We start from the raw sequence: 53,335 nt of genomic DNA, 5'->3' as shown, positions 1-53,335 counted from the left end.
CCGGCAATCTGCTCGGGCGACCAGCCTTCTTTCAACTGAGTGATAACAGCCTTCCGAAGCTTAGGGAGACGGATCAACTTCCGCCGCCGCGCACGTCGAGCTTCTGCCTTCCGCTGTGCAATCACACAATAGTAGCCACTGAGATTTGGCATTTCGCCATCAATGTAAAAATTCCGCTTTATGTCGCGATAGACTGTTGAGCGGTGTCTCCCAAGCTCAGCGGCTATTTTGTTGATCGAGAATTTTGCTCTTAGCATGTCCTCGATGATGCGTCTTTCACGCAAATCCAGCTCTGTATGTGCCATGTCTGTTCTCCTTGCTTTTTCAGCAAGATACCGGAAGTGTCGCAACCCAGTTTAGAATGTGCCCCCGGCTACAAACATGATTCCTATAATCATGGTTATGTAACTAAAGTACGCTTCCCGAGTTCCACCAGCCACACCCGCTTGCCGCTCATCCACGCCGCCCTACGTCCCGAGGCAGCCGATAGCCGGAGGGGTCCGCTCCTTCGCCCCCATTTAGCCAAAGGAAATTGCCGTGGAAACGAATCTGACCATCAATGGCACGAAGCAGCGGCTGGATCTCGATCCCCGCACGACGCTGCTGGATGCGCTGCGCCACCATCTTGGACTGACCGGCAGCAAGAAAGGCTGCGATCACGGGCAATGCGGCGCCTGCACGGTCATGGTAAATGGCCGCCGAATCAACGCCTGCCTGACATTGGCCTGTATGCATGACGGCGATGAGGTGACCACTATCGAAGGCATCGGAGCGCCCGGCAATCTCAGCCCGCTGCAAGAAGCCTTTGTCAGCGAAGACGGGTTCCAATGCGGCTATTGCACGCCAGGGCAAATCTGCTCGGCCACCGCGATGCTGGAGGAGATCGCAGAGGGCTGGCCTAGCCATGTGACCGATGATCTGAGCGGCAAGCCTGCGCTGACGACGGAAGAAATCTCGGAACGGATGAGCGGCAACCTCTGCCGGTGTTCGGCCTATCCCAACATCGTCGAGGCGATCCGAAAAGCGGCGGGAGAAAGCGCATGAGACCATTCGACTATACCCGCGCCGAAAACACAGAGGCCGCCGCGCGGCAAGCAGCCAGCGGTGGCACCTTCATCGCCGGGGGCACCAACCTTCTCGATCTGATGAAGCTGGAGGTCATGACCCCCGAGGCGCTGATCGACATCAACCGGCTCGACCTTGGCGAGATCGAAGAGACCGAAGACGGCGGGCTGCGCATCGGGGCCTTGGTGACCAACAGCGATCTGGCCAATGACGCCCGTCTGCGCAAGGGCTGGCCCGTGCTGAGCCGTGCGCTGCTGGCCGGGGCCAGCGGACAGTTGCGCAACAAGGCGACAACGGGCGGCAATTTGCTGCAACGCACGCGCTGCCTGTATTTTTATGACCGCGCCATGCCCTGCAACAAACGCGCGCCGGGCACGGGCTGTTCGGCGAAGGAGGGGTTCAACCGCATCCTTGCCGTCTTGGGCACCTCGGAGCATTGCATCGCCACCCATCCCAGCGACATGGCCGTGGCCATGCGGGCGCTCGGGGCCGAGGTGGAGACGCTGAAGGAGGACGGTAGCACGCGCCGGCTGACGCTTGATGAGCTTTACCTGCTGCCCGGAGAGCGGCCAGATCAAGAGACCGTTCTAGAGCCGGGCGAATTGATCACCGCCGTGGTGCTGCCCGCGCCGGTGACGGGCGAACAGACCTACCGCAAGGTGCGGGACCGGGCTTCTTATGCCTTTGCCCTCGTCTCGGTCGCCGGGATCGTCGAGATGGAAGACGGGCGGATCACCCGTGCTGATCTGGCCTTTGGCGGGCTGGCGCCGAAACCGTGGCGCAATGCCGGGGTGGAGGATCTGCTGACCGGCAACGCGCCCTCGGAAGACCTTTTCAACAAAGCCGCCGATCTGCTGCTGGCCGAGGCCAAAGGCTATGGCGCGAATGATTTCAAAATTCCCCTCGCCCGCCGCATGCTGGTGTCGGTGCTGAACGAACTTACCGCGGAGGCCCAGCAATGACCGAGCAATTCAAGATGGACGCGCCTGCCACCGCCCGCAGGCTGGACGATATGGCGCAGGGGCTTGTCGGCGCGCCGCTGGACCGCCCCGAGGGGCCGCTGAAGGTGAGCGGCACGGCGACCTATGCCAATGAATGGCAGGTCGAGGGCATGGTGCATGGCGTCATGGTCCGCGCGCCGGGCAATAGCGGCCGTGTGGTCTTGGCTAACCGCGACGCGGTGGCGCAAATGCCGGGGGTATTGGCCGTGATCCAAGACCCGCGCCTGCTGCGCAATCCGGCCCAAGGCACCGCGAACCAAGCACCCATACAGGGGCCGGATCAGGCCGCCTATCTCGGCCAGTTGATCGCAGTGGTCGTCGCCGAAGAATTCGAACAGGCCCGCCATGCGGCGCAATCGCTGAAGGTGGAGCTGGAGAATGGCGAGGTCATGCCGGTCGATCCCGCCACCGCGGCGGTTGAGCCGCAGGAGGCGAAGACCTTGGATCAGGGCGATCTGGACGGCGCTATGGCTCAGGCTGCTTTCTCGGTCGATGTGACCTATACCACCCCGTCGCATTCCAGCACGCCGATGGAGCCCCATGCCTCCATCGCCTCATGGGATGGGGAAGACCTGACCCTGCGCGGCAGCTATCAGATGCTGAAATACAACCGCAATGAGCTGTCCGATGCCCTGGGCATCCACCCCGACCGGCTGCGCATCCTGTCGCCCTATGTCGGCGGCGGTTTCGGGTCGAAACTCGGCATCGCGCCCGAGGCCGTCGCGGCGGCGATTGCCGCGAAAGAGGTGGGCCGCCCGGTCTCTGTCGCGCTGCACCGCCAGCAGGTCTATGAGGCGACGATGCGCCGGTCCGAGACCACGCAGCGGGTGCGCCTTGCCGCCGATGCCGAAGGACGCCTGACCGGGCTGGGCCATGACGCGCGGGTGTCCAACCTGCCCGGAGAGAGCTTTGCCGAGCCGGTCTTGCAGGCGTCGCATTTTCTCTATGCCGGGGCGAACCGCAAGATGTCGATGGATTTGGCGCGGGTGCACCGCCTTTGTGCAGGCTCCGTCCGCGCCCCGGGCGAGGCGGTGGGCGTCACCGTTTTCGAAGGCGCGATGGATGAACTGGCCGATAAGATCGGCATGGACCCTGTCGAGCTTCGCCGCCGCAACATCCCCGAAAAAGACCCCGAAAGCGGCAAGGAGTTCTCCTCCCGCCGTTTCCGAGAGGCGCTCGACAGCGGGGCCGAGACATTCGGCTGGGCCGACCGCCCCGGCGTCAAGGAACGGCGCGAGGGGGAATGGCTGATCGGCTATGGCATGGCCTCTGCCGCGCGGGTGAACGTGTTGATGGAGAGCCAAGCCCGCGTGACGCTGATGCCCGATGGCCGCCTGCGGGTCGAAACGGATATGACCGATATCGGCACCGGCACCTATGCGATTTTGGGCCAAATCGCGGGCGATATGATGGGCCTGCCGCGCGATGCGGTCGATGTGGTCTTGGGCGATACCACCCTGCCCCCGGCATCTGGCTCGGGCGGGTCATGGGGCGCGTCGTCGAGCGGCACCTCGGTCTATCTGGCCTGCGAGGCGATCCGCAGACAGCTCGCCGCGCGGCTGGAGGTGGAAGAAGGCGATCTCATGCTCAAGGACGGCATGGCGACCTTTGACAACCAGACCCGCAGCCTGAGCGATATCCTGAACGGGGATGAGATTGCCAAAGTGGGTCACGTCCAGCCCGGCGATACTTCCGAGGCGGTGCGGCAGGCCACCTTCGGGGCCTATTTCGCCGAGGTCGCGGTGCATGCCGCCTCGGGCGAGACGCGGGTGCGGCGGATGCATGGCACCTTTGCCGCCGGTCGGATCCTGAACGCCAAGACGGCGCGGTCGCAATGTCTGGGGGGCATGACCTTTGGCATCGGCATCGCACTGACCGAGGAGCTGGCCTTTGACCCGCGCGACGGCCATGTGGCCAACCACAACCTTGCGGAATACCACATTCCGGTGAATGCGGATGTGCCGCAGTTGACCGTCGATCTGCTGGAAGAGCGGGACGATTGGGCCAACCCGCTACAGGCCAAAGGGATCGGCGAATTGGGCATCTGCGGCGCGGCGGCAGCGATCACCAATGCGATCTACAACGCCACCGGCGTCCGGGTGCGCGACTATCCCGCCACTTTGGACAAGGTGATTGCCGGGATGTGATAAGACGGGGGCGGCCTGATGGCCGCCCCTTTTTTGCCGGTCTTGCGCTTGATGCCTACTGCGCCAGCCGCTGTTCCCAAGCCGCCCGGAAGTCGGCATAGCGTTCCGCATAGGCTGCCGTGACCGCGGGGTTGGGCGCGATGCTTTTGCGTATCTTTGGGGGGCGGATCACCTCGGCCTCCGCCGCCCCGCCACAGCCCAGCATCGCCAGCCGCGCCGCACCGAGCGCTGCGCCCTGCGCACCGCTTTCGGGCACATCGAGGGTCAGCCCGGTGATGTCGGCGATCATCTGCAACCATGTCTCTGACTGGCTTCCGCCGCCCGCCACGCAGACCCGTTCGGGCAATGAACCACAGTGGTCGAGGGCGCGACAGCAGTCGGCAAAGGCGAAGCCGACCCCTTCCATCACCGCCTGCACCATATCCGACAACCCATGCCCGCGGCGCAGCCCGTGAAAGGCCCCGGCGGCATCGGGGGCGTTATGCGGCGTCCGCTCGCCCGAGAGGTAAGGCAGGAAGGTGATCGCGGAAGGCTGTTGCAGGTCCTGAACCATGCCCGCCAAGGCCGCGGGGCTTTGCCCCGTGATCTGGCCCAGCCATGCCAAAGCGTCGGTGGCCGATAGGATGACCCCCATCTGATGCCAGGTCTTCGGCACCGCGTGGCAGAAACTATGCACCGCGCTTGCGGTGTTGCTGGCGAAACGGTCGGTCACGGTGAATAGCACGCCAGAGGTGCCGAGCGACAGAAACCCCTGTCTCGGCTGCACCAGCCCTAGCCCCACGGCGGTGGCGGCATTGTCCCCCGCGCCGCCCGCGACAGTGACGTTGCCGACACCCCACTGAGCGGCAAGCTCGGCCCGAAGCCCGCCCGCCCGCGCGCTGCCTTCGACCAATCGTGGCATCTGATCGCGAGTAAGCTCCGTTGCGGCGAGCAGTTCATCCGACCAATCGCGCTTTTCCACATCGAGCCAGAGCGTCCCCGCCGCGTCGGACATTTCCGAGACATGCTCCCCCGTCAGCCAAAGACCGACATAGTCCTTGGGCAGCAGGACCTTGCGGACCTGCGCGAAAATCTCGGGCTCATGCTTTTGCACCCATCGCAGCTTGGGCGCGGTGAAGCCTGCCATGACGATATTGCCACCCAGCCCACGAAAATCGGCACGCTCTTCCAGTTCCGCACATTCGGCATGGGCGCGGCCATCGTTCCACAGGATCGCCGGGCGCAGGGGCTGGTCATTGGCATCCAACAGCGTGGCGCCATGCATCTGGCCCGAGACGGCAATGCCGCGCAGTGCCGCGAATGCCTCCGGGGCCGCAGCGCGGACCTCGGCGATGGCGCTCTCGCAGGCGGTGATCCATGAATGGGGGTCTTGCTCGCTCCACATCGGGTGCGGGCGCTGAACCTCCAATGGGGCATGACCCTCTGCCAAGGGCCGTTGGCCTTCGTCAATCAAAAGCGCTTTGACGCCAGAGGTGCCAAGGTCCAAGCCGAGATAGGTCATGCGGTACTCGTTACTTCACAAATGAAAGGGAGCCACCGGCAGGCTGCCGGTGGCCTTGGCCATTAGAACGGGCTGTCGGGATAGTAGAAATCCATCGCGTTCTCTTGCGTCACCAGCACCGAGCCGATCACGAAAGTGCCCGAGACCGGCGCGTTGGAGGTGAGGCCCACGGCGGTCAGCTCAATCGCGGTGGCGATCATCGACGGCGGGTAGGTCACATTGGCCGGGATCATCGCGTCGCCATCGGCGGTGCGCTTGATCATCTCTTTCATACCGGCCCCGCCGAGCACGAATTTCACATCGTCACGCCCCGCCGCTTCGATCGCGGCCAGCACGCCAATCGCCATATCGTCGTCAGACGCCCAAACCGCGTCGATATTGGGGTATTTCGACAGGAAATCCTGCATCACGGTGAAGCTGTCGTCGCGGTTCCAGTTGCCATGCTCCATGTCGATCACATTGATGCCGGAGCCTTCGATCACCGCGTTGAAGCCCTCGACACGCTCATTGTCGATGGTGGTGGGGATGCCGCGCAGCACGACGATCTCGCCGCCATCGGGCATTTGCTGGGCCATGAACTCACCCGACACCTTGCCAAAGCCGCTGTTGTCGCCCGCAACGTAAAGGTCTTGGATGCCTTCCACGGAAAGGCCACGGTCCACCACAGTGACCCATGCACCGCTGTCGGCCACGGCTTGCACCGGCGGGGTCAGCGGGTCGGATTCAAAGGGCAGCACCACCAGCGCGTCGATGTTGCGCGTGGCGACCATGTCTTCGATGTCGTTCACCTGTTTGCCGGGGTCCGACGCGGTGGCGAGGACGAAGTCGAGATCGGAATAGACCTCTTCCAGACGTTCGACGGTTTCCTTGGCGTGGAAGTTCATGCCCCCCGCCCAACCGTGGGTCGCCGCCGGGATCGACACGCCGATGACTTTGGTGTCTTTGGCAAAGGCGGCGGTGCCAACAGCCGTGGCCAGCGCGGTGGCAATGAATGTTTTGCTAAATGTCATATTTGCTCCTCCCATGAAGCGTTCAACTACGGCTTAAAGCGCCGTCTTCCTTTCGCGCTGTAGGATCACAGCGAGAATGATGATAATCCCTTGGATCGCGCCGTTGAGATAGGGCGATACGAAATCGGTGAGGTTCAGGATATTGCCGATCAGGCTGAGGATCAGCACGCCAATGACGGTGCCCCAGACCCGACCGAAACCACCCTTGAGCACAGTGCCGCCAATGATCACGGCGGCAATCGCCTCCAACTCCCACAGCACCCCGGTAGAGGCCGAGGCCGAGCCGAGGCGCGGCACATACATGATCGTCGCGATGCCCACCAAGATGCCCAAGGCGGCATAGGAGATCAGACGGGTGCGATTGACGTTCACGTTGGAATAATGCGCCACATGTTCGTTCGATCCGGTGGCGGCGCAGTGACGGCCATAGACGCTGCGCGACATGATGATCTCACCAATGATGACCACCAGCGCGAAGACGATGATCGGCCAGCTGATCCCGAGGATGCCGTCGAAATAGACGGGCCGGTAAAAGCTGCGCAGACCGAAATCGAGCGACAGGGTGCCGCCATCCGCCAGCCAAGTCACCAGCGAGCGGTAAATGCCCATGGAGCCGAGCGTGACGATGAAGGCTTCGATGCCGAGGGCGGTGATCAAAAAGCCGTTCAACAGCCCCGCCAGCAGCCCCGCGACGATGGCCGTGAACATGCCCAAGAGGATGATCGGCACGCCGACACCAAGGCTCGGCAAAGCGGCGTTCATCACCAAGATCATCAACCCCGCGATAAAGGCCGCCATCGATCCCACCGACAGGTCAAGCCCGCCCGCGGTGATGACAAAGGTCATGCCCACCGCGATGATCCCGATAAAGGCCGAGCGGGCGAGGACGTTGGTGATATTCGCCGCACTCAGGAAGTTGGAATTCAGCGCCGTGCCGATCAGCAGCAGAACGATCAGCGCGATGATCGGCCCGAGGACAGACATCGACGGCATCCGGAAGCTTTTGGTTTGAGGTGTGGTTACATCTGTCATCTTCGGTTTCCTTAGGCCGTCATCGGCATTTGTTCGGCGCTCAGCCCCATAGAGAGGCGGACAATCGCGTCTTCCGTGATCTCGCCCGCGTTCAGCGTGCCGCTGACCTCGCCCAAACGCATGACCATCACGCGGTCAGCAAGACCGATGAGTTCGGGCATCTCAGAGGTGATCACGATAATGGCGTGGCCCTGATCGGCCAATTTGCGCAGGAAGGCATAGATTTGCTGCTTGGTGCCGATGTCGATGCCCCGGGTGGGTTCATCGACGATCAGGATGCGCGGCTCAGAGAGCATGATCTTGGCCAGCAGCAGTTTCTGCTGGTTGCCGCCCGACATATTGCCGACGCGCACATCACGGCTGCCCGCGCGAATGTCGAACTCGCCGATGGCCTCTGTCAGGGCGGTTTCCTCTGCGTTGCGATCAATCAGGAAGCCGCCGAATTTATGCAGGTTTTGCAGGGTCAGGTTCTCACGCATGCCGCGTTCCAGCAGCAGACCGCGCAGCTTGCGGTCTTCGGTCAGATAGCACAGCCCGGCCTGTTGCGCGTCGCTTGGCCGCTTGAACTGTACCGACTCCCCAAAGAGGGTGACGCGCTCGGCACTTGCCGGGCGCAGCGCGGCCAGGCCTTCCATCACCTCGGTCCGGCCAGAGCCGATCAGCCCGCCCAGCCCGAGGATCTCCCCCTGTCGCAGCGAAAAGGACACATTGCTGGCAAAGCCCGGCACGCTGAGGTTTTCGACCGAAAGCACCTCTGGCGCGCCCCCCTCCACACCGGGTTTGGCGGGGTAGAGGTCAGAGACATCGCGGCCCACCATGGCGGTGGCCATTTCGTCTTCGGTCATCTCAGAGGTCGGGCCGGATTGCACCACCGCGCCATCGCGCATGATGGTGACATGGTCCGAGATCTCGGCCACTTCGTCCAATTTATGCGAGGTGAACAAGACCGCCGTCCCCGCCGCGCGCAGGGCCGCGACCTGTTTGAACAGCACATCGGTCTCGCGTTTGGTCAACACCGCCGTCGGCTCGTCCATGATCAGCACCCGGGCATCGCGCGACAGGGCCTTGGCGATCTCGACCATCTGTTTGTCGGAATTCGACAGGCGCGAGACCAGCGCATCCGGAGAGACGTTGCAGGCTACCCGATCAAGATAGTCCCGCGTGCGCCGCCGCATCTCGGCCTTGTCGAGCAGCGGCCCGCGTTTCAACTCGCGGCCCAGAAAGATGTTTTGCTCAACGGTCAACTGCTCCGCCAAGTTGAACTCTTGGTGGATCATGACGATCCCGGCCATCTCGCCCTCGTGCAGACTGTCGAAACGGGCGGTCGCACCGTCAAGTTCGACAGCACCTTTCGAGGGCAGTTGATAGCCCGCCATGATCTTCATCGTCGTCGATTTGCCTGCCCCGTTCTCACCGATCAGCGCATGAACGGTCCCCGGCTCTAGCGCGAGGGTCACGCCGTGCAGCACTTCGATCGAGCCGAAGCTCTTGCTCACGTCGCGCAGGGCAAGAACGGGGCTGGCACTCATAGCTTGGTCCACGCCGCATCATTGGCCGAGGAGGTGACGCAGGCGTTGATGAAACGCATCCCCGCCATGCCCGCCGTGATGTCCGGCAGCACGCCCATGGCGCTTTCGCGGCTCGCCCCGCCCTGCACCGCGCGGATCGCATCGGCGGCCTCGTTATAGATCGTGGCAAACCCTTCGAGGTAGCCCTCGGGGTGGCCACCGGGAATGCGGCTTACCGATTGCGACGCCTCAGACGCCCCTGCCCCGTTGCGGGTGATCAGGCGCTTCGGCTCTCCCAAAGGCGTGAACCACAGGTAATTGGGGTCCTCTTGCGACCATTCCAAACCGCCCTTGTCGCCATAGATACGCAGTTTCAGCGCGTTCTCATTGCCCGGAGCCACTTGGCTTGACCACAGCATGCCGCGCGCGCCACCGGCGAAGCGCAGCATCATATGGGCGTTGTCATCCAGCTTGCGCCCCGCGCCCCAGCTTTGCAGATCGGCGGCAAGGCTTTCGACCTCCAGACCGCTGACAAAACAGGCAAGGTTATGGGCATGGGTGCCGATATCGCCCACAGAGCCGCCCGCGCCCGACCGCGCAGGATCGGTGCGCCATTCGGCCTGTTTGACGCCTTCGTTCTCCATCGGCGCGGTCAGCCAGTCCTGCGGATACTCCGCCTGAACGATGCGGATCTCGCCCAGATCGCCTGCCGCCACCATGGCCCGCGCTTGGCGGATCATCGGATAGCCGGTGTAATTATGGGTGAGGATGAAAAGCGCCTCGGCCTCCGCGACGCTGGCCGCCAACGCCTCCGCATCCTTGAGCGTGGAGGTCAGGGGCTTGTCGCAGATCACATGGATGCCCTTGGCCAGAAAGGCCTTTGCCGCAGCGGCATGAACGTGGTTGGGCGTGACAATCGAAACAGCCTCGATCCCGTCTTCGCGGGCGGCTTCGGCCTCGGCCATCTCTTCGAAACTGCCGTAGGAGCGGGGGATGCCCAAAGCCTCCGCACTGGCGGCGGATTTCTCGGGCGTCGAAGACAGCGCGCCTGCGGCCAGATCAAAGCGGTCGTCGATGCGCGAGGCGATGCGGTGCACCCCGCCGATAAAGGCGTCATTGCCGCCGCCCACCATGCCAAGTCGAATACGTGCCATCAGTCGATCCCCAGCATTTTGCGGTTTGCGGCCTCATCGGTGCCGCCATCGGCGAAGTCGTCAAAGGCTTTGTCGGTCACGCGAATGATGTGATCTGAGACGAATTGCGCCCCCTCACGCGCGCCGTCTTCGGGATGTTTGAGGCAGCATTCCCATTCCACCACGGCCCAGCCATCGAAATCATTCGCCGCCATTTTGGAAAAGACAGCGCCGAAATCAACCTGCCCATCACCCAGCGACCGGAACCGCCCGGCGCGGTCCGTCCAGCTTTGATAGCCCGAATAAACCCCCTGACGGCCCGTCGGATTGAACTCGGCATCCTTGACGTGGAACATCTTGATCCGGTCTTTGTAGATGTCGATGTTATCAATGTAATCAAGACATTGCAGGACGTAGTGGCTGGGGTCATAGAGCATGTTGGCGCGCGCGTGATTGCCCGTACGCTCCAAAAACATCTCATAGGTGATGCCGTCATGCAGGTCTTCGCCGGGGTGGATCTCATAGCAGACATCGACACCGCAATCCTCGGCGTGGTTCAGGATCGGCAGCCAACGCGCGGCGAGTTCGTCAAAGGCCGTCTCAATCAGCCCCGCCGGGCGCTGCGGCCAAGGGTAGACGTAGGGCCAAGCCAAAGCGCCCGAGAAGGTCGCATGCGCCCCGATCCCCATGTTCTTGGAGGCCGAAAGCGCGAGTTTGACCTGCTCGACCGCCCATTCCTGCCGCGCCTTGGGATTGCCGCGCACTTCTTCGACGGCGAAGCCGTCAAAGGCGGTGTCATAGGCCGGATGCACGGCGACCAATTGGCCCTGAAGGTGGGTCGAAAGCTCGGTCACCTCCACGCCGTTTTCGACCGCCTTGCCCTTGAACTCATCGCAGTAATCCTTGCTCGACGCGGCCTTGGCCAAGTCGATCAGCCGCGCGTCCCAACTGGGCACCTGCACGCCTTTGTAGCCACAATCGGCGGCCCATTTGGTGATGCTGTCCCAAGAGTTGAAGGGCGCGTCATCGCCCGCGAATTGCGCCAGAAACAGCGCCGGTCCCTTGATCGTCTTCATGATGTTCCTCCCTTTCCCCGGCTCAAACGAACCGGTTCACGATGTTCTCCAGAATTTCCTGCCGGCCCGAGCGGGGCTGCGGGTTGATGCCTTCTTGGACGACCTGCGCGGCGATTGAGGCCAGATCCCCCTCCAGCATCGCCTTGGCCTTGGGCGTCTCCCACCCCGCGTAGCGCTCGGCGCGCATGGCCTCAATCGTGCCATCCTCCAGCATGGCGGCGGCGGCTTTGAAGCCCCGCGCGCAGACATCCATCGCACCCGCATGGGCCGCGACCAGATCAACCGGATCGAGCGATTGCCGCCGCAGCTTGGCGTCGAAATTGGTGCCGCCGGTGGTGAAACCACCCGCCTTCAGCACCTCGTAATAGGCCAGCGCCACTTCGGGCACGTTGTTGGGGAATTGATCCGTGTCCCAGCCCGATTGATAGTCGTTGCGGTTCATGTCGATCGAGCCGAAAATCCCCAAGGACGCGGCGAGCGCCAGCTCATGTTCGAACGAATGGCCTGCAAGGATCGCATGGCCCTGTTCGATGTTCATCTGAACTTCGTTCTCCAGCCCAAACTCCTTGAGGAAACCATAGACCGTGGCCACATCGAAATCATACTGATGTTTAGTCGGCTCCTGCGGCTTGGGCTCCACCAGAATGGCGCCTTCGAAGCCGATCTTGTGTTTGTACTCCACCGCCATCTGCAAGAAGCGCCCGGCCCGCTGGCGTTCGCGTTTCAGGTCGGTGTTGAGCAACGTCTCATAGCCCTCGCGCCCGCCCCAGAGGACGTAGTTCTGACCGCCCAGCTTATGGGTTGCATCCATGCAGGCTTTGACTGTGGCGGCGGACCAAGCGAAAATCTCAGGGTCGGGATTGGTGGCCGCGCCCGACATAAAGCGCCGATGACCAAAGAGGTTCGCCGTGCCCCAAAGCAGCTTGGTTTTGGAGCCTTCCATCTTGGTGCCGAGATAATCAATAATCTCTTCGAAATTGCGCAGGCTTTCGGCGAATGTGTCCCCCTCGGGGCGGATGTCGGCATCGTGCCAACAAAAGAAGGGCGCGTTCAGCAGATCGAACATCTCGAAGGCCACATCGGCCTTGAGCTTTGCCAGATCCATCGTGTCACCGAACCACGGGCGATCAAACGTCTGCCCGCCAAAGGGATCGCCGCCCGGCCATGCGAAGGAATGCCAATAGGCTACGGCGAAACGCAGGTGATCCTCCATCCGTTTGCCCATGACGATCTCATCGGGGTTGTAGTGGCGAAAGGCCAGATCGGCCCCCTCGGGATCATAGGTGAGGGGCATTATATCTCTAAAGAAATCAGTCATCTATCTTGGCCTTCATCTTATCGGTCAATGTGTCGGCGGGCAGATTGTCCCGCACATAAATCGTCGGCACGAGGTCCGGCATCGGCGGCAATTCCTTTTGGTCGATCAGCGCGCGCAAGACGGTGAAGGCGCGGTTGATCTCGACATCCGGGCGCTGGTCGATCACCAGATCGATATGCCGCTCAAGCAGCGCCTGACGTGAATGGGCGACCAGTTCATGCACCACGCAGAAGGGCCGTGTGGCCTGCCCCTCTTGCAGGGCGGCGATCAACCCGCTGTTGCCCGCGCCCACGTTATAAAGCGCGGTCAGCTCCGTCTGGCCGAGCGCCTGACGCGTCTGCGCGTTCAGCACCTGCGCGCCGTCCTTCGTCATGATCGGATCCAGCAATTCAACCTGCGGGAAATCGGCCTGCAACACTTCGCGAAAGCCGGTCAGACGCTCTGCATGGTCGCGCGCGTCCAGCGAGCCTGCAAAGGTCTGAACCCGCCCTCCCTGCCCGCCATGGGCAAGCCCCACCATGCGGCCCGCGGTGCGCCCGGCGGCGATGTTGTCGATCCCGATATAGGCGGCGCGGGCGGTCTGCGGCAGGTCGGAGACGAGGCCCACCACGGCCACCCCCTTGTCCCGCAGGGCGGCCAAAGGTGCCTCAAGCGCCGCGCTTTGCAAGCCGACGATGGCAACACCGTCGAAATCCCGTGCCAGCAGGTCCGAGATGCTGTCTTGCAGCCCTTCGACGGCGAAGGCCGCGACCTCGATCACCTCGGCGGTGACGCGTTCGGTGGCCTGATGGGCAGCGGTATGGTCGATGTGTTGACGGGTGCGGTTGAAAAAGGCGTTGGAGCCGCGGGGGATCAGGAAAGCGAGCCGGTAGACCCGCCCGCGTGACAGGTTCGCCGCCGCGACATTGCGCACATAGCCAAGCGCCGCGACCGCTTCGCGCACCTTGGCGATGGACTTTTCCGCCACGTTGCCGCGGTTGTTGATCACCCGGTCCGCAGTGGCATAGCTCACCCCGGCAGCGCGTGCGACATCGCTTAACGTCGGACTTGTCATGGCCCCTCCCCCGCGCGCTGGCCCTCCCAGCCTGCGCATCTCGGGGCCTATCTAGGGGTGTATTTTGATATACGTCAATCATTTTTGATAGACGTATATCATTTTTCGCGGATAGGGCGGGGCGGCGGCGAACGCACGCCACCCCTAAGAGGCTGATTATTTTGAAATTTTCACACCAAGGCTGCCCACAGACTTACTGCGCCGCGGTCTCGCTGGCTTGCAGCGGGCCGGGGTGAATGCAAGCGACCTGATGGTCCGACTCACCCGGCTGCGGCACCACCTGCGCGCAGTCGTCCTGTGCGCGCGGGCAGCGGCCCCGGAACACGCAGCCCGAGGGCGGGTTCATCGGCGAGGGCATGTCGCCGCTCATCGGCACGATCTGCTTGGCGCGCTCCGCGATCGGATCGGGGATCGGCACGGCCGAGAGCAGCGCCTGCGTGTAGGGGTGCTGCGGGTCGTCGTAGAGCTGCGCCTTCGGCGCCTTCTCCATCACGCGGCCGAGGTAGAGCACCATGACCTCGTCCGAGATGTTCTTCACCACGCTGAGGTCATGGGCGATGAAGATCATCGCCAGCCCCAGATCGCGCTGCAACTCTTTCAGAAGTTCGATCACCTGCGCCTGAATCGAGACGTCGAGCGCCGAGACCGGCTCGTCGCAGATCAGCAGCTTCGGCTCGACGATCAGCGCGCGGGCGATGCCGATGCGCTGGCACTGGCCGCCAGAGAACTCATGCGGGTAGCGGTTGATCATCTGCGGCAACAGGCCCACGCGCTCCATCATCTGCGCCACCCGGGCGCGGCGCTCGCGGGCGGGCACGTCGGGGCGGTGGATCTTCAGCGGCTCGGCGATGATCTGGCCCAGCGTCATGCGCGGGTTAAGCGAGGCGAGCGGGTCCTGAAACACCATCTGGATCTCGGACCGGTAGGGCTTCATCCGACGCGGGGAGAGCGACAGAAGATCGGTCTCGCCCTGCCACATGACCTGACCCTCGGCGGGCACCATCTGGATCAGCCCGCGCGCGAGGGTGGATTTGCCGCAGCCGGATTCACCCACGACGCCGAGGGTCTTGCCGGGCTCCAGATCGAAGCTGACGCCGTTGACCGCATGCAGAATGCGCGGCTTGGTCCAAGGCATGTCGCCGGCGCGGGTGATCGGGAATTTGACGTGCAGGTCGCGGACGGAAAGCAGCGGGCTCATGAGGTGACCTCCGCGATGGGACGGTGGCAGGCGCGGGCGCGCGCGCCGTCGAAGGGGGCGAGCGGCGGCATCACGCGGCAATCGTCACCGGCGTAATCGCAGCGCGGGCGGAAGGGGCAGCCCGCGGGCGGGGCGGCCATATTGGGCGGGTTGCCGGGGATCGCCTTCATGGTGGCGTCCTCGTCATCGACGCGCGGCACGGCGGCCAAAAGGCCGCGGGTGTAGGGATGCGTGGGCTTGGCAAAGAGCGGCTCGGTCGGGCCTTGCTCCATCACACGGCCACCGTACATGACCAGCACCCGCTCGCAGAAGCCCGCCACGACGCCGAGGTCATGGGTGATGAGGATCGTGGCCATGCCGAAATCCTTTTGCAGATCGCCCAAGAGGTCCATGATCTGCGCCTGCACGGTCACGTCGAGCGCGGTGGTCGGTTCGTCCGCGATCAACAGGTCCGGCTTGCACAGCAGCGACATGGCGATCATCACCCGCTGGCGCATCCCGCCGGAGAATTCATGCGGGAAAAGGCGGATGCGCTCCTTGGCCGCCGGGATCTTCACCGCGTCCAGCATGCGCACCGATTCCGCCAGCGCGTCGCGCTTGGACAGCCCTTGGTGCAGGGTCAGCACCTCGGCCATCTGCTCGGAAATCCGCATGTAGGGATTGAGCGAGGTCATCGGGTCTTGGAAGATCATCGCGATCCGCTCGGCGCGGATCTTGTTCAGGACTTTCGGCTTGGCGCCGAGGATCTCCTTCCCGTCGAAGCGGATCGACCCGCCTGTGCGCCCGTTCGGCGCCAGAAGGCCCATGATCGAAAAGGCGGTCTGGCTTTTGCCCGAGCCGCTTTCGCCAACGATGCCGAGGGTCTCGCCCCGGTTGATCGAGAGCGACAGGTCGTTGACCGCATGAACGGGGCCGTCGTCGCCCTCGAAGGTGACGTTGAGCTTGTCGATTTCCAGCAGAGACATCAGCGATCCTTGGGGTCCAGCGCGTCACGAAGCCCATCGCCGATAAAGAACAGGCCGAAGAGCGTGAGACAGAAGAACAGCAGCGGGAAGCCCAACTGCCAGGTGGTGCCATAGGCGATGGTGCCCGCCCCTTCGGAGATCAGCGCCCCGAGCGAGGTGAGCGGCTCCTGCACGCCAAGGCCGAGGAAGGAGATGAAGCTCTCCGTCAGGATCATCAGCGGGACCAGCAGCGTGGCATAGACGGCGATAACCCCCAGAAGGTTGGGCACGATGTGGCGCAGGATGATGACCGGGGCGGAAACGCCGGTGGCGCGGGCCGCCTCGACGAATTCGCGGCCCTTGATGGTCAGGGTCTGGCCGCGCACGATGCGGGCCATCTCCATCCAGGAAATCAGGCCGACACCGGCGAAGAGGATGGTAATCGAGCGGCCATACATGACCAAGAGCAGGATCAGCACGAACATGTAAGGCACGGCCATGAAGATATCGACAAGCCGCATCATGATGCTGTCGGTCCGCCCGCCGAAATAGCCCGCGACCGCACCGTAGAGCGTGCCGACGACACAGGCGATCAGCGCCCCGACGAGGCCGACGGCGAAGCTGATCTGGGTGCCTTGCACGGTGCGTGCAAAGAGGTCGCGGCCCAGATCATCGGTGCCGAAGTAATGGCCGCTCTCGATCGACGGGCCGCCCAGTTCGACGATCTGGCCCATGACGTTGTAGTCGAGTTCCTCGTTCGACCATTGCGCCAGCGCATTGCCGAAAAGCGCGAAGGCCACGACGAAGCCGAGGATCACCAGCCCCATCAGCGCCGCCTTGTTGCGGAAGAACCGCCGCCGCGCGTCAGCCCAGGGGGAGCGACCCTTGCCTGCAAGCTCGCTGGCCTCGACCCGTTGTTCGGATGTCATCACCATGTCAGTACCGGATCTTGGGGTCGATCCACCCGTAGAGGATATCGACCACGAGGTTAAAGAAGATGGTCAGCGCGCCGACGAGGATCGTCACCCCCATCATCACCGCGTAGTCGCGGTTCAGCGCCGAATCGACGAAGGCCTTGCCGATGCCCCCGGTGGAGAAATAGATGTCGACCACCACGGAGCCGGTGATCATCGCCACGAAGGCCGGCCCGAGGTAGGAAATCACCGGCAGCATCGCCGGTTTCAGCGCGTGGCGCAGGATCACCCGCCGTTCGGGCAGACCCTTGGCGCGGGCGGTGCGGATGTGGTTCGAGGTCAGCACTTCCAGCATCGAGGAGCGCGTGATTCGCGCGATCGAGGCCATGAAGGACGTGGACAGCGCGATCACCGGCATGATCCAATATTCCGGCCCCTGCCAGCCGCCGCCCGGCAGCCAACCAAGCCAGAGCGTGAAGACCAGCACGAGGATCGGCGCCATCACGAAGTTCGGCAGCACCTGCGCCCCGATGGAGACGCCGACCGCGGCATAGTCCAGCGCCGAGTTGTGCCGCACGGCGGCGGCGACGCCGAGGCTCACGCCGACGATGACCGCCACGGCGAAGGACAAGAGACCATAGGTGAGCGTGATCGGGAAACCTTGGGCGATGATCTCGTTCACCGAACGGTCCTTGTAGACAAAGCTCGGCCCGAAATCGAACTCGGTGACGATGCCCCAAACGTAAGAGGTGATCTGCTTCCACAGCGGATCGTCCAGCCCGTATTTCGCATTGAGATTGGCCAGCACCTGCGGCGGCAACTCGCGCTCGGAGGTGAAGGGGCCGCCGGGCGCGGAATGCATCAGCAGGAAAGAGATAACGATCAAGACCAGAAGCGTGGGAATAGCGATGGCAAGGCGCTTGAGGATGTAACTGAGCAAGAGGCGCGCGCTCCGAATACGGGGTTTGTGGGGGTGTAGAATAGAATCGGGCAGCCCGTGCCATAACCGCCGGGCTGCCCGAATGTCGAGAGGTTACTCTGCGGTACGGTAGAGGTCTTTGCCGTACCACGTGTTGTTCACGTTATTCTCGGGCAGACCTTCGATGTCTTCCGCGATCATGTCGACGTTCGCGTAGTGGTAGATCGGGATGATCGGCATTTCCTCGGCCAAGATCTTCTCCGCTTCTTGATAAAGCGGCTGCGGATCCTCGGCGGTCTTGCTGTCCTTCATGAGCTTGTCATAGGCGTCATTGTAGAACTCGCCGTTGTTGTGGCCCGAATAGGAAGTCATGAGGTCGAGATAGGTCGACGCCTCGTTGTAGTCACCGCACCAAGCGTAACGCGCCATGTCGTAGTCTTGGTTCTGCATCCGGTCGGTGTGGACCTTCCACTCATAGTTGTCGAGCGTGAGGTTCACACCGATCTGCTTGAGCATTTGCGAGGCTGCGATGGCGATCTTCTTGTGATCTTCCGAGGTGTTGTACTGCAACGTCAGATCCAGCGGGTTGTCGGGCCCGTAGCCCGCCTCGGCCAGCAGTTCCTTGGCCTTCTCCACGCGCTGCGCCTGATCCATGTTGTCGGCCCAGTCGAGCTCGGGACGCTCGAAATCGGCGATCGCCCAGTGGGTCCAGTTGTACGAAGGCTTCTGGCCGCCCTGCAGGATGCGGTCGACGATGATGTCACGGTCAATGGCATAGGCCAGCGCCTTGCGCACATTGACGTTTTTCAACGCCTCCGGCCCCTTCTCGCCCACGTTCAGCATGTAGATGTAGGAGCAGTTGTAGGGGGTGGAAACTGCCTGTTCGGGGTACTCTTTCTTCAGACGCGGATACTGACCGGCGGGGATGTCCACGCGGTCCAGTTCACCGGCGAGATAGCGGGTCAGGGCTTGGTTCACGTCATTGATCGTCAGCGCGATGATCTCTTCCATCACCACGTTCTCGGCATCCCAATAGGTGTCATTCTTCTCCATCACGACGCGCTCGCCCAACTGGTGCTCGACCAGCGTATAGGCGCCGTTGCCGACAAGCGTGCCCGCATCGGTCCAGTCGTCGCCATGTTCCTCGACCACGCTTTTCAGCACGGGGAAGGTCGAGCCATGCACCAGCATCTGCGGGAAATAAGGCAGCGGCGTGGTGATCTTGACCTCAAGCGTGTGGTCGTCGATGGCGCGGATGCCCAACTCCTCGGGGGATTTGTCCCCGGCGATGATCTCGGGCGCGTTCTCGACCTGCATCAACTCCATGTACCAAGCGTATTCCGAGGCGGTCGCCGGGTCGGCCAGACGGCGCCAGGAATAGACGAAGTCGTTCGCGGTGACCGGCTCGCCGTTGGACCACTTGGCGTCGTCGCGCAGGTTGAACGTATAGGTTTTGCCGTCTTCGGAGACTTCGTGGTCAAGCGCCACACCGGGAACCAGCTCACCGTTGCCGTCCTCGTTGTAGAGCCCCTCGAAAAGGTTGCGCAGCACGTCTGAGCCTTCAACGTCGGTGTTGATCTGCGGGTCCATCGACTTGATCGCGTCGAGCAGCCAGAAGGTATAGGTTTGATCTTCGGCAAGGTTCACGCCCTCGGGCACATCGGCGGCATGGGCCTGAAAGGCAAGGCTTAGCGCCAATGCGGAGGATGCGAGTGTGGTGCGTAGCTTCATGGTGACTCTCCGTTGTTTGAAAGTTCGTGTTCTGATTGAAAAGTAATCAATCGAAAACGAAGAGCACATGCAAGACGTTGCCTCGCGTCAGCCAAACACGGCGGCTTCGCGCCGAGGCGGCGCGAGGTTGTAAAGATTGGCGCCCGGTCTGCCCCGGGCGGCGGGGTTCAACGTGGCAAAAGGCGCGCCTAGCCGCGCGCACCCCATGTGTCGGACAAGCGGTAGCCGCCCGGCCAAGGGTCATCGGGGTCGAGCATATGTTGGTGGATGCCCGTGACCCAGCCCCGGCCCGACAGTTCTGGCTGGATGGCCATATGTTCGCCCACCCGCGTCTCGCCCAAGATACGCCCCGTGAAGGTCGACCCGATCAGCGACACGGTGGTCAGACTGTCCTCCAGCCCCATTTCCCCCCGCGCGTGCAGCAGGGCCATCCGCGCGCAAAGGGCGGTGCCAGTGGGCGAACGGTCCACCTTGCCGGGCTGGATCGCGACCGCCGCCCCGGCGCGCAGGCCGGTCTCATCGCGGGTGACTGGACCGGCGAACAGACAGAAAGAGAAATGCTGCCAATCGGGGTTCTCAGGGTGGTCGAACCGCATCGCCGCATTGGCCGCATCGGTGATCCGCACGCCGAGCCGCGCGATGTCATGGGCCTCATGCGCTTCCAGCGAAAACCCCATAGCGGCGGCATCGACGACGACGAAACTGTCGCCGCCATAGGCGGTATCGACAGTGAGCGTGCCCAGCCCTTCGACCTCAAGCGGCACATCCAGACGCGCCGCGAAACTCGGCAGGTTCTGTACGAAAATACGCTCCGCCTTGCCATTGCGACATTCGGCGCGGACCTTCACCAGCCCGCCCGGCGCTTCGAGGGTTAGCTCGGTCACAGGCTCCGTCATCGGCAGGATGCCCCCGTCGAGCAGCACGATCGAGACGCAGATCGAATTGGAACCGGACATCGGCGGCGTGTCCTCCGGCTCCATGATGATGAAGGCTGCATCGGCGCGGGGGTCTTTCGGCGGGACCAGCAGGTTCACATGGCGAAATACCCCGCCGCGCGGCTCGTTCAACACGAAGTTGCGCAGGGTCTCATCCCGCGCGATCCAGCGGCTCTGCTCCCACAGCGTCTTACCGGGCGGCGGGGCGACACCGCCCACGATCACATCGCCCACCTCACCCTCGGCATGGGCCGAGATCACATGCACCGTTTTGCTGCTACGCATCCTTGGTTTCCTCCTCGGTCAGCCATCTCGGCAATGCCTCCCCCGCCTGCCCCGTCACGGCGGCCTCCACACAATCGGCGATACTGCCAAAGCGCACGGCCCGGCCCGACAGACCGGGGGCGTAATGGGCGTATTTGCCCGAGTTGGTCATCAGCACCTTGGCCGAGGGCAGGAAGATCGGCTCGGAAATCGAGCACCAGCAGATGTCGGGCACCACCTGCACGCCCGCGGCCTCAAGTCGCGCCACGGTGCCGTCATCGCGCGCCGCCTGCAGTGTGTCTTGGCCGAGCGTCACGATGACCGCCGTGTCGGCATGGCGCTTGCGCCCGGCGAGGGCGGTGTCGAGCGCGCGGCATTCGGCATGAGAGAAATGCGGGCTGCCAAAAGCCACGAGGTCAACCGTCGCGGCCCCGGCGTTGAACTGCCGCCAAACGCGCCGCAGGTCATCGGATGTGAGACGAACCGTATCGACCTCCGCGACAGGGGGCAGATCGGCCTCGGGTGTGATCCCGGCGACATGCAGCATTGGGGCCGCGGAGGTGGTGCCAAAGGCCGCGCAGAGCGCTTTGAGGTCATCCTCATTCGGGGCAGCCCCCTCCAACCCGCGCAAAAGCGGGATCCGGTCCGGTGCCGCTTGCCCCGCAAGCCAGCCTAACATCGGCCAGATCGCCTCGTCATACTTCGCGGGCAGCGCCACATCGATCACCCGGCGCGGGGCGCGGTGTTCCTCCAGATAGACCCCTGAGAGCGGCGCGCGCGCGGTGAGCGCGATGCACAGGTCGAGGAAATCGGGATGTTTCACCGTCCGCGCGCCAAGCACGCTATTGGCATAGATCACCGCGTTTGACTCCGACCACGCGATGAACTCGCCGCGTTCGGGCGGGGCGGGCAATTGGTAGGGCGCACAGGTGAAACTGGGACGCGCGCCCATGGTAACATAGGCGTCGGCCAGACGGCTGGCGGGCAGGCCAAAGTCCGGCGGCACGCCTTGATCGCGCCAATTGCCGTGATCGACCGAGATCGCGTTCATCGTTGTCGGCACGCGCACCTGTGATCCCATATCGGCCATGGTCTGGGCAAAGAGCAGGTTGGCGGGGCTGGCGTAGATGCAGCCGTCGATATGCACGCGCGTCACATCAACCAGTCGCTTGGCCCCCTGCCCCCGCGCCATGGTGCAGGTGATCTCCATCGCCAGTTGCACGGCTTTGCCCTCGGCCCCGTCCAGCATCGCTTGATCCTCGGCGGTGAGATGCAGGGCGCGGGCGGGCCTGTCCGACAGGGGCAGATCCCAGTCATCGGTGCTAAGCATCTCAGGTTTGATCCGCGCGCTGCGGGACTTGGCGAGCAGGTCGTAATCCTCGGCCCCGAGGCGCAGCACCGCGAGCGGCTTGTCGAACATCTTGCCCGCGATCAACGCGCCCAGGGTCAGGATGTCTTCGGCCTCGCGAAACACGAGGGCAGCAGGGGCATGACCGTTCAACGCCAGTTCCAGCAGCACGCCGCTGCCGGTGCAGGAGCCGCGGCTGGTGGGCATGAGCAGGATCTTCCCCGCAAGCGACTGACCGCAGAGCGGATGATGCGCGTCGATGACCTTGCCCGTGGCCGGATCGACGCCGCCCCAGAAACTCAGCCCCTCAGAGGAAGCCAGCACCGCGCCTTGGGCCGCGGCGGGAACGATGATTTGCGCCATGGGGTGCCCCTCCAATTCAGGTGACGACAAAGCCGTGCGCGAAGGGGTCACGCTCGTCGATGAAAATGGTGTTAAAGCCCGTCACCCGCGCCCATCCGGCGATGGAGGGGATGATCGCGGGCCTGCCCGCCACCTCTGCCGCCGCTTCAACACGGCCTTTGAACATGGAGCCGATGATGGATTCATGCACGAAGTCATCGCCCACGGTCAGCTTTCCCTTGGCCGCCAGCTGCGCCATCCGCGCCGAAGTGCCGGTGCCGCAGGGCGAGCGGTCGATCGCCTTGTCACCGTAGAAAACCGCGTTGCGGGCGTGGGCCTCTCCCGCGCGGGGGGCGCCGGTCCAGAGGATATGGCTCAGCCCGTTGATCGCAGGATGTTCGGGGTGGATGAACTCATATTTCGCATTAAGCGCAGCTCGGAGTTTCGGGCTAAGGCCGACCAGTTCGGAGACCGAGATATCCGCCATATCGCGGAAGTTCTTCTGCGGCTCGACGATGGCATAGAAGTTCCCGCCATAGGCCACATCGACCACCACTTCGCCCAAACCCTCGACCTCCGCCGTCAGCCCTTCGGCGTGGAGGAAGGCGGGCACGTTGGTCAGGCGCACCTCTTCAACGAAACGCCCCTCTTGCCAGTAGGTCACATCGACCCGTCCGGCAGGGGTTTCAAGGCGCAATTGGCCGGGGGTGGCGGGGGTGACCAGCCCGTTCTCAAGCGCGATGGTGACGGTGCCGATGGTGCCGTGGCCGCACATCGGCAGGCAGCCCGAGGTTTCGATGAACAGCACTGCAATGTCGCAATCATCCCGCGTCGGCGGGTAAAGGATCGCGCCCGACATCTGATCATGCCCACGCGGCTCGAACATCAGACCGGTGCGGATCCAGTCGTATTCCGCCAGAAAATGGGCGCGCTTTTCCAGCATGTTCGCGCCCTTCAACAGCGGCGCGCCGCCGGTGACGAGCCGTACCGGATTGCCGCAGGTATGGCCGTCGATACAGGGAAATGTGTGTTGCGTCATGTCAGCCTCTAAAAACGGGCGGGAGAGAAGGGGGTCAGGTCGATGCCGGGATCTTGACCGGTCATCAGATCCGCGATGATGGCGGCGGTGCCCGCCGATTGGGTGAGCCCCAGATGCCCGTGGCCAAAGGCGCAGAACACATCCGGGCGGCTTGGCAGCGCGCCGATGGCGGGCAGGCTGTCGGGCAGTGAGGGGCGGAAACCCATCCACTGCGTGCCGCCCGAGGTGTCGAGCCCCGGCAGAAAGCGCTTGGCCTTTTTCAGCATCGCATCGGCGCGGGCAAAGTTCGGCGGCAAGTCGAGCCCGCCGAGTTCCACCGCCCCGCCGACACGCAGCCCATGGCCCACCTTGCTGATGACAAAGCCATGGCCGCCAAAAGTGATCTGGCGCTTCAGGTCGAAGGCCCCGGCGGGCAGGGTCGTGTTATAGCCGCGCTCGGTCTCCAGTGGGATTTTCACGCCAGCGGTCCGCGCGAGGTGATGCGAATGCGCACCCGCGGCCAGCACCACGCGGCCCGGTATGAACCCATCAGAGGTCTCGACCCCGCCCGCGACCAGACGTTCGGCGCGGGTGATGGTGATCTCTCCGCCCCCGGCCCGGAAGCGTTCGGCCATCGCCAGCACATAGTCGCGCGGATCCGAGATCGATTGCCATTCCGGGGTGAAGGTCGCATGGGTGAAGGAGGGCGCAAGACCGGGCTGATAGGCCGCGATCTCCTCGCCCTTAAGATGGGTGAAAGCGATCCCCGCCTCTTCGCGGGCCTGCCAGCCGGGGAGGGAGGCGCGGAACTCGGCCTCGCTTTCATAGACCTGCAACTGCCCGTCATGGCGCAGCATATGGGCCAGACCGCTCAGCGCCAGATGCGGGTCGAGCGCGGCTTGCGAGAGCTTCATCAGCGCCGTCTGCGCCACGGTCGAGGCCCGCACCTGCGCGGGCCAGCTTGCTCTCCAGAAACGCCACATCCACGGGGTGATCCGCCCGGCATAGCGCGGCGGCACCGACAGCGGACCCAGAGGATCAAGCAGCCATTTCGGCGCCTGCCGGATCATCCGGGGCGAGGCGAGCGGCAGGATCTCGGTGAAAGCAAAGGCGCCCGCGTTGCCCGCCGAGGCGCCTGCCGCCGGGCCTTCACGGTCGATCACCCGCACGGGCAGCCCGCGCGCCTGAAGTGCCAGCGCGATGGACAGGCCCACCACGCCCGCGCCGACGACCGTCACCGGGGTTTGGTTCATTACCGCACGCTCGACAGGAATTGACGGGTCTCTTCTTGCTGCGGATCGCCAAAAATCTGATCCGGCGCGCCGATCTCGGCCATGACGCCCTTGTGAAAGAAGGCCACACGGTCCGACACATCGCGTGCGAAACTCATCTCATGGGTGACACAGATCATCGTCATCCCTTCATCTGCCAGCAATTTGAGCGTGTCCAGCACCTCGCCCACCAGTTGCGGGTCGAGGGCCGAGGTCACCTCGTCAAAGAGAATGTAGTCGGGCGACATCGCCAATGCACGCGCAATCGCCATCCGCTGCTGCTGCCCACCCGACAGGCGGCTGGGGTAAACATCAAGCTTATCGGCCAGACCGACATGCGAAAGCTGCTGCACCGCGATCTCTTCGGCCTCCTTGCGGGCGATGCCTTTCACTTTGCGCGGGGCCAGGGTGACGTTTTCCAGCACCGTCAGATGCGGAAAAGCGTTGAACTGCTGGAACACGATGCCGATCTTGCGGCGCAGCTTGTTCAGGTCGGTGTCGCGGGCGTGAACCTCGGTCCCGTCGACGACGATGCGGCCACTGTCGATCGGCTCTAACCCGTTGATGCAGGTCAGCAGCGTCGATTTGCCCGAACCAGAGCCGCCGATCACCGAGACGACCTCGCCTTTTTGCACGGTCAGGTCGATGCCCTTGAGCACCTGAAGCGCACCAAAGGATTTGTGGACGTTTTCAATCTCAATCATTTTCTTGCCACCTTTTTTCCAAGCGGCTGCCAAGCCGGGCAATGGGGAAACTGAGCGCGAAGTAGATCGCGCCGGTCACGAGCAGGATGAACATCGGCTCTTGCAGGCGTGTCACCAGAATTTGCGAGGCGCGCAGCAATTCGATGATGCCGAGCCACATCACCAGCGCGCTGTCTTTCATCACGCCGAGCGTCAGGCCGATCCAACTGGGCAGGCCAACCCGCAGCGCCATGGGAAAGACGATCTGCGTGAGATCCTGCCCCCAAGTCATGCCGAGCGAGCGCGCCGCACGGCGGGTGACCGAAGGCACCGCCTCGATCGCGCCGCGCACGATCTCGGTGCAATAGGCCGAGGTATAGAGCGCCAACACGATGCAGGAGGTCACGAAGGGCGAAATCCCCCAGCCCGCGATGGCCTGAAAGGCGTTGGCGAGGATCAATTGGATCAGCAGCGGAACCGAGCGGAAGATATCCAGCACGAAGGTCAGCGGCAGCGCCGCCCATGGGCTGATCTGGCTGCGCAGCACCCCGAAGAACACCCCCAGCAGCGTGCCGCCCACCACCGCGAAGGCGGTGACCGAAAGCGTCACCCCTGCGCCTTTGAGCATGAACAACAGGTCGTTGAAGGTCAGAGCCGTATCAAACATCTATTCTCTTCCTTCAGTAGCGAAACAGGCGGGCCGCGAGCAGCCGGGCGCCAAGCATCACGGTCTTGGCGATCACGTAGTAGATCACCGCCGCCAATGCGAAGAATTCAAAGGTTCGGAAGCTGCGCGCGTTGAGGTCTTGCGTCACCCCGGCGAGATCCGAATTCAGCCCTACCGTGACACCCAGAGAGGTCATCAAGATCGCCCAGATCATCTGGTTCGTCGTCGGCAGGAACGAGATGCGGAACATCTGCGGCAGGATGATCAAGCGAAACGCCTTGGCCTGCCCCATGCCCAGTGACCGCCCGGCGCGCAGCTGCGTGCCCGGAATGGCGCGCATCGCGCCGCGGAACGTCTCGCAAAGGTAGCCCGCATTGTTGAAGGCGATCCCGGCCAGCAGCGCGGCGTAGGGGCTGAGATAAATCCCGAAAGACCCAAGCCCGAAATGCGCCATGTAAATCTGAAACAGCGCCGGCGTGTTGCGCGCCACTTCGACCCATGCGGTCGCAGGCGCCCGCAGCCAAGCCGATTTGGCATCCCGGCCCACGGCCAGCAGCACGGCGATGGCAATGCCGATGAGCATCGACAGGATCGATATTTGCAGCGTGACCAGCGCGCCTTCCAGCATCTCTGGTAAGGCGCGAAAGGCCTGTCGCCATTGAAAGGTATAGTTGCCCATCTCTTGCTCCGATCAGCGGTTATCGGCAGGGGGGCCGCAGGTCGCGGCCCCCGCATTCATCAGCGATAGGCTTTGGCGATGGTCAGATCCGGCGCCTCGCCGCCGACCCATTTGTCGAACAGTTCCTGATAACGGCCCGAGCGCACCTGCTGGTTCACGAAGAGGTCGAGATAGTTCAGCAGACCGTATTCCTGACGCAGACCGATCAGACCGACATAGTCCACGTCAAACGGCGCATCACCCGCGATGGTCAGACCGTCGAACTTGCCGCTCGCCACGATGGAGGAGGCCACGGTGGAGGTCACGACCGTCGCGTCGATCTGGCCTTGGGCCAACGACAGGAAGACGTCCGCTTGGCTCTGGTAGGAACGGAAGCTGCCCTCGTCCCATGCGTCGACCTGCTCTTCCAGCGCGATGGCTTCGAAAGTGCCCGCGACGGAGCCCACGGTCTTGCCCTTAAGGCTTTCAAAGCTGTCGACGCCCGCGTCTTCGCGGGTCAGTACGACGTTGGTGAAGGCGAAATAGGGCACCGAGAAACCAACGGTCTTGGCGCGCTCCAGCGTGTCAGAGGTGGAGGCGACCCCCACATCCGCGCGGCCCGAGACGAGGGCGGGAATACGGTCGGGGAAGGGCGTCTCCACGATCTCGGCTTCGACGCCAAGGGCAGCGGCCAGATCGTTGCAATAGTCCACGTCGAAGCCGACGGGCGTATTGCTGTCATCGCGCGAGCCCATGGGCGGGAAGTCCAGCACCACGGCGCAGCGCAGCGTGCCCGAAGAAATGATGTCGTCCAGTTTGTCGGCCTGAGCGGCGGTGCCGATCACGGTCGCAGCCACGAGGCTCCCGGCGAGTTGCGTGAATTTCATAGGTATCTCCCTCTTGGGTTGGTCGCCCCCGACTCTCGTCGGACGGGGTGCGGGGTGGTATGAAGGAACAATGTCTTCATTAAAAATACAATATGTATTTTTAAATTTTACCGGCATGTCGACATATTTTTGATACATTCCTGCCTTGCCAGCATGGTCGCGAAAGAGCAGGCGGTTGGGCTGCTCCCCCATGGTGTAACAAATGCGAAAAGCCGGGCGCGCGGCCCGGCTTTTGCGATCTCAGATTATTCCGCCGCGTCTTCCGGCAGCAGCGCCTCGGGCAGGTTCTGATAGGACACGGGCCGCAGGAAACGGCGGATCGACAGGGTACCCACGCTGGTTGCGCCGAAGTTGGTGCTGGCCGGATATGGCCCGCCATGCACCATGGAATCCACCACCTCGACCCCTGTCGGGAAACCATTGGCCAGCAGGCGACCCGCCTTGCGCTCCAGCACCGGCATGAGGTCGCGCGCGGCGTCGACATCCGCGTCATTCATATGCAGGGTGATCGTCAATTGCCCGTCCAGATCGAGTGCCAGCGCGCGCATCTCTTCCAGCGAAGAGACCCGCACCACCAATCCGAGAGGGCCGAAGACCTCTTCGTGCAGCGCCGGATTGGCCTTGAACGTGTCGCCCGTGGTTTCGAAGAGCGCAGGCGCGGCGGTGCGGCCTTCGCTGTCGGCCAGATGCACTTGGCGCAGGCTCGGCGCGGATTTGAACTGGTCCCGCCCTGCGCAATAGGCCTCGGCGATACCGTCCGTCAGCATGACCTGCGGGCCCACGTCTTGCAGCGCTGTGGCCGCGTTTTGCACAAAGGCGTCGGCGCCCGGCCCGTCGATCACCACGGCGATGCCGGGATTGGTGCAGAACTGGCCCGCGCCCATGGTCAGCGATGCCGCCCAGCCCTTGCCAAGCTCCTCGGCCCGCGCCGCCATCGCGGCGGGCAGCATGAACATCGGGTTGACCGAGCCCAACTCGCCAAAGAAGGGGATCGGCTCTGGCCGCGCGGCGCAGAGATCGAAGAGCGCCCGGCCCCCGGCGAGCGAGCCGGTGAAGCCTACGGCCTTGATCAGCGGATGCTGCACGACGGCCTGCCCCACGGCGCGGTTGCCGCCTTGGATCAGCGAGAAGACCCCGCGCGGCATGCCGCAGCTTTCCACCGCCGCATGGATCGCTTCGGCCACGATCTCTCCGGTGCCGGGATGGGCGGAGTGGCCTTTGACCACGACCGGACAGCCCGCCGCCAGCGCCGCTGCGGTGTCACCGCCCGCCACGGAGAAAGCCAGCGGGAAGTTCGACGCGCCAAAGACGGCCACGGGGCCGATGGGGCGTTGCACCATGGTGATCGCGGGCCGCGGGGCGGGCTGGCGGTCGGGCATGGCGGCATCAAAGCGACGGTCGAGGTAATCACCCTTTTCGATATGCGCCGCGAACAGGCGGAGTTGGCCCACGGTCCGGCCCCGCTCCCCTTCCAGCCGCGCTTCGGGCAGGCCGCTTTCTTGGCTGCCGATCTCGGTGATCTCGGCCCCGCGGGCGTCGATCTCATCAGCGATGGCGTTGAGGAATTTGGCGCGGGTCGCGCGGCTGGAATAGCCATAGTCCCAAAACGCTGCTTCGGCGGCTTCGCAGGCTTGGTCGACCAGTTCCACCGTGCCGACCGAGAAGTCATGCGCCGGCCCATGGGCAGGGCTAGAGCTAAAGCGGTCATCCGTGGCGATCCATTCGCCAGCGATCAGGTGTTTGCCGTGGGGGGTAAAGGCCATCGTCTATCCTTTCATGCGGGCCGCGGCCCGGTGTCAGCTTGCGTCTCTCCGCATCTGCATACATGATGTATGCATGATTGCAACCCAAGCCCTGCGAGGATCCAGATGGCCGACACAACCCTCTCCCACGATGACCTGACCGCGATGGTCATTCGGATTTTCCAAGGCGCGGGCCTGTCGCCCCTGAATGCCGCCGCCCTCGCGCGGGTGATTGTCGCGGGCGAAGGCGATGCCTGCAAATCCCACGGCATCTACCGGATCGAAGGCTGCCTGCGCACGATCAAGGCGGGCAAGGTGGTGCCGGACGCCGTGCCACAGGTGCATCATGACGACAGCGCCGTGGTGCGCGTGAACGCAGGCGGCGGCTTCTCCAACGCGGCCTTTGACGCAGGCGCGCCGGTGCTGGCCGAGCGTTGCCGCACCACCGGAATCGCCGCCATGGTGATCAACGATTGCACCCATTTCGCCGCGCTCTGGCCCGAGATCGAGGCGCTGACCGAGATGGGCCTTGCAGCCATGGCCATGTGCCCCAGCTATGCCAGCGTCGCCCCTTCTGGCGGCACCGACCCCTTGATGGGGACCAACCCTTTCGCCTTTGGCTGGCCCCGGGAAGGGGGCGACCCTTACGTTTTTGACTTCGCCACCAGCGTCGCCGCGCGGGGGGAGATCGAATTGCACCGCCGCGCGGGCACGCCCCTGCCCGAAGGCTGGGCCATCGCCCCCGATGGCAGCCCGACGACCGACCCCGAAGCCGCCCTCGCCGGGGCTATGCTGCCCTTCGGCGGGCACAAGGGGTCGGCCATCTCGACCATGATCGAATTGCTCGCCGGGGTGATGATCGGTGACCTGACCAGCCCTGAAGCGCGCGATGCCTTGGGCGCGCTCACCCTCGCGCCCGCCCATGGCGAATTGATCATCGCCTTCGACCCCAAGACGTTTGCCGCAGGCCGCCCCGGCGATCCCTTCGCGCGGGCGGAAACCCTCTTTGACGCGATCACCGGCCAAGGGGCGCGGCTGCCCTCGCAGCGCCGTTTCAAGGCGCGTGCCGAGACGCGGGCGAAAGGGATTCCCCTGACGGATGCCGAGATGCGCAGCCTTGAGCGTTTGCTGGCCGAAGGGCTCGACACCGTTTGATGCGTTTCGCGCTCCGACCCGCGGTCGGGGCGCGGCCACCTCAAGGCGATTGTCACAAAAAAGCGGCGATCCTACGGAGTTCAAGGCAAAATTTTGTGCAGACCCAATCAGGCGGCGCAGCGATCGGCGGTTTTCCGCGCCGCTCTGCGGCATTCCGCTGAAAGTTGCAAAATGAAGTTTCCAGCGGTCGCGAAAAGATTAGATAGGGGAAAAATTGCACACTCTTAACGTGTCTTCCGAGGTATTGTTTTGCCGAATTTCCGACCCACACGACCCAACGAACTGCGGAGCGAAAACCTAGAACGCCGCCAGTTCCTCACCCTCTCCGCCGCGTCCTTTGCCGCCGCGCTCATGCCGCGGCACAGCGCGGCGCAGCAGGTGCCCGCCGCCTCCTTCACCTTCGACGCACTAGTCGAGGATATGCGCCAGTTGGCGCAAACGTCCTATGCCGCCCCGAAGCCTGTCGAAGGCTTCCTTGCCGATCTGGATTACGACGCCTACCAACGCATCCGGTTCCGGCCCGAGCAGTCCCGCTGGCAGGAAAAGGGCGTGGCCTTCAGGCTGCACGCCTTCCACCCCGGCTGGCTGTTTAAGGAAGCGGTGAAAATCAACGAGGTCCGGGGCGACGCGGTGGAACCGATGGGCTTTACCACCGCCGATTTCGAGTATGACGACGAAAAACTCGCTGAGTCGATCCCACCCAATGCCGAGATGCCGGGCGTCGCCGGTTTCCGCCTGCACACCCCGCTCAACCGGGCCGATATTTTCGATGAATTGATCGTCTTCCAAGGGGCGAGCTATTTCCGCGCCTTGGGCAAGGACACGCTCTATGGGCTGAGCGCGCGAGGATTGGCCGTGAACACCGGCCTGCCCGAAGGTGAGGAATTCCCCCGCTTCAGCGAGGTTTGGCTGCGCCGCCCCGAACCGGGTGACGATAGCGCAACGATCTATGCCGCGCTCGACAGCCCCTCGGTGACCGGGGCCTATCAATTCGTGATCACACCGGGCGAAGACACCACCGTCGAAGTCACCATGCGGCTCTTCCTGCGCGAAGACATCAAACAGCTTGGCATCGCGCCGCTGACCTCGATGTTTTTGCACAATGGCGCGGATAAGGGGAATTTTGACGATTTCCGCCCCGCGGTGCATGACAGCGAAGTCTTGGTGCTGAACACAGGCAAGGATACCACCCTCTGCCGCCCGCTGAACAATCCGCCGCGTTTGGCGAGTTCCTATTTCGGGGCGCAGAGCCCGCGGTCTTTCGGGCTGGCGCAGCGCAACCGGAACTTTGAGCATTACCTCGACGCGCAGGCCCATTACGAACGCCGCCCCTCGCTGATGATCGAACCCATGGGCGATTGGGGCAAAGGCACGCTGCGGCTGGTCGAGATACCTTCGGATCTGGAAGGCAATGACAATATCGTGGCCTATTGGATCCCCGAAGGGGAGACCCGCGCGGGCGATGAACTGGCCTACGGCTACCGCATGCACTGGGGGATGACCCCGCCGGGCGCGACGCCGCAGACCCTTGGCCGCGTGGTGCGGCTGCGCTCGGGCCATGGCGGGGTGGCGGGTGTTGAGGCGGACACCGAGACCCGCAAATTCGTCATCGACTTCGCCGGCGGACAGCTCAGCGATATGCCGAGCGACGCCGAGCTTGAACCCGTCACCAGCGCACAAAACGGCGAAATCGTTGAGGCGATCCTAAGCCGGGTGGATGGCAGGGACGAATGGCGGCTGGTGCTGGAACTGCGCGCCGAACCTGATGCCATCGTCGAAATCAAGGCAGTTCTATCGGGATATGACCGCAATCTGACAGAGACATGGGTGTACCAATGGATCAACGCATGACCCTTCAAGACGCGACGACCCCCACTTCCGCAATGGCTGGCGAGGCCGAGAACTGGATGCCGCCCGCCGCCCCGCTTGCGATGCCACGGCAGAGCTTGGAACGGCGCGACCATCTGGCCGGGCTGGCCGACCTTGCGCGGGCATTTCTGCTGCGGCGTAAGGCCTAAGCACCATGACACCCCAGCACAGGCAGATCGCGGCGGATGGCCCGACCCGTTTTGCACGGGCGGTCGCCCTGCTGTTGTCGCTCGGCTCCGCAGCCCTTGCCGCGACCCTTTTGGCCGAGGCCGCGGCGCGGGATGGGTTCAGCGGCTGGGACGGCCTCCGCGCCCTGCTCGTTTTCGCCACCACCGCTTGGTTGGCTTGGGGCGCGTCACTGGCGCTCATCGGGCTTTTCGGCGGCAGACCAACACCGCCCCGCCCCGCGCTTGAGGCACCCCAGCCGCGCACGGTGATCGCGGTGCCCATCTGCAACGAAGACCCGCTCACCACCTTCGGCCGCATCGCCGCGATTGACCGCTCCGTCGCCCGGGCCGGGGTTACGGCGGATTTTGTCGTTCTGTCGGACACCCGCGATGACGCGCTGGCTGGGAAAGAGCAATTCGCCTTCGCCCGCCTGCTGCGCGAGACCGAGGGGCAAGGGCGCATCTTCTACCGCAGACGACAGGACAATGCGGGCCGCAAGGCGGGCAATATCGAAGAGTTTATCCGCAGCTACGGCGGGGCCTATGACTTTGCCGTGATCCTTGACGCCGACAGTCTGATGGAGGGCGAGACGATCCGCGCCATGATCGCGCGGATGCAGGCCGATCCGCGGCTAGGGCTCTTGCAGACCCTGCCCAAGATCATCGGCGCGCGGTCTTTCTTTGGCCGCGCCTTGCAGTTCGCCTCGTGGTTCCACGGGCCGACCTTCACCCGTGGCCTTGCCCGGATGCAGGGGGCGACGGGGCCGTTTTGGGCCATAACGCAATCATCCGCGTCCGCGCCTTTGCCGAAAGCTGTGGCCTGCCCGAACTCTCTGGCCCGCCGCCCTTGGGCGGGCATATCCTGAGCCATGATTATGTCGAAGCGGCCTTGCTCGCCCGCGCCGGTTGGAAGGTCGAGGTGGATGAGACCTTGAGCGGCTCCTTTGAGGAGGGGCCGGAAAACGTCCTTTCCTTCGCGCGGCGCGAGCGGCGCTGGTGCCAAGGCAACCTGCAACATGCGCGGCTGATCTTTGCGCCCGGCTTGTCGGGGTGGAGCCGCTTTGTCTTTTTGCAGAATGTGACCGCCTATGTGGTCTCGCTTCTCTGGGCGGCTTTTCTCATCACCTCGGCGATCAGCACGCTCTACGCGCCGCCACCGGAGTATTTTCCCGGCCCCTATCAGCTTTTCCCCGTCTTCCCCGATACCAGCGCGCGCGAGATCACGCTGCTGGCCTTGGGCGTGCTGGGGCTGTTGGTGGTGCCAAAGCTGCTGATCCTGATCCATGCACTTCTGACCGACCGGGCACGCGACTTTGGCCGCGCTTTGCGGATGGCGTTGTCGGTGCTGACCGAGATCGTGCTGACCACGCTTCTGGCCCCTTTGATGCTGCTCTACCACAGTCGCGCGGTGATGCAGGTCCTCTCGGGCCAAGACGGCGGCTGGCCCGCCAACCAACGGAACGAGGGCCAGTTGAGCTTGGCCGATGGCTGGACGGCGGGCCGGTGGATCGTGTTCATCGGGGCGGTGATCCTCGCGGCGGTGCAATGGGTCGCGCCCGATCTGACCGTCTGGCTGCTGCCCGTGGCGGTCCCGATGCTGCTGGCGCCGCTGCTCATCTCCTGGACCTCCCGCCCTCTGCCCTGCGGGCTTTTCGCCGTGCCCGAGGATGCCGCGCCGCGCGATGTCGTCGCGGAATACGACAGTATCTGCGATGTTTGGCGGCTTACGTGGAATGACGAACATCTGATGCCAGAACCCAAAGCGGCGGATCTGCCCCATGCCACCGCCTAAAACCGGGCTATCTCCCGCCGCGCTGGCTACCGGCGCGGCTCCCAAATCCGCCCGCGATCCGCGGATCGACCTGTTTCGCGGGCTGGCGCTGGTGATGATCTTTATCAACCACGTCCCGGGCAACCCCTATGAGGCCCTGACCATCCGCAACCTCGGTTTCGCCGACGCGGCGGAGGCGTTCTTCCTCATGTCCGGCATCGCCGCAGGCTTGGCCTATACGCCACGTTTTATCGCGCGAGGCAGGGTGCGCCACGGCCTCTGGCGCGCCATCGCGCCCCTGTGGAAACGGGCGTGGTCGCTTTATGTGGTGCAACTCCTGCTCTCAGCAGTGGCCTTGGGCATCTTCGCCGCCGCCTTCCAGATCACGACAGAGGCCGCCTTCCTGACCAAGATCAACATGCGGCAGGTCTTTCAAAACCCCACCCAAAGCGTGATCGGCATTCCGCTTTTGACGCATCAGTTCGGCTATGTGAACATCCTGCCCGCCTATTCCGTCCTGCTGATCTGCGCCCCGGCGGCGATCATGCTGGGTCTGCGCTGGCCGCGCCTGCTTCTCGTGCTATCGCTGGTGCTTTGGCTGTTGACCGGGGTCTTCCGGCTGAACCTGCCGAACTACCCCAACCCGGGCGGCTGGTTCTTTAACCCCTTTGCATGGCAGGCGATCTTTGTCTGCGGGCTGCTGGTGGGCTTAAGCCAGCGGCAGGGCTACCGCTTTTTCCCGAACTCGCAGGCGCTGTTCTGGCTGTCCGTCGCCGTCCTGCTGGGCGTCCTCGCATGGCGCTATGTGCCGGGTTTGGGCCGTTTCCTGAACCTCCAAATGCATCATATGAGAGAGGCCGGGGTGCCCTTCAACATCACTTCGCACGACAAGACCTATCTTTCCGCCCCGCGGTTCGTTCATATCTTGGCCCTGGGATATTTCCTGTCACAGTTGCAGACTGTCACCCGCCTCTCTGCCCATGCCATGGCCAGCCCTGTCCGGTTGATCGGTCGGCATGGTCTGCTGGTCTTTGCCAGCGGCACCGTTCTGGCGCTGATCTGTCAGGTTGCGATGATGGCGCGGCCCGAAGCGCAGTGGATGCCTTGGGTTCTGCCTGTTGTCGGAACGGCGGCGCTCTATGCCATCGCTTGGATTGCAGAGACCTCGCGGCAGGTGCTTGCCGCACCGGCTGAACCCGCACCCGTCTCGCCTAAAGCACCAACCGCCGAAGCCGCCCCTTAGCCTTTAGGAACGCCGATCGTCGCCGCGCCCCCATTTGCGCCAGGCAAGCCATGCAATCCCCAGCCCGCCCGCGATCAGCGCCATGTGCCGCGGGCGAATGCCGCGCCCGGTGGCGGTGTTTTCGCCCGGATGGTAGCGCGGGTCGAGCAAGCGGGTATTGGCGAGAAAACCACCGACGACAGTCTCGCTGCCCCGGAACACCGGTCGCAGGCCACGGCCCTTCTTGCGGTTGAGGGTTTCGATGGTCCCGATCATCGACTTCTTCTCTGCCATCACCTCGGCCACACGTTCGGGCGGCAGGCCGAGGTGTTCGGCAATCAAGCGGGTTCTGAACCCTTCGATCACCTCTGCGGGGTGCTCGATCGCGACATCGCATTCGGTATCAAACCCCATGGAGCGGTTGTTGAGGTTGCTGGAGCCGAGGCGCAAAAGATGATCGTCGATGATCATGATCTTCGCATGAACATAGATCGGCTCACCCTCCTCGGTGACGGGGAAATAGATGCGAAAGCGGTTTTGGTGATCGGCGCGTTTCAGCTCTTCGACGAGCCGCTCACGCAGGACATGCATGGCGTCATCTTCCAACTGGGATTCCGCATCGCGCGGGTTGATGATGACGACCTCCGGCCCGTCCTCTTCGGCCAACCTGGCTTTAAGCGCATCGCAGACCGAAGCGGCGGCGAAATACTGCGATTCAATATAGATATAGTCACGCGCCGATTGGATCCCCGCGATATAGAGGCGTTCGATTTCATTGATCATCGGCTCTTCGTCGAAAGGCGGCTCGGTCCGGGCGATGCCCACCTCGACCCCTTCGGCATCAATCGGCAGGTCTTCGGGCCATTCGGACATGGGCGCATCCTCAGGGCGCGCGATCTCATCCCCCGTGGCGCGGAACCAACGCCGACGCGAAAGCTCACCCAAGGCGGCGGCGGCGGGGCCGGACATGGCCGAAGTCGCGTCATGCCAAGGGTCAGAGGGCGTGCCATCCTTGCGCAGGCGGCGCGGGTCGTGCGGCAGATGGTCGGGCGTGTCCCACCGGTCTTCGGTCGCGTCGATCCCGCCGCAAAAGGCCAAGGCATCGTCGGCCACGACGATTTTTTGGTGGTGGCAGGCGCCGAAGGGGTGGTGGCCGTCCAAGGCAAAGTGAATCCGGTCGCCACCGAATAGGCTCAGCGCCAGTGAGGGCACCAATCGCCCCGGCGCGGCCAGCACAGCGCCGTTCCATTTCAGCAGGTAGACATGCAGATCCGGCGTCCGCTCCACCACCGCCTCGACAAAAGCGCCAAGCTGGTTGGGATAGCTGTCGGGTGCGTTGCCGTCTTCGTCACTTTCGCCCGGCAGCATCTCAAGCTCGAAATCGAAATCCCAGCCGATCAGCATCAACTGCTGCCGCGCCCCGAGGAAAATCTCGCGCAAGACACGGAAATAATCCGCCGCATCGACGATGAGGCCAAACCGATCGGCCCGGGCGACGCGCCATGTGGTCTTGTCATTGAACAGGCTTTGGCCGTTGGCCGCTTGCGGGTGGTTCGTCTTAGCCAGTTCCAAATCGCCCTGCACGTTTTGTCCCTCTCTCTTCGATCCTACAGGGCTAAACGCCCATTCCCGCGCGAAGTTGCATCGATGCGTAAATATCGGGCAGGCTCAGACCGGTTGCGCCTCAGACAGCTCGGCCTGAAGACGGGCTTCCTCGGCAGCTTTGGGCGTGGTGAACCGCGCCAGCAGGAAATAGGCGACCGGGGTGAGATAGAGGGTCGAGAGCGTGGCCATGCCCAGCCCCCCGACGATCACCCAGCCAAGCGCCTCGCGCGCCTCGGCCCCCGCACCCGCCGAAAGGATCAACGGCACGCCGCCCAAGACGGTCGAGGTCATCGTCATCATCACCGGACGCAGGCGGATGGTGGAGGCGCCAAAGATCGCCTCGTGGATATCCGCCCCCTGGTCGCGCAATTGGTTGGCAAATTCGACGATCAAAATCCCGTTCTTGGCCATGATCCCGATCAACATGACCAGCCCTATTTGGCTGTAAACATTCAGGCTCTGCCCCGTCATCAGCAGCGCGAAGATCGCGCAGGCCAGCCCCAAGGGCACCGTGGCCATCACCACGATGGCAGAGATGAAGCTTTCGAACTGCGCGGCGAGGACAAGGAAAACCACGAGGATCGCAAAGCCGAAAGTCACGAAAAGCCCCGAACTGGTTTGATCCAAGGCGGCGGCCTCGGCCAGCGGCACGATCAGGTTTTCATCCTCCAACACCTCTTGCCCGACCGCGCGCACCTGTTCCAGCGCATCGCCCAGTGACAGGCCCGGGGTCAGCCCGGCGGAGATCTCGACAGAGCGGTTCTGCCCTTCCCGGTCCAACTCGGGCGCGACGGCGCGTTCTTCGAGCGTCACGAAACTGGCCAGCGAAATCATCTGCCCGTTGCCCGATTGGACAAAGACGTTCTCAAGGTCGCGCGGGTCGTTCACCGGGTCCGAGGTCGACAGCATCTGCACGCCATAGCTGGTGTCGTCGATAAAGACCGATGCCACCTCACGCCCGTCGAGCATGGCCTGCAAAGCCTGCCCCAGCCCGGTGATGTCGACGCCGAGGTCAGCAGCCAGCGTCCGGTCGATCTGCACGAAAAGCTGCGGCTGCGTGCGTTCATATTCCAGCCGCACCTGCCCCATCGCCGGGTTCGCGCTCAACCGGTCGACCATCGCCTGTGCCACTTGGGACAGTTGCTCGTAATTATTGCCGGTGATGGCGAATGACAGCCCCCGCCCCGCGCCGCGAATGCCGAGGGAGTTCGGCTGGATCGCGAAGGCCCGCACGCCCACGATGCCGCGCAGCTTGCCGTTGATCTCGCCCACAATCTCATCTTGGCTGCGCGCGCGGTCTTCCCATCCGGCGAGCGTGAACACCATGAAACCCCGATTGTCCGCGCCAAACCCGGTGATGGAGAAGATATTCGTCACCTCTCCGGCCTCTTGCAGCGGGGTGATCAGGTCTTCGATCTCGCGCATCTTGCTTTGGGTATAATCAAGTGAGACGCCCTGCGGGGCCGAGACGCTGAGCAGGGCCACGGCGCGATCTTCGCGCGGGGTCAGCTCTTGCCGGATCTCGCCCGAGACCAGCACCGCCGTCAGCGCGACGAAGGCCGCGATCAGCACCACGACATAGGGCATCGCCAGCGCCCATCTAAGCGTCGCCGCATAGGCGCGGTACAGCAGGTTGCCAAGCCACACGACAGGGCCGCGCGGGTTCTCGGCCGCGGGTTTGGTCAACAAGCGGCTCGCCAAGACCGGGCAAAGGCTGAGCGCCACGACCGAGGACAGCATCACCGCGATGGCGAGGGTAAAGCCGAACTCCCGAAACAGCCCACCCGCCTGTCCGGGCAGGAACGACAGCGGGATAAAGACCGCCGCCAGCGTGGCCGTGGTGGTGACGACCGCAAAGAAGACCTGCGAGGTGCCCAGCACCGCCGCCGCGCGCGGCCCCATGCCCGCCGCCCGTTGGCGCACGATATTCTCTAGCACCACAATCGCGTCATCCACGACCATCCCGGTGGCCAGAACCAGCGCCAGAAGGGTCAGGATATTGATCGAAAAGCCCACCAGATAGATCGCCGCCAAAGTGCCGATCAGCGCCACGGGCAGGGTCAGCGCCGGGATCAGCGTGGCGCGGAAATCACGCAGGAAGACAAAGATCACCGCCACCACGATGCCCACGGCAAAGGCCAGCGTTGAGAGCACCTCGCGGATCGAGCCTGAGATAAAGGTCGCATCGTCCGAGGTCACGAAAATCCGCACATCCTCGGGCAGGGTTTCGTTCAACTCCCCCACCACGGCGCGCACATCGCGCGAGATCTCAAGCGTGTTCGACGTGGCCTGCCGGATGATGCCAATGCCGAGACCCAATTGCCCATTGGCACGCAGGATCGTCTCCCCTTCGGCGGGGCCGAGCGTGACGCTGGCGACATCGCCGAGCCGGACGTTCTGCTTGATCTCCATCGCCTCGAACGCCTGTGTGGTGACAACGCTGGCCGTGGTGCGCACGCTGATCGACTGACGGTCGCCCGCCAGATCGCCTGCGGGCGCGTCATAGGCCACATCGGCCAGGGCGCGCTGGATGTCTCCGAGGGTGAGGCCCCGGCTGGCCAGTTCCAACTGGTCGATATCGACGCGGAAAAACGGCTCACGGTCGCCGTAGACCTGCAAATCCGCCACCCCGTTGACCGAGATCAGCCGATCTTCGACCCGGTCCTGCACCAGTTTGGTCAACTCCTCCGGCGAGCGGCCCATGGAGGTCACGGCGATGCGCATCACCGGCTGGGCATTGGCATCGGCCTTGACGATCTGCGGCTGGTCGGCCCCTTCGGGCAATTGGTTCACGATCCGCGCCACTGCATCGCGCACATCGGTCGCGGCCACGTCGATATCGGTGCTGTCGTTAAACTCCAAGGTGACCCGGCTGCGGCCAAACCGCGAGTTCGATGAGATCGCCCGCACGCCAGAAACCCGGCCCACGGCGCCTTCGATCCGCCCCGTGAGCTCCTGATCGACGGATTCCGGGGAGGCGCCCGAGAAGGTTGTGGTGACCGTGACCACGGGCCGGTCGACATTGGGCAATTCCCGCACCTCCGCGCCGAAAAGCGCGGCAATGCCCGCCAGCACGATCAGCGCATTCAGCACGAAGGCGAGGATCGGGCGGCGCACGAATAGCGCGGTGCCCGAGGCGGTTCTCGCAGGCGGCGTGGCGTCTTCGGTCGGGGCGGCGCTCATAGGGTTGTCTTCTCAGCCGGGGCGGCATCTGACTGCACGCTGCCCGCGCGGTTGACCTCACGCACCTCGCCGCCCTCGCGGAGGGTTTGCACGCCTTCGGTCACCACCACATCATCGGCGGTCAGATCATCCGACAGGACGAGCACCGAATTGCTGTTGCGCTGTGCGATCTCGACCGCGACTTGGTGCGCCTTGCCCTCCCGTACCGTCCAGACAAACGGCCCGTCCGAGGACCATTGCACCGCCAGCGGCGGGATCGCCAGAAACGGATCGCCGACAAAGGTCAGGCTGACCGAAAAGGCCATGCCCGCGCGCAGCTGGTCGCCTTCGTTCGGCACGCGGCCCTGCACCAGAAGCGTGCGGCTGGCGCGGTCGATCACGCTGTCGATGGCGCTGACTTCGCCCGTCAGGGTCAAATCGCGCATGCCAAGCGGGGTGACGGTGATTTCCTTGCCCAAAGAGAGCTTGCTCACCACCCGTTCAGGCACGCGGAAATCGATCAGGATCTCGCTGCGGTCGGTGATGGTGGCGAGTTGATCCTGCGCATTGACGCGGTCACCTTCTTCGATATCGGTGATCCCCACCCAGCCTGAGATTGGCGCGAGGATGCGGCGTTGCGACAGATCGAACTGCGCTTGGCTGAGCGCAAGCTCGGCGCTTTGCAGGGCCAATTCCGTCTCGCGCAGGCGCACTTCGCTGACCGCGCCGGTGTTTTGCAGCCGCTCCACGCGGTCTTGCTCGGTCTGGGCGTTTTCAAGCTGCAATTCGGCTTGCTTCAGGGCGATCTGCTCGGCCTCATTCTCCAACAGGGCCACAACGGTGCCCGCCTTGATCAACTGCCCGGCGGGCAAGTTCAGGTCGGTGATGACCCCCACGGCGTTGGAACGCAGCGTGACGGAGCGGCGCGCGCGCCCGTCGCCGATGGCGGTGATCCGGTCGGCCAAAGTCTCTTCGCTGACCCCGGCGGTGACGATCAGCGACGGCCCGCCGCCGCCCCAGCCCCGGCCAGAGGCCTGTGGCGCCTCCGCGACCTCCTCGATCCCCAGAAGATCGAGCAAGCCGGTCTCCGCCACATAGAGGCGGGAGGCGGGGACATAGGTTAACATCGCGTAAAGACCCGCAACGAGAACCAGCAGAAATACGAAAAATTGGCGCAGGGCTTTCACGGGGGATGCGCTTTCAAAATATGTTACGAGGCGCATAATTGAGCATCGGCCCCAAAAAGGCACGTCAATTCTGCTTGATCACTGGCTGGGCATTCCCCGAAGGGGCCGCTGGCTGCTATCACTATGGCGCGGAAGCCTGCCCGGTGGAAGGGCAATGGGGTTGATTACTAGAAATTCCGTTTCCGCCGCACATATTCTGGCCCAAGCCGGATCAAAGACCAAGGGGACATCATGCGCGCGACGGTTCTACCACTGGCGACACTGCTACTGGGCTTTTCGCTTTTGCAGATGAGCAACGGGTTGCAGGGCACGCTTTTGGCCGTGCGCGCGGGGCTCGAAGGGTTTGGCGGGGCGACCACCGGCCTCATCATGTCGGGATTTTTCGCGGGGCTGAGCGTGGGCTCCTTCGTGGCACCCCGGCTGATCAGCGGGGTGGGCCATATCCGAACCTTTGCCGCACTTGCCTCTGTCGCCTCCGCCGCGGCGCTGATGCATTTGGCTTTCATCGACCCTTGGGTCTGGATCGCCGTGCGCTGCCTCACCGGTTTTGCCTTTGCCGGGTTGATCATCGTGACGGAAAGCTGGCTTAACGCTTCGGTCAGTTCCGCGCAACGGGGCAAATTGCTGGCGGTCTACGGTATGGTCGGCATGGCCTCTGGTGCGGCGGGGCAGTTCCTGCTGAATCTCGGGGATCCGGCTGAGTTCATCCTCTTCGTGCTCGTCTCCATCGTGATGTCGCTGTCGCTGGTGCCGATCTCGCTTAGCCGTGTAGAGGGGCCGCGCTCGGAAGGCGCGCAGGAGCCGCCATCGCTGCGCCGACTGTGGGGGCTGTCGCCCTACGGGGCGGTCAGCGCGGGGCTGGTCGGGGCCTCTATCGGGACGTTCTACGGTCTGGCACCGCTCTTCGCGCAGGAGATGGGCTATACCCAATCACGCATCGCCCTGCTGATCGCGGCCTTCACCATCGGGGGGCTGATGCTGCAATTCCCGCTGGGCTGGGTTTCCGACCGGATGAGCCGCCGGGGCTTGGGCGTCGGACTGGCGGCGGCGGGCGGTGCTTTGATGATGCTGACCCTGCCGATCCCCGCCCCTTCGGGGTCGATGCTGCTGGTGCTGGGGTTTGCCATCGGCGGGCTGGTTCTGCCTGCGCAATCCATCGTCATCGCCCATGTCAACGACCGCGCCCCCGGCTCGGCGGTGGTGGCCGTCTCGGGCGGGTTGGTGCTGATGCAGGGGATTGGCGCCGCAATCGGGCCGCTGCTGGCGGGTGTGCTGCTGGATACACTGGGGCCGCGCGGCCTGCCGCTGGCGCTTGGCGGTTTTCAGTTGACCATCGTGGCCTGGGGGCTGCTGCGCATGACCCTGCGCAGCGATCCCGAAACCCAAGAACGCCACGCGGCACCGCCGCTGACCCCCAACTTTGTCGAAGGCGAGCTGAGCCGCGAGGAATAGCGCGGCTTAGCTCTGGGGCCAGCTCTCTGGCACGTTGCTGCGCAGCTCTTCCAGCCACGGGGTGGCGACAGAATCCGACGGCGCGCGCCAGTCCCCGCGCGGCGACAATGCCCCCCCGGCGCTGACCTTGGGCCCATTCGGCAGGGCCGAGCGTTTGAACTGGCTGGTGGCAAAGAAGCGATGCAGAAATTTTTCGAGCCAGTGGCGGATCGTCTCCAGATCATAGGCGTTGCGTTTGCCCTGCGGAAAGCCCTCAGGCCAGCGCCCCGCCTCGACATCATGCCAAGCGTGCCACGCCAGAAAGGCCACCTTTGACGGGGCGAGCCCGTAGCGCATGGTGTGAAAGAGGAAGAAGTCGTTCAACTCATAGGGGCCGATCATCGACTCGGTGCTTTGAATCTCTTCATCCTCGCCCGCGGGCACCAGTTCGGGCGAAATCTCGGTGTCCAGAATGGCTTGCAACACCTTGTCCGTCTCAGCGTCGAACTGGCCCGAACGGGTGGCCCAACGGATGAGATATTGGATCAGCGTTTTCGGGACGCCGGTGTTCACGGCATAGTGGCTCATCTGGTCGCCCACGCCATAGGTGCACCAGCCAAGCGCCAATTCGCTCAGATCGCCGGTGCCGATGACAAAGCCCTGCCGCTGGTTGGCGAGCCGGAAGAGATAATCGGTGCGCAGCCCGGCTTGGACGTTTTCAAAGGTGATGTCATAGACCGGCTCCCCGTCCGAAAAGGGGTGATCCATATCCTCAAGCATCTGGCGGGCGGCGGGGCGAATGTCGATCTCATCCGCGGTGATGCCCATGGCCTGCATCAATTTCCACGCGTTGGATTTGGTGCCCTCGGAGGTGGCGAAGCCCGGCATGGTAAAGCCGAGGATCCGGTCGCGCGGAATGCCCATACGGTCACAGGCTTTCGCCGCCACGATCAGGGCATGGGTTGAATCCAACCCGCCGGAAATGCCGATGACCATGGTCTTGCCCTTGGTCGCCTCAAAGCGGCGGCGCAGCCCTTCGACCTGAATGTTGAACGCCTCGTAGCAGTCTTGGTCGAGATGGCTTTCGCGGTTCGGCACATAGGGGAAACGGCGCACCGGGCGGATCAGTCCGGCGTTTTCGTGATGCGGCTGATGGGCAAAGGTCACCCGGCGGAATTCCGGCGCGCGGTGCCGCGCGGCATCATGGAAACTGCCCGTCCGCATCCGCTCGGACTGGATACGCCCGCAATCCACATCGGCGATGGTCAGCTCCGGCTCCAGCGGGAAACGGGTGGATTCGGCCAGAAGATCGCCCAACTCATGGATCATCCCCTGCCCGTCCCACGCCAGATCGGTCGTACTCTCCCCCGGCCCGGCGGCGGAGTACACATAGGCCGCGAAGGCGCGCATGGATTGCGACCGGCACAGCAGGTGACGGTCAGAGGATTTGCCGATCACGATGTTGGACGCCGAGAGATTGGCGAGGATCAAGGCGCCCCCAAGCGCGGCATCCGCCGAGGGCGGCGCCGGCGTCCAGAGGTCTTCGCAAATCTCGGCATGGAAGATCAGACCGGGCAGATCCGTCGCCTCAAAAATCAGGTCATCGCCAAAGGGCACTCGCCGGCCCGCGACGGTGATCTCTCCGCCGGTGTCCCGGCCATGGGCAAACCAGCGTTTCTCATAGAACTCGCGGTAATTGGGCAGGTAGGATTTCGGCACCACGCCCAGCACCTGCCCGCGTGAAATGGCGATGGCGCAATTGTAAAGCCGCCCCTCACGGCGCAGTGGCGCGCCGAGCAGGATCACGGGGGTCATCTCGGCGCTGGCCTCGATCAGGTCGCCAAGCGCCTCTTCCACCGCCGTCAGCAGCGCGTCCTGCATGTGCAGATCGTCGATGGCATAGGACGAGAGTGACAGTTCGGGGCAAACCAGCAAATCCACCCGCGCCGCATTGGCCCGGCGCATTTCGTCCAACAGGCTGTCGCGGTTGAAGGCCACATCGGCGGGCCGCACATGCGGCGTGCAGGTCGCCACCCGGACAAAGCCATGACGGTGGTAGGCGGTAAAGGCGGCGGCTTGGCTCTTGCTCACGTCAGGCTCTCCTCCAACATATCCAAAATCGTTTCAAGGCATCGCTGCCGGATCGCATCCCGGCCAATGGCTCCAAATGACTCGGCCCGATGAACCGTGTTACACCCCTCGCGTGCAAGCGCAAAATGCACAAGCCCCTCTTCATCCTCGGCGCTGCCCGGCCCGGCAAACCCGGTGGTCGAGACGGCAATCTGCGCGCCTGAGCGGTCCTGCGCGCCCTCGGCCATGGCAATCGCCACGGGGCGCGAAACCGCGCCGCAGCGGTCCAAAAGCGCCCGATCGACGCCCAACAGCTCATGCTTGGATTGATCCGTATAGGTGACAAATCCCCGCTCGAACGCGTGGGAGCACCCTTCGATATCCGTAAGCAACGCGGCGACCAGCCCGCCGGTGCAGCTTTCCGCCGTGGCGATGTGAATGTCGCGGTCGCAAAGCACTTCCAAAACGGATTTCGCGCGATCTGCGATGTCGGGCTGCGCTAGGGGGTCACTGTTCTGCATCTTCGCTCCGCAAATTGATGCCTTGTTAAGCAAAACCCCCGCAGGCCGCTGTGGTTCCTCGCGTTGACCCACCGCAAACCGCCTGCTTAACATTGCAAGAAACCGAAACGCACCTCTGCATATGGGACCGAAGCGATGATTGATTTCTACACATGGACCACCCCCAACGGCCGCAAGGTCTCGATCCTGCTCGAAGAATTGGGGATCGACTACAATGTGCATGCCATCAACATCGGCAAGGATGAGCAGCACGCGCCCGAGTTTCTAAAGATCAGCCCCAACAATAAAATCCCCGCCATCGTGGACCATGACACTGGGGTAAGCCTGATGGAATCCGGCGCGATCATGGTCTACCTCGCCGAGAAACATGGCCGCTTCCTGCCTGAGGGGCAGGCCGCGCGGGCCGAGGTGATGCAATGGCTGATGTGGCAGATGGGCGGCTTTGGCCCGACGGCCGGGCAGGCGCATCACTTCCTACATTTCAACCCCGGCAAGGCCGCCTATGCCGAAGAGCGTTTCGGGGCCGAGGTCAAACGGCTTTACGGCGTGCTCGACAAACAGCTTGAGGGGCGGGACCATATCTGCGGCGAGTATTCCATCGCGGATATGGCCTGCTGGCCTTGGGTGTCGCGCTATGAATGGCAGCAGATCGACCTTGCCGACTATCCCAATGTGCGTGCGTGGTACCAGCGCCTGCGCGCGCGGGACGCGGTGCAAAAGGGCTACCATGTGCCCAAGGTGATGGGCGAGATTCCCGAGGGCTGACATTCGCCCCCCCGCCGCGGCTGCAACGTAGGCGGGAACCAAAAGACAAGTTGAACGGTTGCGCTCCCGAAGGCAGTGCTGCCACCCGCGCAGGCTGCCCGTTTCACGAATGGGAGGCAGTATCGTGACGCTTGATCTCAAAGGTGTATCCTTGCTCGGCTGTCGGGCACTGCCATGAACAGTGCGCCGCGTTTCGACCCTTTCCCGCCCCAGTCGCAAAGGGATATCCTTTCGCAAACTGCCCGAAAGGCCCTGCGCCACGCGGCGCGGGCCGAAGAAGCGGGCACCGCCCCGATCAGCGGCTCTATCGACATTCTGCGCGACGCGGGGCTGATGCTGGAAGATGGCGCCACGGCGCCTTTGCGCACCGCCCATGCGCTGATGCAGATCGGTGCCGCCAACCTCAGCGTCGGCCGCTTATGGGAGGGCCACGTCAACGCGCTGCGCCTGATCCGCCTATACGGCAGCGCGGCGCAGGCGGAGCGGGCGAAGCAGGTGATCCGGCAAGGTGGGCTTCTGGGCGTTTGGGGGGCCGATGGCGGCAATCCGGCGCGTTTCGAAAAGGGTGTTTTGAAGGGTCAGAAGATTTTTGCTTCCGGCCTCGGCACTGTCACCCATGCGCTCGTCTCGCTCAATTCCGGCCCCGAAGTGCAGCTTGCGCTGATCGATGTGACCGAGCCCGCGCGCGGCGATGCCTCGCAATGGGACATGCTGGGGATGCGGGCGACGGCCTCGGGGACATATGATTTTTCCGGCCTGCCTCTTGAGGATGACGCGCTTATCGGCGCCCCCGGCGATTATCTGAAAGAGCCGCATTTCGTCGGCGGCGTCTGGCGGATCGCGGCGCTTCAGGCGGGCGCGGCGGCAGGGTTGATTGATGCGGCGGCCACTGCTCTGCGGGACATGGACCGGCTTGAGGCCGAGGCCCAATTGAGCCGCTTGATGCAGGTGCTGATGCGGATATGGGCCGGAATGGCATTGGTCGAACGCGCCGCTCTCGCCAACGCGGATGACCACGCGGAGGAGACCCTCGTCAGCACCTCGATCGCCGCGCGAATTTATACTGAGGAGGTCGCCCTCGACTCGATCAAAGCGGTGGAGCAGAGCCTAGGGTTGCGGCATTTCACCGGAACCTCCGAGACGGGCCGCATGGCGCGCGATCTTTCGGTCTATCTGCGCCAAGCCGCGCGCGATGCCTTCCTGCAACGCGCCGCCCGCCATGCGCTTTCAAGCGACCAGACGGTTTGGGGTGTCTTTGGATGAGCCACAACGCCCCCCTCGCCGAGGCTCTGTCGGGCCGCGAAAAGATCGTGGTTCTGGCGCCGCATCCGGACGACGAAACACTCGGCTGCGGCGGTCTTTTGGCGCGCGCTTTCGCAGGGGCCGGGGCGCATGTCATCTGCCTGACCGATGGCGGCGCCAGCCACCCCGGCTCCCGCGCATGGCCCCCGGCCCGATTGGCCGAGACACGGCGCGCGGAACTGGCCGAGGCGCTCGATCTCCTTGGTGGCGGCGCAGCGGATTTGACATGGCTCGGCCATCCCGACAGCCAATTGCACGAGGTGCCTCCCGACGCCATCCTGACCGAGCTGATGCAGGTAATCGACGCGCAAACGGTACGCCACATCTTCGTCCCGGCCCGCGAAGACAAACATTGCGACCATCAAACCACCGCGTCACTGGCCGACGGGCTGCGCGCGCAGCGCCCCGATCTGCATTTTCATAGCTATCCGGTGTGGAGCCGTTTCGACGATCCGAACTTTGCCGAGAACACGGCTGGCTACGCCCCCCTGACCCTCGACACCGCCGCCTACCGCGACGCCAAGAGCGCCGCGATCCGCGCGCATCGCAGCCAGCTTGGCCAAGTCGTGCAGGACGATCCCGAGGGGTTCGTTCTGCCCGAGGCGATGATCGACCTCTTCGCGCAGCAAGACGAAATTTTTTGGAGGATGCCGTGATGGGTGTGGGGTTGGATCATCTCCAAGGTCTCTATGCCGAGACGAGCGATCCTTGGGGGTTCGAACATAGCGCCTATGAGCAGGCCAAATTCGCCGCGACGCGGGCGGCGCTTTCACAGGATGGCTACCGCTCGGCCTTTGAACTCGGCTGCGGCAATGGGCAATTGGCGCGCCACCTGATCGACATCTGCGCGCGCTATACCGGGATGGATGCGGTCGCCAGCGCCCTGACCGCCGCGCGCAAAACGGTGCCGGAGGGGCGCTTCGTCCAAGGGTTCTATCCCGGCCCCCTGCCAGAGGGGGACTTCGATCTGCTGATCCTCTCCGAAGTGCTCTATTTTCTGGATCATTCGGGGTTGGCCCAACTGGCGAGCGACATTGCGACCCGCTGGCCGAAGGCCGAGATCATCTGCGTGACTTGGCGCGGTGACACCGGCAATCCGTTGCAAGGGGAAGAGGCGCTGAACGGCTTTGCCAAGGCGCTCGACACCCATGCCTTCACCTGCGTCAGCGAGACCGAGAACTACCGCATCGACCGCGCCTTTCCGGAGGGTGACAGATGAGTTTCGAGCGCTGGAAAGACACCGCGATCATCATCCCCGCCCGGAACGAGGCGGAGCGGATCGGCGATTGCCTCACCGCCCTCGCCCCCCAGTGTAACGACCGTGTCCACGTGGTCCTTGTGGTGAACAACACCGATGACGACACCGCCAAGATCGCCACGGCTGCGGCGGGGCGGCTTGGCATCGACCTCACCGTGCTCGACCTCACCTTTCCCCCCGGCATGGGGGTCGGCGCGGCAAGGCGGAGGGGCTGCGCCGTGGCGCTCGATCAGATGCCTCATCTGCGCCAGATCCTGACCACCGATGCCGATTGCCGCGTCAGTCCCGATTGGGTCGCGCGCAGCATTCACCACCTCCAACGCTTTGATGCCCTCTGCGGCAGGGTCACCCTGAACCCCGAAGAGGCCGCCTGTTTGGCGCAGCAAGACCCCATGTTTGAGGCCCATGAAATGGCCTACCGCCGCTTGGTGCTCACGCTCTACGCGCGGCACGCCCCGAACTGCGCCGATTTGCAGAACAGCCACGGCGAAGCGCCGGGGGCCAGCCTTGGCTTCACCCGCGATGCCTATGAGGCCGTCGGCGGTTTCGCCCCGATCCCCTGTGGCGAGGACCGCGCGATCATCCGCGACCTGCGGGCGGCGGGCCGCCGGGTGCATCACGCGGATGATGTCTGGGTTGAAGCCTCGTGCAGGCTTGTCGGGCGCGCGGTGGGCGGCATGGCCGATACGCTGCGCATTCGGCTGAGCGGGGCGGGCTATCTGGCCGATGACTGTTTGCCGGATGCGGGCTGCTTGCTGGAGAAGCTGCGCCGGGGGGCCTTGGGCTGCTGGCCGGTGCAGGTGCCAGAGGCTGAACGCATTCCGGTCGATGAACTGCCCGCGCATATCGCGCTTCTGCGGGGCTTTTTGGACAGGTCCGCGACCTGTGAGACAGCCGCCCCCCTCGCATTGGAGGCCGCAGATCTCCACCCGCGCGAGAACTTTCCTGCCCGCCGGGCAAAAGCATCGGAACCCCTCGCCGCGGGGGTGGTTGAACTCTCATAGGGTCGGGCAATCACCGCCGGCTCTGGAGCGGCCCTCTCGGCCCGCCACATATTAGCAACAAATCCTCCCGATTATATTCCGGGGGCGCTGTGGAGAAAGATCATGACAGACAAAGAACTTGGCAAAGGCGGCGAACCCCGCCAGCAAACCACGGACCGCGAAAAGACGATGACGACCGCGCAGGGCGGCCCGATCGCGGATGATCAGAACTCACTCAAAGCAGGTCCGCGTGGCCCGGTCTTGATGGAAGACCACGTTTTCCGCGAGAAGATGTTTCATTTCGACCATGAGCGCATTCCTGAGCGTGTCGTTCACGCCCGCGGCTACGGCGTGCATGGGCATTTCGAGCTAAAGGAAGCGATCCCCGAACTGTCCTGCGCCGATATCTTCCAGCGCGTCGGCGAAAAGACCCCGACCTTTACCCGTTTCTCCACCGTGGCAGGCAACAAGGGCTCTTTCGATCTGGCCCGCGACGTGCGCGGGTTCGCGACGAAGTTCTACACGCAAGAGGGCAACTGGGATCTCGTCGGCAACAACATCCCCGTGTTCTTTATCCAAGACGCGATCAAGTTCCCCGATCTCATCCACTCCGTCAAACCCGCCCCTGACCGTGGCTTCCCGCAGGCGCAGTCGGCGCATGACAACTTCTGGGATTTCGTCTCGCTCTCGCCCGAGGCGATCCATATGACGCTGTGGCAGATGTCCGACCGTGCAATCCCGCGCTCGTTCCGCTTTATGGAAGGCTTCGGCGTGCATACCTTCCGGCTGGTCAATGCCGAGGGCCAATCGCATTACGTTAAATTTCACTGGAAGCCCAAGCAGGGTCTGCAATCGGTTGTTTGGAACGAAGCGCTCAAGATCAACGGCGCGGATCCGGATTTCCACCGCCGCGACATGTGGGATGCCATCGACGCGGGCGACTATCCGCAGTGGGATCTGGGCATTCAGGTCTTCGACGATGAATTCGCGGATAACTTCGAGTTCGACATCCTTGATGCCACCAAGATCATCCCCGAAGAGCAGGTGCCGGTGCGCATCATCGGGACGCTGACGCTGGATGCCAATGTCGACAACTTCTTCGCCGAGACCGAGCAGGTGGCCTTTTGCACCCAGAACATCGTGCGCGGGATCGACCACACGAATGACCCGCTGCTACAGGGGCGGAACTTCTCCTACCTCGACACGCAGCTCAAACGTCTCGGCGGGCCGAACTTCACCCATATCCCGATCAACGCGCCGAAATGCCCGTTCCACCACTTCCAGCAAGACGGCCATATGGCGATGCACAATCCCAAGGGTCGCGTGAACTACGAGCCCAACAGCTGGGGCGAGGATGGCGGCCCGCGCGAGAACCCAGAGATTGGCTTCCAGAGTTACCCGGCAGAGGTGGAAGGCACGAAACAGCGCGTGCGGTCCGAGACATTCGCCGACCACTACAGCCAGGCGCGGCAGTTCTACATCAGCCAGACCGAGATCGAGCAGCAGCACATCGCGGCGGCCTATACCTTCGAGCTGTCGAAATGTCAGGAAGAACGCATTCGCCTGCGGATGCTCTCGCATCTGATGAACGTGCATGACGATCTGGCGAAACAGGTGGCCGAAGGCTTGGGCGTGACCGAGATGCCGGACCCCGCCAAACCCGCGCGGGAGCCGATCACCGATCTGCCGCCGTCCGACGCGCTCAGCATTCTGAAGAACGCGCCGAACAGCTTTGCGGGCCGCAAGCTGGGTCTGTTCCTGACCGAAGGCGCGGATGCCTCGGTGGTGGAAGCCTTGGAAAAAGCCTTTGCCGATGAAGGCGCGATGGTGGCCATCGTGACACCGCATATCCAAGGGGTGACCCTTTCGGACGGCAGCACCCGCGAAGCAGATGAGAAGATCGACGGCGGCCCGTCGGTGGTCTTTGACGCGGTGGCCTTGGTCTTCGGGAATGAGAAAGCCGACAAGATCGCCAAGAACAAACCCGCGCAGGATTTCGTCTCGGACGCCTTTGCGCATAACAAGTTCATCGCTTGGACCACCGCCGCCGATCCGCTGCTCAACGCCGCCGGGGTCGAGAAGGACGAGGGCATGATGGAGGTCTCTGCCGATAATGCGGACACGTTCCTTCAGACCTGCCGCAAACTTCGGTTCTGGCAGCGCGAAGAAAAGCTGAACTGGGAATAAAAAAACATCGGGCCGGGGCGGCAATGCCCCGGCCCTTTTTCTAGCGCCGATGCACCTGTGACGATGGTGAAATGGCGTTCGCCGTGTCCTGAAGGCGCGGCAGAATCTCGGCCCTGATCCGCTCCCGCGTCCAAGTATGCGCCGAGACCGAACATTGCACCGCCGCAAAGGCCCGCCCATCGGGGCCGGTGATCGGGCAGGCCACCCCGATCTCGGACAAAATCATCTGATCGCTGGAGATCGCATAGCCCTGCTGCACGGCCTCACCGATGCTGTTGCGGATCGTGGCGCGGTCCATCGTGGTGCGCGCGGTGAAGGGTTTGAGCGGCCAAGTCTCGATCGCGTCTTCCCGGTCCTCGGGCGAGAAGGTCGAGATGATCGCCCGCCCCGCCGATGTTGAAAGCGCAGGCAGCCGCCGCCCAATCACCGTCGCCGCGAAATAGGTCCGTTGGCAGGGTAAGCGGCTAACATAGATGATATGGTCCTTGGAAAGCTCGGCCAGGTTCACCGTCTCCCCGATCTCTTGGCTGAGGTCGATCAGCTTGGGAATCGCCTGCCCGACCAATTGATCCGACCAGTAATAGGCATAGGCCAGCTCCAACCAAGCATGGGACGGGCGGTAGCGCCGCGTGGCCGGATCCTTTTCCAACATGCCCTCGATATGCAGCGTATTCGCCAGCCGCTGAACCGCGCTCTTGTCCAATCCGCTGCGCGCGGCAAGCTCGACCAACGACAATTCCGTATGCGATTCATCGAAGGCGCGGAGCAGCCGCAGCCCCTTGGCAAGCGACCCGACGTAGAGGGTATTTTGCTTCTTTTCCAATCACCTACCCCGAAATCTGGCCCAATTGTTCAAACCGGGGCTTGACGTATGTCGATCTGATTGCGTTTATTAATCGTATTGCGATATCAAGTATTATTATATGATACGTGACGCAAGTCAAAAAGATACGGAACCGAATTCGTTAACCAGCAGGGGAGTTGACCATGAAATCCACGGTCCTGAAATCAACCATCACCGGGCTTGTCTTGGCCGCCGCCACGGGCGCGGCTTGGGCGGACAAAGCCAATGACACGCTGAATGTCGCCTTCACCAAAGAGCTTGAGAACGTCGACAGCTACTTCAACTCGTCCCGCGAAGGCGTGGTGCTGCAACGCGCGGTCTGGGATGGTCTGATCTACCGCGATCCGGTCACCAACGAATACATGGGCAACCTCGCCACCGAATGGGAATGGATCGACGACACGACCATCGAATTCAAACTGCGCGAAGGCGTGAAATTCCACGACGGGTCGGACTTCACCGCCGATGAC

General features: G+C 63.5%; 44 protein-coding genes and 1 pseudogene (1 of these 45 running past the window's edge). 16 read left to right on the top strand and 29 right to left on the bottom strand.

The window, feature by feature from the left end:
* Positions 1-305 (bottom strand): helix-turn-helix domain-containing protein (locus ACGYLQ_RS09705; RefSeq protein ID WP_394442554.1); only part of this gene is annotated, 305 nt, incomplete at its 3' end.
* Between the two features lie 232 nt (positions 306-537).
* Between ACGYLQ_RS09705 and ACGYLQ_RS09700 the strand changes: the two genes are divergently transcribed.
* From ACGYLQ_RS09700 to ACGYLQ_RS09690, 3 genes are read left to right on the top strand one after another with little or no spacing between them, the layout of a single operon-like run.
* A complete protein-coding gene (locus ACGYLQ_RS09700; protein WP_082852032.1) occupies positions 538-1,044 on the top strand; it encodes a 2Fe-2S iron-sulfur cluster-binding protein in 507 nt (168 codons plus the stop codon).
* Positions 1,041-2,027 (top strand): FAD binding domain-containing protein, encoded by a 987-nt coding sequence (locus ACGYLQ_RS09695; RefSeq protein ID WP_394442551.1) that lies wholly within the window; start codon positions 1,041-1,043, stop codon positions 2,025-2,027. Before ACGYLQ_RS09700 ends, ACGYLQ_RS09695 begins: the two co-directional genes overlap by 4 nt.
* Complete coding sequence (locus ACGYLQ_RS09690) at positions 2,024-4,213, top strand: molybdopterin cofactor-binding domain-containing protein (RefSeq protein ID WP_394442548.1); 2,190 nt, start codon at positions 2,024-2,026, stop codon at positions 4,211-4,213. Before ACGYLQ_RS09695 ends, ACGYLQ_RS09690 begins: the two co-directional genes overlap by 4 nt.
* A 55-nt stretch (positions 4,214-4,268) precedes the next feature.
* On the opposite strand, the gene xylB is transcribed toward ACGYLQ_RS09690, so the two are convergent.
* The 22 genes from xylB to ACGYLQ_RS09580 all read right to left on the bottom strand — a co-directional run bounded on the left by xylB (position 4,269) and on the right by ACGYLQ_RS09580 (position 29,387).
* Entirely contained in the window at positions 4,269-5,714 is a 1,446-nt protein-coding gene (xylB, locus tag ACGYLQ_RS09685; RefSeq protein ID WP_394442545.1) for a xylulokinase, read from the bottom strand.
* Positions 5,715-5,776: 62 nt separating this feature from the next.
* On the bottom strand, positions 5,777-6,724 hold the full coding sequence (locus ACGYLQ_RS09680; RefSeq protein WP_394442542.1) for an ABC transporter substrate-binding protein: 948 nt from the start codon (positions 6,722-6,724) through the stop codon (positions 5,777-5,779).
* Between the two features lie 33 nt (positions 6,725-6,757).
* Positions 6,758-7,756: an ABC transporter permease gene (locus ACGYLQ_RS09675; protein WP_067263827.1), complete on the bottom strand. Its 999-nt coding sequence runs from the start codon at positions 7,754-7,756 to the stop codon at positions 6,758-6,760.
* Between the two features lie 11 nt (positions 7,757-7,767).
* Complete coding sequence (locus ACGYLQ_RS09670) at positions 7,768-9,285, bottom strand: sugar ABC transporter ATP-binding protein (RefSeq protein ID WP_394442539.1); 1,518 nt, start codon at positions 9,283-9,285, stop codon at positions 7,768-7,770.
* Positions 9,282-10,418, bottom strand: a complete 1,137-nt coding sequence (locus ACGYLQ_RS09665; protein ID WP_394442536.1) for a Gfo/Idh/MocA family protein — start codon at positions 10,416-10,418, stop codon at positions 9,282-9,284. The genes ACGYLQ_RS09670 and ACGYLQ_RS09665 overlap by 4 nt, the downstream gene beginning before the upstream one ends.
* The gene (locus tag ACGYLQ_RS09660) at positions 10,418-11,473 is read right to left on the bottom strand and encodes a sugar phosphate isomerase/epimerase (RefSeq protein WP_322329830.1); all 1,056 of its coding nucleotides are present in this window, start codon (positions 11,471-11,473) and stop codon (positions 10,418-10,420) included. Before ACGYLQ_RS09660 ends, ACGYLQ_RS09665 begins: the two co-directional genes overlap by 1 nt.
* Positions 11,474-11,495: 22 nt before the next feature.
* Positions 11,496-12,791, bottom strand: coding sequence for a xylose isomerase (gene xylA, locus ACGYLQ_RS09655; RefSeq protein ID WP_394442533.1), 1,296 nt, complete (start codon positions 12,789-12,791; stop codon positions 11,496-11,498).
* Positions 12,784-13,845 carry a LacI family DNA-binding transcriptional regulator gene (locus ACGYLQ_RS09650; RefSeq protein ID WP_394442530.1) on the bottom strand — a complete coding sequence of 354 codons (1,062 nt, stop codon included), beginning with the start codon at positions 13,843-13,845 and terminating at the stop codon, positions 12,784-12,786. Before ACGYLQ_RS09650 ends, xylA begins: the two co-directional genes overlap by 8 nt.
* Positions 13,846-14,038: 193 nt before the next feature.
* On the bottom strand, positions 14,039-15,043 hold the full coding sequence (locus tag ACGYLQ_RS09645) for an ABC transporter ATP-binding protein (RefSeq protein WP_394442527.1): 1,005 nt from the start codon (positions 15,041-15,043) through the stop codon (positions 14,039-14,041).
* Complete coding sequence (locus tag ACGYLQ_RS09640) at positions 15,040-16,008, bottom strand: oligopeptide/dipeptide ABC transporter ATP-binding protein (RefSeq protein ID WP_394442524.1); 969 nt, start codon at positions 16,006-16,008, stop codon at positions 15,040-15,042. Before ACGYLQ_RS09640 ends, ACGYLQ_RS09645 begins: the two co-directional genes overlap by 4 nt.
* Entirely contained in the window at positions 16,008-16,922 is a 915-nt protein-coding gene (locus ACGYLQ_RS09635; RefSeq protein ID WP_394442521.1) for an ABC transporter permease subunit, read from the bottom strand. The genes ACGYLQ_RS09640 and ACGYLQ_RS09635 overlap by 1 nt, the downstream gene beginning before the upstream one ends.
* Before the next feature lies 1 nt (position 16,923).
* On the bottom strand, positions 16,924-17,841 hold the full coding sequence (oppB, locus tag ACGYLQ_RS09630; protein WP_067260875.1) for an oligopeptide ABC transporter permease OppB: 918 nt from the start codon (positions 17,839-17,841) through the stop codon (positions 16,924-16,926).
* A 93-nt stretch (positions 17,842-17,934) separates the two neighbouring features.
* Positions 17,935-19,551 (bottom strand): peptide ABC transporter substrate-binding protein, encoded by a 1,617-nt coding sequence (locus ACGYLQ_RS09625; RefSeq protein WP_394442518.1) that lies wholly within the window; start codon positions 19,549-19,551, stop codon positions 17,935-17,937.
* Positions 19,552-19,739: 188 nt separating this feature from the next.
* Entirely contained in the window at positions 19,740-20,771 is a 1,032-nt protein-coding gene (locus ACGYLQ_RS09620) for a proline racemase family protein (RefSeq protein WP_394442515.1), read from the bottom strand.
* Positions 20,764-22,461 (bottom strand): aconitase X, encoded by a 1,698-nt coding sequence (locus ACGYLQ_RS09615; protein ID WP_394442512.1) that lies wholly within the window; start codon positions 22,459-22,461, stop codon positions 20,764-20,766. The genes ACGYLQ_RS09620 and ACGYLQ_RS09615 overlap by 8 nt, the downstream gene beginning before the upstream one ends.
* Positions 22,462-22,477: 16 nt before the next feature.
* A complete protein-coding gene (locus tag ACGYLQ_RS09610) occupies positions 22,478-23,479 on the bottom strand; it encodes a 4-hydroxyproline epimerase (protein ID WP_394442509.1) in 1,002 nt (333 codons plus the stop codon).
* 8 nt (positions 23,480-23,487) lie between these two features.
* Positions 23,488-24,711: an NAD(P)/FAD-dependent oxidoreductase gene (locus tag ACGYLQ_RS09605; RefSeq protein ID WP_394442506.1), complete on the bottom strand. Its 1,224-nt coding sequence runs from the start codon at positions 24,709-24,711 to the stop codon at positions 23,488-23,490.
* Positions 24,711-25,433 carry an amino acid ABC transporter ATP-binding protein gene (locus ACGYLQ_RS09600; RefSeq protein ID WP_209219145.1) on the bottom strand — a complete coding sequence of 241 codons (723 nt, stop codon included), beginning with the start codon at positions 25,431-25,433 and terminating at the stop codon, positions 24,711-24,713. The genes ACGYLQ_RS09605 and ACGYLQ_RS09600 overlap by 1 nt, the downstream gene beginning before the upstream one ends.
* Positions 25,426-26,079, bottom strand: a complete 654-nt coding sequence (locus ACGYLQ_RS09595) for an amino acid ABC transporter permease (RefSeq protein WP_067260889.1) — start codon at positions 26,077-26,079, stop codon at positions 25,426-25,428. The genes ACGYLQ_RS09600 and ACGYLQ_RS09595 overlap by 8 nt, the downstream gene beginning before the upstream one ends.
* A 13-nt stretch (positions 26,080-26,092) precedes the next feature.
* Positions 26,093-26,758 carry an amino acid ABC transporter permease gene (locus ACGYLQ_RS09590; RefSeq protein ID WP_067260891.1) on the bottom strand — a complete coding sequence of 222 codons (666 nt, stop codon included), beginning with the start codon at positions 26,756-26,758 and terminating at the stop codon, positions 26,093-26,095.
* A 59-nt stretch (positions 26,759-26,817) separates the two neighbouring features.
* A complete protein-coding gene (locus ACGYLQ_RS09585; RefSeq protein WP_067260893.1) occupies positions 26,818-27,624 on the bottom strand; it encodes a transporter substrate-binding domain-containing protein in 807 nt (268 codons plus the stop codon).
* Between the two features lie 245 nt (positions 27,625-27,869).
* Positions 27,870-29,387 carry an aldehyde dehydrogenase (NADP(+)) gene (locus ACGYLQ_RS09580; protein WP_394442503.1) on the bottom strand — a complete coding sequence of 506 codons (1,518 nt, stop codon included), beginning with the start codon at positions 29,385-29,387 and terminating at the stop codon, positions 27,870-27,872.
* A 105-nt stretch (positions 29,388-29,492) separates the two neighbouring features.
* Between ACGYLQ_RS09580 and ACGYLQ_RS09575 the strand changes: the two genes are divergently transcribed.
* From ACGYLQ_RS09575 to ACGYLQ_RS09555, 5 genes and pseudogenes are all read left to right on the top strand, one after another.
* Positions 29,493-30,521: an Ldh family oxidoreductase gene (locus ACGYLQ_RS09575; protein WP_394442500.1), complete on the top strand. Its 1,029-nt coding sequence runs from the start codon at positions 29,493-29,495 to the stop codon at positions 30,519-30,521.
* A 351-nt stretch (positions 30,522-30,872) separates the two neighbouring features.
* Positions 30,873-32,372, top strand: a complete 1,500-nt coding sequence (locus ACGYLQ_RS09570; protein WP_394442575.1) for a glucan biosynthesis protein — start codon at positions 30,873-30,875, stop codon at positions 32,370-32,372.
* Entirely contained in the window at positions 32,369-32,539 is a 171-nt protein-coding gene (locus ACGYLQ_RS09565) for a hypothetical protein (RefSeq protein ID WP_394442497.1), read from the top strand. Before ACGYLQ_RS09570 ends, ACGYLQ_RS09565 begins: the two co-directional genes overlap by 4 nt.
* A 5-nt stretch (positions 32,540-32,544) precedes the next feature.
* Positions 32,545-34,349: pseudogene (gene mdoH, locus ACGYLQ_RS09560) on the top strand (glucans biosynthesis glucosyltransferase MdoH).
* The gene (locus tag ACGYLQ_RS09555) at positions 34,336-35,571 is read left to right on the top strand and encodes an OpgC family protein (protein WP_394442494.1); all 1,236 of its coding nucleotides are present in this window, start codon (positions 34,336-34,338) and stop codon (positions 35,569-35,571) included. Before mdoH ends, ACGYLQ_RS09555 begins: the two are co-directional and overlap by 14 nt.
* A gap of 3 nt (positions 35,572-35,574) precedes the next feature.
* Here ACGYLQ_RS09555 and ACGYLQ_RS09550 read toward each other — a convergent pair whose 3' ends face one another.
* From ACGYLQ_RS09550 to ACGYLQ_RS09540, 3 genes are all read right to left on the bottom strand, one after another.
* On the bottom strand, positions 35,575-37,134 hold the full coding sequence (locus ACGYLQ_RS09550; RefSeq protein WP_394442491.1) for a phospholipase D-like domain-containing protein: 1,560 nt from the start codon (positions 37,132-37,134) through the stop codon (positions 35,575-35,577).
* Between the two features lie 84 nt (positions 37,135-37,218).
* Positions 37,219-40,338, bottom strand: a complete 3,120-nt coding sequence (locus ACGYLQ_RS09545) for an efflux RND transporter permease subunit (protein WP_394442488.1) — start codon at positions 40,336-40,338, stop codon at positions 37,219-37,221.
* On the bottom strand, positions 40,335-41,444 hold the full coding sequence (locus ACGYLQ_RS09540) for an efflux RND transporter periplasmic adaptor subunit (protein WP_394442486.1): 1,110 nt from the start codon (positions 41,442-41,444) through the stop codon (positions 40,335-40,337). Before ACGYLQ_RS09540 ends, ACGYLQ_RS09545 begins: the two co-directional genes overlap by 4 nt.
* Before the next feature lie 291 nt (positions 41,445-41,735).
* Here ACGYLQ_RS09540 and ACGYLQ_RS09535 point away from each other — a divergent pair, with 291 nt between their 5' ends.
* The gene (locus ACGYLQ_RS09535) at positions 41,736-42,956 is read left to right on the top strand and encodes an MFS transporter (protein ID WP_067265100.1); all 1,221 of its coding nucleotides are present in this window, start codon (positions 41,736-41,738) and stop codon (positions 42,954-42,956) included.
* A 6-nt stretch (positions 42,957-42,962) separates the two neighbouring features.
* Here the strand turns inward: ACGYLQ_RS09535 and ACGYLQ_RS09530 are convergent, their stop codons facing one another.
* Together ACGYLQ_RS09530 and ACGYLQ_RS09525 are read right to left on the bottom strand one after the other, a co-directional pair.
* The gene (locus ACGYLQ_RS09530; RefSeq protein ID WP_394442483.1) at positions 42,963-45,026 is read right to left on the bottom strand and encodes an NAD(+) synthase; all 2,064 of its coding nucleotides are present in this window, start codon (positions 45,024-45,026) and stop codon (positions 42,963-42,965) included.
* Positions 45,023-45,526, bottom strand: coding sequence for a CinA family protein (locus ACGYLQ_RS09525; protein WP_067265105.1), 504 nt, complete (start codon positions 45,524-45,526; stop codon positions 45,023-45,025). Before ACGYLQ_RS09525 ends, ACGYLQ_RS09530 begins: the two co-directional genes overlap by 4 nt.
* A gap of 135 nt (positions 45,527-45,661) precedes the next feature.
* On the opposite strand from ACGYLQ_RS09525, the gene ACGYLQ_RS09520 reads away from it, so the two are divergent.
* The 6 genes from ACGYLQ_RS09520 to ACGYLQ_RS09495 all read left to right on the top strand — a co-directional run bounded on the left by ACGYLQ_RS09520 (position 45,662) and on the right by ACGYLQ_RS09495 (position 52,021).
* Positions 45,662-46,291 carry a glutathione S-transferase family protein gene (locus ACGYLQ_RS09520; RefSeq protein WP_394442480.1) on the top strand — a complete coding sequence of 210 codons (630 nt, stop codon included), beginning with the start codon at positions 45,662-45,664 and terminating at the stop codon, positions 46,289-46,291.
* A 174-nt stretch (positions 46,292-46,465) separates the two neighbouring features.
* A complete protein-coding gene (locus ACGYLQ_RS09515) occupies positions 46,466-47,554 on the top strand; it encodes an acyl-CoA dehydrogenase (RefSeq protein WP_394442477.1) in 1,089 nt (362 codons plus the stop codon).
* Positions 47,551-48,249 carry a PIG-L deacetylase family protein gene (locus ACGYLQ_RS09510; RefSeq protein ID WP_394442474.1) on the top strand — a complete coding sequence of 233 codons (699 nt, stop codon included), beginning with the start codon at positions 47,551-47,553 and terminating at the stop codon, positions 48,247-48,249. Before ACGYLQ_RS09515 ends, ACGYLQ_RS09510 begins: the two co-directional genes overlap by 4 nt.
* Positions 48,249-48,812: a class I SAM-dependent methyltransferase gene (locus tag ACGYLQ_RS09505; RefSeq protein ID WP_394442472.1), complete on the top strand. Its 564-nt coding sequence runs from the start codon at positions 48,249-48,251 to the stop codon at positions 48,810-48,812. Before ACGYLQ_RS09510 ends, ACGYLQ_RS09505 begins: the two co-directional genes overlap by 1 nt.
* Positions 48,809-49,855: a glycosyltransferase gene (locus ACGYLQ_RS09500; RefSeq protein WP_394442469.1), complete on the top strand. Its 1,047-nt coding sequence runs from the start codon at positions 48,809-48,811 to the stop codon at positions 49,853-49,855. Before ACGYLQ_RS09505 ends, ACGYLQ_RS09500 begins: the two co-directional genes overlap by 4 nt.
* Positions 49,856-49,957: 102 nt before the next feature.
* Positions 49,958-52,021, top strand: coding sequence for a catalase (locus ACGYLQ_RS09495; protein ID WP_394442466.1), 2,064 nt, complete (start codon positions 49,958-49,960; stop codon positions 52,019-52,021).
* 40 nt (positions 52,022-52,061) lie between these two features.
* Here the strand turns inward: ACGYLQ_RS09495 and ACGYLQ_RS09490 are convergent, their stop codons facing one another.
* On the bottom strand, positions 52,062-52,844 hold the full coding sequence (locus tag ACGYLQ_RS09490) for an IclR family transcriptional regulator (RefSeq protein WP_394442463.1): 783 nt from the start codon (positions 52,842-52,844) through the stop codon (positions 52,062-52,064).
* A 164-nt stretch (positions 52,845-53,008) separates the two neighbouring features.
* On the opposite strand from ACGYLQ_RS09490, the gene ACGYLQ_RS09485 reads away from it, so the two are divergent.
* A protein-coding gene (locus ACGYLQ_RS09485; RefSeq protein ID WP_394442461.1) for an ABC transporter substrate-binding protein crosses the window boundary here: on the top strand, positions 53,009-53,335 show its beginning. The gene runs 1,191 nt beyond the window's last position; only the first 327 of its 1,518 coding nucleotides appear in the window; the start codon lies at positions 53,009-53,011; its stop codon lies off the right edge, out of view.

The sequence above is a fragment of the Sulfitobacter sp. 1A12779 genome, assembly GCF_043557315.1.
Classification (GTDB): Bacteria; Pseudomonadota; Alphaproteobacteria; order Rhodobacterales; family Rhodobacteraceae; genus Sulfitobacter; species Sulfitobacter faviae.
Note: the sequence above shows the minus strand (reverse complement) of the source record. Positions and strands in the feature narration are given on the sequence as shown.

Excerpts from the sequence above, each read along its gene's own strand:
- ACGYLQ_RS09680 (WP_394442542.1), bottom strand. The coding sequence starts at position 6,724 with ATGACATTTAGCAAAACATTCATTGCCACCGCGCTGGCCACGGCTGTT.
- ACGYLQ_RS09575 (WP_394442500.1), top strand. The coding sequence starts at position 29,493 with ATGGCCGACACAACCCTCTCCCACGATGACCTGACCGCGATGGTCATT.
- ACGYLQ_RS09535 (WP_067265100.1), top strand. The coding sequence starts at position 41,736 with ATGCGCGCGACGGTTCTACCACTGGCGACACTGCTACTGGGCTTTTCG.
- ACGYLQ_RS09595 (WP_067260889.1), bottom strand. The coding sequence starts at position 26,079 with ATGTTTGATACGGCTCTGACCTTCAACGACCTGTTGTTCATGCTCAAA.
- ACGYLQ_RS09635 (WP_394442521.1), bottom strand. The coding sequence starts at position 16,922 with ATGGTGATGACATCCGAACAACGGGTCGAGGCCAGCGAGCTTGCAGGC.
- ACGYLQ_RS09555 (WP_394442494.1), top strand. The coding sequence starts at position 34,336 with ATGCCACCGCCTAAAACCGGGCTATCTCCCGCCGCGCTGGCTACCGGC.
- ACGYLQ_RS09565 (WP_394442497.1), top strand. The coding sequence starts at position 32,369 with ATGACCCTTCAAGACGCGACGACCCCCACTTCCGCAATGGCTGGCGAG.
- ACGYLQ_RS09545 (WP_394442488.1), bottom strand. The coding sequence starts at position 40,338 with ATGAGCGCCGCCCCGACCGAAGACGCCACGCCGCCTGCGAGAACCGCC.
- ACGYLQ_RS09660 (WP_322329830.1), bottom strand. The coding sequence starts at position 11,473 with ATGAAGACGATCAAGGGACCGGCGCTGTTTCTGGCGCAATTCGCGGGC.
- ACGYLQ_RS09615 (WP_394442512.1), bottom strand. The coding sequence starts at position 22,461 with ATGGCGCAAATCATCGTTCCCGCCGCGGCCCAAGGCGCGGTGCTGGCT.
- ACGYLQ_RS09625 (WP_394442518.1), bottom strand. The coding sequence starts at position 19,551 with ATGAAGCTACGCACCACACTCGCATCCTCCGCATTGGCGCTAAGCCTT.
- ACGYLQ_RS09665 (WP_394442536.1), bottom strand. The coding sequence starts at position 10,418 with ATGGCACGTATTCGACTTGGCATGGTGGGCGGCGGCAATGACGCCTTT.
- ACGYLQ_RS09580 (WP_394442503.1), bottom strand. The coding sequence starts at position 29,387 with ATGGCCTTTACCCCCCACGGCAAACACCTGATCGCTGGCGAATGGATC.
- ACGYLQ_RS09505 (WP_394442472.1), top strand. The coding sequence starts at position 48,249 with ATGGGTGTGGGGTTGGATCATCTCCAAGGTCTCTATGCCGAGACGAGC.
- ACGYLQ_RS09600 (WP_209219145.1), bottom strand. The coding sequence starts at position 25,433 with ATGATTGAGATTGAAAACGTCCACAAATCCTTTGGTGCGCTTCAGGTG.
- ACGYLQ_RS09620 (WP_394442515.1), bottom strand. The coding sequence starts at position 20,771 with ATGCGTAGCAGCAAAACGGTGCATGTGATCTCGGCCCATGCCGAGGGT.
- ACGYLQ_RS09605 (WP_394442506.1), bottom strand. The coding sequence starts at position 24,711 with ATGAACCAAACCCCGGTGACGGTCGTCGGCGCGGGCGTGGTGGGCCTG.
- ACGYLQ_RS09670 (WP_394442539.1), bottom strand. The coding sequence starts at position 9,285 with ATGAGTGCCAGCCCCGTTCTTGCCCTGCGCGACGTGAGCAAGAGCTTC.
- ACGYLQ_RS09570 (WP_394442575.1), top strand. The coding sequence starts at position 30,873 with ATGCCGCGGCACAGCGCGGCGCAGCAGGTGCCCGCCGCCTCCTTCACC.
- ACGYLQ_RS09675 (WP_067263827.1), bottom strand. The coding sequence starts at position 7,756 with ATGACAGATGTAACCACACCTCAAACCAAAAGCTTCCGGATGCCGTCG.
- xylA (WP_394442533.1), bottom strand. The coding sequence starts at position 12,791 with ATGACTGATTTCTTTAGAGATATAATGCCCCTCACCTATGATCCCGAG.
- ACGYLQ_RS09640 (WP_394442524.1), bottom strand. The coding sequence starts at position 16,008 with ATGTCTCTGCTGGAAATCGACAAGCTCAACGTCACCTTCGAGGGCGAC.
- ACGYLQ_RS09590 (WP_067260891.1), bottom strand. The coding sequence starts at position 26,758 with ATGGGCAACTATACCTTTCAATGGCGACAGGCCTTTCGCGCCTTACCA.
- xylB (WP_394442545.1), bottom strand. The coding sequence starts at position 5,714 with ATGACCTATCTCGGCTTGGACCTTGGCACCTCTGGCGTCAAAGCGCTT.
- ACGYLQ_RS09645 (WP_394442527.1), bottom strand. The coding sequence starts at position 15,043 with ATGAGCCCGCTGCTTTCCGTCCGCGACCTGCACGTCAAATTCCCGATC.
- ACGYLQ_RS09540 (WP_394442486.1), bottom strand. The coding sequence starts at position 41,444 with ATGTTAACCTATGTCCCCGCCTCCCGCCTCTATGTGGCGGAGACCGGC.
- ACGYLQ_RS09495 (WP_394442466.1), top strand. The coding sequence starts at position 49,958 with ATGACAGACAAAGAACTTGGCAAAGGCGGCGAACCCCGCCAGCAAACC.
- ACGYLQ_RS09500 (WP_394442469.1), top strand. The coding sequence starts at position 48,809 with ATGAGTTTCGAGCGCTGGAAAGACACCGCGATCATCATCCCCGCCCGG.
- ACGYLQ_RS09585 (WP_067260893.1), bottom strand. The coding sequence starts at position 27,624 with ATGAAATTCACGCAACTCGCCGGGAGCCTCGTGGCTGCGACCGTGATC.
- ACGYLQ_RS09695 (WP_394442551.1), top strand. The coding sequence starts at position 1,041 with ATGAGACCATTCGACTATACCCGCGCCGAAAACACAGAGGCCGCCGCG.
- ACGYLQ_RS09690 (WP_394442548.1), top strand. The coding sequence starts at position 2,024 with ATGACCGAGCAATTCAAGATGGACGCGCCTGCCACCGCCCGCAGGCTG.
- ACGYLQ_RS09510 (WP_394442474.1), top strand. The coding sequence starts at position 47,551 with ATGAGCCACAACGCCCCCCTCGCCGAGGCTCTGTCGGGCCGCGAAAAG.
- ACGYLQ_RS09520 (WP_394442480.1), top strand. The coding sequence starts at position 45,662 with ATGATTGATTTCTACACATGGACCACCCCCAACGGCCGCAAGGTCTCG.
- ACGYLQ_RS09515 (WP_394442477.1), top strand. The coding sequence starts at position 46,466 with ATGAACAGTGCGCCGCGTTTCGACCCTTTCCCGCCCCAGTCGCAAAGG.
- ACGYLQ_RS09610 (WP_394442509.1), bottom strand. The coding sequence starts at position 23,479 with ATGACGCAACACACATTTCCCTGTATCGACGGCCATACCTGCGGCAAT.
- ACGYLQ_RS09650 (WP_394442530.1), bottom strand. The coding sequence starts at position 13,845 with ATGACAAGTCCGACGTTAAGCGATGTCGCACGCGCTGCCGGGGTGAGC.
- ACGYLQ_RS09525 (WP_067265105.1), bottom strand. The coding sequence starts at position 45,526 with ATGCAGAACAGTGACCCCCTAGCGCAGCCCGACATCGCAGATCGCGCG.